Source organism: Snodgrassella sp. ESL0304 (genome assembly GCF_013344995.1).
In the GTDB taxonomy this organism is placed as follows: Bacteria; Pseudomonadota; Gammaproteobacteria; order Burkholderiales; family Neisseriaceae; genus Snodgrassella; species Snodgrassella alvi.
The window spans coordinates 1-57671 of the sequence record NZ_JAAEDR010000016.1 but is presented as its reverse complement, the minus strand read 5'-3'; the positions used below and the strand labels follow the sequence as shown (position 1 = coordinate 57671).

At 42.9% G+C, this 57671-nt stretch carries 51 protein-coding genes (1 of these 51 running past the window's edge); 33 read left to right on the top strand and 18 right to left on the bottom strand.

Features of this window, described 5'->3' with window-relative positions; translation table 11 throughout:
* Positions 1 to 819, top strand: partial view of a TerC family protein gene (locus GYX91_RS09365; protein ID WP_084552827.1) — the 3' portion only. The gene continues 159 nt to the left of window position 1, outside the view; only the last 819 of its 978 coding nucleotides appear in the window; the start codon falls outside the window, past its left edge; the stop codon is at positions 817 to 819.
* 102 nt (positions 820 to 921) lie between these two features.
* Here GYX91_RS09365 and GYX91_RS09360 read toward each other — a convergent pair whose 3' ends face one another.
* Positions 922 to 1473 carry a flavodoxin family protein gene (locus GYX91_RS09360; protein WP_025331534.1) on the bottom strand — a complete coding sequence of 184 codons (552 nt, stop codon included), beginning with the start codon at positions 1471 to 1473 and terminating at the stop codon, positions 922 to 924.
* 486 nt (positions 1474 to 1959) lie between these two features.
* Here GYX91_RS09360 and GYX91_RS09355 point away from each other — a divergent pair, with 486 nt between their 5' ends.
* From GYX91_RS09355 to GYX91_RS09345, 3 genes are all read left to right on the top strand, one after another.
* A complete protein-coding gene (locus tag GYX91_RS09355) occupies positions 1960 to 3351 on the top strand; it encodes an NAD-dependent succinate-semialdehyde dehydrogenase (protein ID WP_025331533.1) in 1392 nt (463 codons plus the stop codon).
* Between the two features lie 332 nt (positions 3352 to 3683).
* Positions 3684 to 4466: a peroxide stress protein YaaA gene (yaaA, locus tag GYX91_RS09350; RefSeq protein WP_174830667.1), complete on the top strand. Its 783-nt coding sequence runs from the start codon at positions 3684 to 3686 to the stop codon at positions 4464 to 4466.
* 120 nt (positions 4467 to 4586) lie between these two features.
* Positions 4587 to 4925, top strand: coding sequence for a zinc ribbon domain-containing protein YjdM (locus tag GYX91_RS09345; protein ID WP_078474983.1), 339 nt, complete (start codon positions 4587 to 4589; stop codon positions 4923 to 4925).
* Between the two features lie 119 nt (positions 4926 to 5044).
* Here GYX91_RS09345 and GYX91_RS09340 read toward each other — a convergent pair whose 3' ends face one another.
* The 3 genes from GYX91_RS09340 to hutW are packed head-to-tail and all read right to left on the bottom strand — an operon-like array spanning position 5045 to position 7626.
* Positions 5045 to 5689 carry an NAD(P)H-binding protein gene (locus GYX91_RS09340; RefSeq protein WP_084547273.1) on the bottom strand — a complete coding sequence of 215 codons (645 nt, stop codon included), beginning with the start codon at positions 5687 to 5689 and terminating at the stop codon, positions 5045 to 5047.
* Positions 5690 to 5699: 10 nt separating this feature from the next.
* Positions 5700 to 6203, bottom strand: a complete 504-nt coding sequence (gene hutX / locus GYX91_RS09335) for a heme utilization cystosolic carrier protein HutX (protein WP_096766241.1) — start codon at positions 6201 to 6203, stop codon at positions 5700 to 5702.
* A 40-nt stretch (positions 6204 to 6243) separates the two neighbouring features.
* Positions 6244 to 7626 (bottom strand): heme anaerobic degradation radical SAM methyltransferase ChuW/HutW, encoded by a 1383-nt coding sequence (gene hutW, locus GYX91_RS09330; RefSeq protein ID WP_084549903.1) that lies wholly within the window; start codon positions 7624 to 7626, stop codon positions 6244 to 6246.
* A gap of 362 nt (positions 7627 to 7988) precedes the next feature.
* On the opposite strand from hutW, the gene GYX91_RS09325 reads away from it, so the two are divergent.
* Both GYX91_RS09325 and GYX91_RS09320 read left to right on the top strand, forming a co-directional pair.
* A complete protein-coding gene (locus tag GYX91_RS09325) occupies positions 7989 to 8627 on the top strand; it encodes a hypothetical protein (protein WP_144363173.1) in 639 nt (212 codons plus the stop codon).
* Between the two features lie 447 nt (positions 8628 to 9074).
* Positions 9075 to 10157, top strand: a complete 1083-nt coding sequence (locus tag GYX91_RS09320) for an ADP-ribosylglycohydrolase family protein (RefSeq protein ID WP_084550113.1) — start codon at positions 9075 to 9077, stop codon at positions 10155 to 10157.
* A gap of 54 nt (positions 10158 to 10211) precedes the next feature.
* Here GYX91_RS09320 and GYX91_RS09315 read toward each other — a convergent pair whose 3' ends face one another.
* Positions 10212 to 11717 (bottom strand): glucosyltransferase domain-containing protein, encoded by a 1506-nt coding sequence (locus GYX91_RS09315; RefSeq protein ID WP_084550111.1) that lies wholly within the window; start codon positions 11715 to 11717, stop codon positions 10212 to 10214.
* A 425-nt stretch (positions 11718 to 12142) separates the two neighbouring features.
* Positions 12143 to 13984 (bottom strand): glutamine--fructose-6-phosphate transaminase (isomerizing), encoded by a 1842-nt coding sequence (gene glmS / locus GYX91_RS09310; protein ID WP_084550106.1) that lies wholly within the window; start codon positions 13982 to 13984, stop codon positions 12143 to 12145.
* 92 nt (positions 13985 to 14076) lie between these two features.
* On the opposite strand from glmS, the gene GYX91_RS09305 reads away from it, so the two are divergent.
* Entirely contained in the window at positions 14077 to 14247 is a 171-nt protein-coding gene (locus tag GYX91_RS09305) for a hypothetical protein (protein WP_172397542.1), read from the top strand.
* Between the two features lie 173 nt (positions 14248 to 14420).
* Here the strand turns inward: GYX91_RS09305 and GYX91_RS09300 are convergent, their stop codons facing one another.
* From GYX91_RS09300 to GYX91_RS09275, 6 genes are all read right to left on the bottom strand, one after another.
* Positions 14421 to 14693 (bottom strand): FeoC-like transcriptional regulator, encoded by a 273-nt coding sequence (locus GYX91_RS09300; protein ID WP_174830666.1) that lies wholly within the window; start codon positions 14691 to 14693, stop codon positions 14421 to 14423.
* A 144-nt stretch (positions 14694 to 14837) separates the two neighbouring features.
* Positions 14838 to 17162: a Fe(2+) transporter permease subunit FeoB gene (gene feoB / locus GYX91_RS09295; protein WP_174830665.1), complete on the bottom strand. Its 2325-nt coding sequence runs from the start codon at positions 17160 to 17162 to the stop codon at positions 14838 to 14840.
* Positions 17159 to 17401: a FeoA family protein gene (locus GYX91_RS09290; RefSeq protein ID WP_051506485.1), complete on the bottom strand. Its 243-nt coding sequence runs from the start codon at positions 17399 to 17401 to the stop codon at positions 17159 to 17161. Before GYX91_RS09290 ends, feoB begins: the two co-directional genes overlap by 4 nt.
* A 325-nt stretch (positions 17402 to 17726) precedes the next feature.
* Positions 17727 to 19097 carry a bifunctional UDP-N-acetylglucosamine diphosphorylase/glucosamine-1-phosphate N-acetyltransferase GlmU gene (gene glmU / locus GYX91_RS09285; protein WP_174830664.1) on the bottom strand — a complete coding sequence of 457 codons (1371 nt, stop codon included), beginning with the start codon at positions 19095 to 19097 and terminating at the stop codon, positions 17727 to 17729.
* 81 nt (positions 19098 to 19178) lie between these two features.
* Positions 19179 to 19448, bottom strand: coding sequence for a hypothetical protein (locus GYX91_RS09280; protein ID WP_025331518.1), 270 nt, complete (start codon positions 19446 to 19448; stop codon positions 19179 to 19181).
* 72 nt (positions 19449 to 19520) lie between these two features.
* Positions 19521 to 20165: a pyrimidine 5'-nucleotidase gene (locus tag GYX91_RS09275; RefSeq protein ID WP_174830663.1), complete on the bottom strand. Its 645-nt coding sequence runs from the start codon at positions 20163 to 20165 to the stop codon at positions 19521 to 19523.
* A gap of 97 nt (positions 20166 to 20262) precedes the next feature.
* Between GYX91_RS09275 and GYX91_RS09270 the strand changes: the two genes are divergently transcribed.
* The 4 genes from GYX91_RS09270 to fba all read left to right on the top strand — a co-directional run bounded on the left by GYX91_RS09270 (position 20263) and on the right by fba (position 25088).
* The gene (locus GYX91_RS09270) at positions 20263 to 21270 is read left to right on the top strand and encodes a thiamine ABC transporter substrate binding subunit (RefSeq protein WP_174830662.1); all 1008 of its coding nucleotides are present in this window, start codon (positions 20263 to 20265) and stop codon (positions 21268 to 21270) included.
* 145 nt (positions 21271 to 21415) lie between these two features.
* Complete coding sequence (locus tag GYX91_RS09265) at positions 21416 to 22966, top strand: iron ABC transporter permease (RefSeq protein ID WP_110414613.1); 1551 nt, start codon at positions 21416 to 21418, stop codon at positions 22964 to 22966.
* Positions 22960 to 23895, top strand: coding sequence for an ABC transporter ATP-binding protein (locus GYX91_RS09260; protein WP_174830661.1), 936 nt, complete (start codon positions 22960 to 22962; stop codon positions 23893 to 23895). The genes GYX91_RS09265 and GYX91_RS09260 overlap by 7 nt, the downstream gene beginning before the upstream one ends.
* A 128-nt stretch (positions 23896 to 24023) precedes the next feature.
* The gene (fba, locus tag GYX91_RS09255) at positions 24024 to 25088 is read left to right on the top strand and encodes a class II fructose-bisphosphate aldolase (protein WP_025331513.1); all 1065 of its coding nucleotides are present in this window, start codon (positions 24024 to 24026) and stop codon (positions 25086 to 25088) included.
* A gap of 101 nt (positions 25089 to 25189) precedes the next feature.
* On the opposite strand, the gene hpaC is transcribed toward fba, so the two are convergent.
* From hpaC to ffh, 5 genes are all read right to left on the bottom strand, one after another.
* On the bottom strand, positions 25190 to 25720 hold the full coding sequence (gene hpaC / locus GYX91_RS09250) for a 4-hydroxyphenylacetate 3-monooxygenase, reductase component (RefSeq protein ID WP_025331512.1): 531 nt from the start codon (positions 25718 to 25720) through the stop codon (positions 25190 to 25192).
* 4 nt (positions 25721 to 25724) lie between these two features.
* Positions 25725 to 26174 (bottom strand): homoprotocatechuate degradation operon regulator HpaR, encoded by a 450-nt coding sequence (hpaR, locus tag GYX91_RS09245; RefSeq protein ID WP_078474998.1) that lies wholly within the window; start codon positions 26172 to 26174, stop codon positions 25725 to 25727.
* Positions 26175 to 26491: 317 nt separating this feature from the next.
* Positions 26492 to 29338 (bottom strand): valine--tRNA ligase, encoded by a 2847-nt coding sequence (locus GYX91_RS09240; protein WP_174830660.1) that lies wholly within the window; start codon positions 29336 to 29338, stop codon positions 26492 to 26494.
* Positions 29339 to 29761: 423 nt separating this feature from the next.
* A complete protein-coding gene (locus GYX91_RS09235) occupies positions 29762 to 29926 on the bottom strand; it encodes an SEC-C metal-binding domain-containing protein (RefSeq protein ID WP_078475000.1) in 165 nt (54 codons plus the stop codon).
* Between the two features lie 191 nt (positions 29927 to 30117).
* Complete coding sequence (gene ffh, locus GYX91_RS09230) at positions 30118 to 31476, bottom strand: signal recognition particle protein (RefSeq protein WP_037394288.1); 1359 nt, start codon at positions 31474 to 31476, stop codon at positions 30118 to 30120.
* Between the two features lie 224 nt (positions 31477 to 31700).
* On the opposite strand from ffh, the gene GYX91_RS09225 reads away from it, so the two are divergent.
* The 21 genes from GYX91_RS09225 to GYX91_RS09125 all read left to right on the top strand — a co-directional run bounded on the left by GYX91_RS09225 (position 31701) and on the right by GYX91_RS09125 (position 56388).
* Positions 31701 to 32501, top strand: a complete 801-nt coding sequence (locus GYX91_RS09225) for an inner membrane protein YpjD (protein ID WP_110414610.1) — start codon at positions 31701 to 31703, stop codon at positions 32499 to 32501.
* A 49-nt stretch (positions 32502 to 32550) separates the two neighbouring features.
* A complete protein-coding gene (locus GYX91_RS09220) occupies positions 32551 to 33969 on the top strand; it encodes an MFS transporter (protein WP_078475002.1) in 1419 nt (472 codons plus the stop codon).
* Between the two features lie 80 nt (positions 33970 to 34049).
* Entirely contained in the window at positions 34050 to 35042 is a 993-nt protein-coding gene (locus tag GYX91_RS09215) for a nucleoside hydrolase (protein WP_174830659.1), read from the top strand.
* 237 nt (positions 35043 to 35279) lie between these two features.
* On the top strand, positions 35280 to 36119 hold the full coding sequence (locus GYX91_RS09210; RefSeq protein ID WP_084547476.1) for a MurR/RpiR family transcriptional regulator: 840 nt from the start codon (positions 35280 to 35282) through the stop codon (positions 36117 to 36119).
* 146 nt (positions 36120 to 36265) lie between these two features.
* Positions 36266 to 36724, top strand: a complete 459-nt coding sequence (locus tag GYX91_RS09205; RefSeq protein WP_078475004.1) for a hypothetical protein — start codon at positions 36266 to 36268, stop codon at positions 36722 to 36724.
* 100 nt (positions 36725 to 36824) lie between these two features.
* A complete protein-coding gene (locus GYX91_RS09200) occupies positions 36825 to 37478 on the top strand; it encodes a YiiX/YebB-like N1pC/P60 family cysteine hydrolase (protein WP_084552807.1) in 654 nt (217 codons plus the stop codon).
* A gap of 486 nt (positions 37479 to 37964) precedes the next feature.
* Positions 37965 to 38672, top strand: a complete 708-nt coding sequence (locus GYX91_RS09195; protein WP_341463821.1) for an AzlC family ABC transporter permease — start codon at positions 37965 to 37967, stop codon at positions 38670 to 38672.
* Positions 38665 to 38967, top strand: a complete 303-nt coding sequence (locus GYX91_RS09190; protein WP_078475007.1) for an AzlD family protein — start codon at positions 38665 to 38667, stop codon at positions 38965 to 38967. The genes GYX91_RS09195 and GYX91_RS09190 overlap by 8 nt, the downstream gene beginning before the upstream one ends.
* A 350-nt stretch (positions 38968 to 39317) precedes the next feature.
* A complete protein-coding gene (locus GYX91_RS09185) occupies positions 39318 to 39917 on the top strand; it encodes a nitroreductase family protein (protein WP_084550066.1) in 600 nt (199 codons plus the stop codon).
* A gap of 490 nt (positions 39918 to 40407) precedes the next feature.
* The gene (locus GYX91_RS09180; RefSeq protein WP_174830658.1) at positions 40408 to 42180 is read left to right on the top strand and encodes a ShlB/FhaC/HecB family hemolysin secretion/activation protein; all 1773 of its coding nucleotides are present in this window, start codon (positions 40408 to 40410) and stop codon (positions 42178 to 42180) included.
* 65 nt (positions 42181 to 42245) lie between these two features.
* The gene (locus tag GYX91_RS09175) at positions 42246 to 50405 is read left to right on the top strand and encodes a hemagglutinin repeat-containing protein (protein ID WP_174830657.1); all 8160 of its coding nucleotides are present in this window, start codon (positions 42246 to 42248) and stop codon (positions 50403 to 50405) included.
* Positions 50386 to 50775 (top strand): hypothetical protein, encoded by a 390-nt coding sequence (locus GYX91_RS09170; protein ID WP_174830656.1) that lies wholly within the window; start codon positions 50386 to 50388, stop codon positions 50773 to 50775. The genes GYX91_RS09175 and GYX91_RS09170 overlap by 20 nt, the downstream gene beginning before the upstream one ends.
* Before the next feature lie 209 nt (positions 50776 to 50984).
* Entirely contained in the window at positions 50985 to 51422 is a 438-nt protein-coding gene (locus GYX91_RS09165) for a hypothetical protein (protein ID WP_174830655.1), read from the top strand.
* 209 nt (positions 51423 to 51631) lie between these two features.
* Positions 51632 to 52069, top strand: coding sequence for a hypothetical protein (locus GYX91_RS09160; protein WP_174830654.1), 438 nt, complete (start codon positions 51632 to 51634; stop codon positions 52067 to 52069).
* A gap of 211 nt (positions 52070 to 52280) precedes the next feature.
* Positions 52281 to 52718, top strand: coding sequence for a hypothetical protein (locus GYX91_RS09155; protein ID WP_174830653.1), 438 nt, complete (start codon positions 52281 to 52283; stop codon positions 52716 to 52718).
* Positions 52719 to 52898: 180 nt separating this feature from the next.
* Positions 52899 to 53159 (top strand): hypothetical protein, encoded by a 261-nt coding sequence (locus GYX91_RS09150; protein ID WP_174830652.1) that lies wholly within the window; start codon positions 52899 to 52901, stop codon positions 53157 to 53159.
* A 233-nt stretch (positions 53160 to 53392) separates the two neighbouring features.
* Entirely contained in the window at positions 53393 to 53671 is a 279-nt protein-coding gene (locus tag GYX91_RS09145; protein ID WP_143555317.1) for a hypothetical protein, read from the top strand.
* Positions 53672 to 53896: 225 nt separating this feature from the next.
* Positions 53897 to 54286, top strand: coding sequence for a hypothetical protein (locus GYX91_RS09140; RefSeq protein WP_174830651.1), 390 nt, complete (start codon positions 53897 to 53899; stop codon positions 54284 to 54286).
* Positions 54287 to 54544: 258 nt separating this feature from the next.
* A complete protein-coding gene (locus GYX91_RS09135) occupies positions 54545 to 54934 on the top strand; it encodes a hypothetical protein (RefSeq protein WP_146207627.1) in 390 nt (129 codons plus the stop codon).
* A gap of 211 nt (positions 54935 to 55145) precedes the next feature.
* Positions 55146 to 55583 carry a hypothetical protein gene (locus GYX91_RS09130; protein WP_084561234.1) on the top strand — a complete coding sequence of 146 codons (438 nt, stop codon included), beginning with the start codon at positions 55146 to 55148 and terminating at the stop codon, positions 55581 to 55583.
* 103 nt (positions 55584 to 55686) lie between these two features.
* Positions 55687 to 56388: a hypothetical protein gene (locus GYX91_RS09125; RefSeq protein WP_174830650.1), complete on the top strand. Its 702-nt coding sequence runs from the start codon at positions 55687 to 55689 to the stop codon at positions 56386 to 56388.
* A 989-nt stretch (positions 56389 to 57377) separates the two neighbouring features.
* Here GYX91_RS09125 and GYX91_RS11100 read toward each other — a convergent pair.
* Entirely contained in the window at positions 57378 to 57551 is a 174-nt protein-coding gene (locus GYX91_RS11100; RefSeq protein WP_238791336.1) for a hypothetical protein, read from the bottom strand.
* Here GYX91_RS11100 and GYX91_RS11250 point away from each other — a divergent pair.
* A partial coding sequence (locus tag GYX91_RS11250) for a VENN motif pre-toxin domain-containing protein (RefSeq protein ID WP_370520387.1) occupies positions 57502 to 57671 on the top strand: 170 nt, incomplete at its 3' end. The genes GYX91_RS11100 and GYX91_RS11250 overlap by 50 nt on opposite strands.

Genomic DNA, 57671 nt, shown 5'->3' with positions numbered 1-57671 from the left:
ACTGTCTCTCTCGGATTTGCTGCCTGGCTGTATTTTGAGCTGGCACATAATCCTGCCGCCGGTCCGGCTATAGCAGCAGATTCGGTGATGGATTTTCTGACAGGTTATGTTTTGGAAAAATCACTCTCAGTCGATAATATCTTTGTATTTATTCTGATATTCGGTTATTTCAAAGTGCCGGCTGAGTACCAGCATCGTGTTTTGCTTTACGGTGTACTGGGCGCTATTGTACTACGCGCCATTATGGTGGCTCTGGGTGCAGTACTGGTCAGCCGTTTTGAATGGGTATTGTATCTGTTTGGTATATTTCTGCTTTATAGCGGGATTAAGCTGATGCTGCCTGAAAAGGCGGAAGATAAAGGTCTGGCTGATAATCCGCTGATAGGCTGGCTGCACCGGTATATGCGTGTTAGCGGGCAGTTAAACCGGGAAAAATTCTTTACCGTTGAAAACGGTCAGCGTATGGCAACTCCTTTGCTGCTTACTTTGATTGTGATTGAATTAAGTGATGTTGTTTTTGCTGTTGACAGTATTCCGGCAGTATTTGCCGTCACCACTGACCCGTTTATTGTTTTTACTTCCAATATCTTTGCGGTACTGGGGCTGCGTGCGATGTATTTTTTACTCGCCAATGTAGTAGAAAAATTTATCTATCTCAAATACGGGCTGGCTGTGGTTTTAACTTTTATTGGCGGCAAAATGCTGGTGGCCAAATGGTGGCATATTCCTTCTTTTGCTTCACTGACTGTCGTGTTTAGTGCTTTAATGATTGCTATACTTGCTTCATGGTGGAAAACCAGACAACAACCATCAGCTTAATTAATAATAGGTGATATTTATTTAAACAGCCTGTTATCTGTTACTGCCATTAACCGGCAAAAACAGATAACGGGCTGAAATTCGAAATTAGCTTAAAAACGATTAAGCTAATTTATTGATGATTTCGCTTACCCGTGCTACGTAGATTTTAACGGTTTCAATATCGCCGCGCGGAATTTCATCTACGCTGGCATCTGCCGGTGTTTGTATCAGCGCTCCTCCAGAGCCTCCGAGTACATTAATATCATTACGGTCTGCTTCTTTGTTATTGGCCGGTAACAGTCCCAGACTTACCCAGATACCGCCGTGCTGTGCGGCCAGTGTCTGCATCCAGAGAAGCGTAACCTGTTTGTCACCGTTAAAGCTGGCACTATTGGTAAATCCGCCAAATACTTTATTTTGCCATGCGCGCTCTGCCCACAGTCCTGAAGTGGCATCAGCAAATTTTTTGAATTGCCAGGGTACATTGCCCATATAAGTAGGTGCGGCAAAAATAATTCCTTTGGCGTCGTGAAGCTGTTGCCACTGATCATTGTCCAGATCACCATTAGCATCAATTTCAACCAGTACTGCATCGGTATCTGCAGCGGCTGCTTCAGCTATTTTACGAGTATGGCCGTAACCGGAAAAAACCACTATTGCCAGTTTACTCATTTGTACATCCTTATGAATGATTAAATGTTAAAACAGTTTATGCGTGCTGTGCTGCTACTGCAAGAGAGTTTCAGGAAACAAAAATTTCGATTATTGCCTGCGAAGAAATTATTGAGTGATGCATTATTATCCTTACACATACCAGTTGCTATGGTATTTAGCTAATACACTAATACACTAATGCACTAAGACAGCATGCTGGAATTTGTTAGTTTACGGTACGCTTGCTGTTGTGGTAAATTATTGTTAAACTCAATTAATACATAATCATGCTAGAGTGATAACAGACAGGAAAATTAATGTTGCCGGTAGCCTGTATCAGGCTTACAAAAGATAATTAACAGCGGCAGCACACATCAGGCACACAACCATTTCTTCATAGTAAACACTGTAATTGTTTCAGAACCTGCCCGTACCGGCGGCACACCAAAAATAGCCAACAGGGCAGTAACCGTGGTGTAACTTTTACTCATGAGAGGTAATTATATGGCGTACGCTAGTACCAATCCTTATACCGAGCAACAGGTAAAGGCATTTTCTGATACTACCGATATTGAGCTGGAAGCAGCATTAAATCATGCTGATGCCGCTTTCCATCAGTGGAAAACTACTACATTTGCCCAGCGTGCGCGTATTCTGCAAAACGCTGCGGATATTCTGCGGGCTAATATTGAAGAATATGCCAGTTTACTCACGCTGGAAATGGGTAAACTGTTTAGTGAAGCTAAAGCAGAAACGGAACTGTCAGCACAGATTCTTGAATATTATGCAGTTAATGCTGAACGGCAGCTTCAGCCGGAAGTGTTACCGGTTACATCCAATAAAGGTAATCGTGCCCGTATTGAATTTGCTCCGCAGGGTATTATTCTGGCTGTTGAGCCATGGAATTTCCCTTATTACCAGATAGCACGTATTGCAGCCCCGCAACTGGCTGCCGGTAATGTGATTGTGCTGAAACATGCTTCTAATGTACCTCAGTGTGCAGCGAAAATGGAGGCGATGTTCCTTCAGGCCGGTTTAATGGCCGGTGCTTTCCAGAATCTCTATCCAACTCATGCTCAACTGGCCAAAATCATTGCAGATCCGCGTGTACGCGGTGTAGCGCTGACTGGCTCTGAAAGTGCCGGTGCCATTGTTGCCGCTCAGGCCGGAGCCGCAGTGAAAAAATGTACCCTCGAACTGGGTGGTGCAGATGCGTTCATCGTACTCAATGACGCAGATATCGAAAAAGCAGCTAAATGGGCTGTTTTCGGACGTCACTGGAATGCCGGTCAGGTATGTGTCAGTGCCAAGCGTATTATTGTAGAAGATGGTGTATACGATCGTTTCCTGAGTTTGTATCGTCAGGGTGTGCAGCAATTGCGCATGGGTGATCCGATGGATGCAGCCACAACACTGGCTCCGCTGTCTTCACGCTCAGCCGTTACTGGTTTACAGCAGCAGCTGGATGAAGCAGTTAAGCTCGGTGCGCACGCTGAGGAAATCCCGCTAGACATGCCTGCTCAGGGCTGTTTCTTCCGGCCGGTTATTCTGACCAATATTCAACCGGATAATCCGGCACGTCACTGGGAATTCTTTGGTCCGGTTTCTTCAATTTACCGTGCTAAAGATGCAGCACACGCTATCGAGATTGCTAACGATAGCCCGTACGGATTGGGCGGATCTATCTTTACTGCTGACGAAGAACGCGGTGCACAGCTGGCTCAGCAGATTGATACTGGTATGGTATTTATTAATCATCCAACCATGGTAAAAGCTGACTTACCTTTCGGTGGTGTGAAACGTTCCGGATTCGGACGTGAATTACTGGATCTGGGCTTAAAAGAATTTGTTAATGCTAAGCTGGTAAGTATTGCCGATATTGACGGTGAATTCTAAGCAGAGCAAATAAAGCAAAACAGGGCTGACAGTGTGCAGCCCTGTTTTTTTATTTTCGGCTGTCAGTAAATTAATTTTTTTCTTTATTTTCTCCATTGTGGTTAGCAATCTGTTTTTCGGTTCTGTAAAGTGTTTACCTGGAGAGACATATACGTTACTGAAATGTAATATATATGTAGCATTATGCTAAATTCCGGCTATTGTGTTCTGCTGACAATATTTTCTCAGGTAAAGTGGTGATGTCGAGTTTTTATGCATTATCTGATTGATAATAATATTTTATTTCACCATGATGAGCATAAATGTGTACCAGTGATTGAACAGGAGGCCGTATGTTAACCATTATCGCTGCACCCACCAGTCAGGATTTTGCTAATCCGCGCCTGAGTGAAAAGTATACTCAGCCACAGTTTCTCAAACAGAGCGAACAGTTAGTACATTATTGCCGTCAGCTAAGTGTGAAACAGCTGGAGGAATTGATGCACATCAGCCCGCATCTGGCTGAGCTTAATCAGCAGCGTTTTCAGGACTGGCATACGCCATTTACCCCTGATAATGCTTTACAGGCGATTTTTGCCTATAGTGGTGATATTTACACCAGCCTGAAAGTTAGTGATTTATCCTTGCATGAACTGGATTATATGCAAACCGCTGTATGTATTCTTTCCGGTTTGTACGGCATATTGCGTCCGCTGGATTTAATCCAGCCCTACCGCCTGAGCATGAATGTACGTCTGGAGAATCCTGAAGGTATTAATTTGTATCATTTCTGGCATGAAACCCTGACCAGCCATTTGAATCAAATCGAAACTGAAACCATCATTGATTTAGCTTTTGATAATTATTTCAAAGTAATAGATAAGGATAAACTTAAAGCACAGGTAATTAAACCGGTTTTTCTGGATGAAAAAGCGGGTAAATACATGAATGTTAATGCTTATGCGAAAGAAGCCATGGGATTGATGACTCGCTTTATTGTACGCAATAAACTGCACTCACTTAAAATGCTGCATGAATTTAATGAGCATGGTTACCAGTTTGCTGCACATGAATCAAGTGAGGATGAACTGGTATTCAAACGTTCAGAAAAAACAGCTCAGCAATACCGTAATTAGGCATATTATTCAGTATAGCTGTACAAAAGTTGCAAAAAAAGCAGAGCAAGTACATAAAAATGTGGTAGTTGTAGCAAAATTAGGTACAATCGCCGCTTTTACCATCGCAAAGGTGTAACCATGTCTGAATCAACCCCAATCTGCCCGCAATGTGCCAGTGAACAGAATTATTTTGATGGTAGCTTTACTGTCTGTCTGGAATGCGGACACGAATGGGATGCTGCCAGCAATACTGGCTCATCACAAGAGCTTGATGTTAAAGACAGTAACGGTAATCCGTTGTCGAATGGTGACGACGTTATTCTGATTAAAGACCTTAAGCTTAAAGGTAGCAGCACTGTTCTGAAAAAAGGTGCAAAAGCTAAAGGTATTCGTCTGGTTGAAGGCGATCATGAAATTGATTGCAAAATTGACGGCATGAAAATCATGCTTAAAGCGTGCTTTGTGAAAAAGGCCTGATATTTTCTTTAAAGAGGTACGTACACAAAACCCGCCCTGTCTGCCAATTTTTAATTGCAGACAGGGCGGGTTTTGATCTGTGGATAACTAAGTTATCCACATGCAGGCGCCAATATGCTCTAATTATTGTCGGAAGTTAACCCCGGGTCAACGACTGCATAGATGCGGTTGTCCAGAACACTGGCACTGATTCTTTGCATAATGACATTAGCCAGTTCAGTACGATGAATAAAACCATGTACCTCCTGCTGATAAAAACATTTACCTGTGCCAGTAACGTCACCATTAGACAAACCGCCCGGACGCAGAATTTCATAATTCAGCTTACTGGTTTGCAGCCATACCTCTGCCAGAGATTTTTCCCGTACAGCATGCCCGAAAGCAGTTTTTGCGCGTTCAGACATAGTATGCCATGAGTCGCCGCAGCCCAGAGAGGTAACCAGCAGCATCCGGGAGATACCAGCTTGTTCAGCTGTATCAATAATCAGGCGCTGAGCCAGATAATGTGCGCCAGCTGATCCGCCCAGAGTAGAGACAATTATGGTATTGGTGCCGGCAAGCCGGCATATTTCTTTGACACTGGATTCATCGGTAGCATCACCAACCACAGTCTGCACACCCTGCCGGTTTAATTCAGCGGCAAAAGCGGCATCGCGTACCAGTGCCGCGCAGCGCCATTCAGATGATTGCTGTAATGCCAGCTGTAATACCTGATAGCCGGTGCCTTTTTTAGGGCTCACCCCGAACAATAATAGCGTTTTCATCAGTTTTTCCTTAGTCCGGACGGAAACGTTGAGCCAGAATTCTGAATTTATCTAATTGCTGTGCTTTTAATTGTCTTTGTTCATCACGTCCGACAAAAATTTTAAACATAGCTTCACCCTGACGGTTCAGAAAAATAATTCCCGCAGTAGCCATATGCATAAAACTGCGCTCAACAAAAGCGATATGTGCACAGTTTTCTGCCCGGATATGCCCGCCGAATGCTTGCTTATGCTGCAAATTAAAATAACCGGCACCATATTTTCCAGCTGGCAGTTCACCGGAAAATTCAGCAATAATATCCGGAGTGTGAACCAGAAAAGTAATTTCACCCCATGTAAGCACTTCCTGCCATACAGTATCAAATTGACTTCCGTCTGTCAGCACTGCATCAGGCATGGCTTCAATTACTGCTGTTAAACTAGTCTGATATTGCCGGGCAATCTGTTCCAGCGTACCTTCCGGGTTACTTTGCATGAAAAGTTTAAGATTATTACTTGCAGACTGTTCAGTCATTTTTATTTCCTTAAATTAAAACTGTTTTGACGCTGAGATATTACGGAGCAGCGGTATGCCCTGGCGCGGATTTTCCGCTTTGGCGCATCTGCATCATTTTTTCCTGTCGCTCAAGATGTTCCGGATTATTCAAAGACAATAGTAATTGCTGCAAAGCCTGTAACAGATTGCTCGACCAGAAACGGCCTGATGGGGTTAGCAACAGACAGCGTGCATCATTGACGAGTAAACCCGCCTGCTGCCATTGTTCCAGTAACGGATCCAATAAGTGAGCCTGTGTTGTCAGTGCAGCTAAATCAACCCGACCCTGTTCTATACCGGCCTGAAGCTGATATAACCATTCTCCTAGTAAAGATTGGCCGGTAAGCATCATCAATGGTTTTTTGCCTTGTTTCAGCCGTGTGTAGTACTCAGCCAGATCGCGTTGCAGCATAAATGACTGACCGCCCAGCCGGCCACCGGCACCGGAGCCAAATGCAAAGAAATCAGCACCCTGCTTAATTAGCAGATTATATAAATTTCGTTCACGTGTGGTTTTAGCCCAATGGCTGTTACTTAGCTGCATCCAGCCCTGCCGGCGTAAAAAAGCTTCACCCTGTAAATAAAAATGACATTTGTCCGCTACTGAAGGTAATTCAAGTTGGCTGTTTTCCACCCGCTTAGCCAGCGGTGTGGAAGAAAGCAGATTTAGAGCATACAAATCCACACCATCTAGCGGCAGGCCGGCAGCAAGTTCTAAATCTGTCTGCCAGCTCTGAGGCGTCTGCCCGGGTAATCCAAACATCAGATCGCACACCAGTGCTACACTGTCTTTAGCGGCAATTCGTTCAAATGTTTCTATAATCTGTTCACGTTTGGATAAGCGTCCGAGCTTCTGACGAATATTGGTATCGAAAGTCTGAATACCGATTGAAAACCGGTTTGCACCTGCCTCTATATAACTATCTGTACGTGCCTCATCGAAATCAGAAATTCGTCCTTCAATAGTAATTTCACAATCAGGTGCAAGAGGTAATGACTGTTTCAGTAAGCTGATTACCCGGGCTAGCTGACCGGCAGGCAGAGCGGATGGTGTACCACCTCCGAAATAAACCGCATGAATGGGTGCAGACTGTAATGCCGGATTGTTGATTTCCAGAGTGATTTCGGTTAGTAAAGCATCAATATATGCTTCAGTATCAAATTTGCGCAGCAGATTCTGGTAAAAACCACAAAACTGGCAGTGAGTATCACAAAAGGGGATATGAATATAAATCAGCCTTTTATTGCCGGTAAGTTTGGTTTGCTGTAATTGTTGCCATTGCTTTTCGATATCTTCCGCAGCCAGTGGCATACTTGCGCGTAATGGCATCACAGCCCGGCGATCCTGAAACGGTAAACCAGAACATGCAGCATAATAACGGCTTAAATCCAATGATTTCATAACACAGACATAAATTGAAAGCTGCAAGAATTAAATAATAATTATTATCATATGGCAATGGTTTTATGACCATGTATACTTAACAATATCCTGTTTATTGATACATATCAACAGACTTGAATATGCCAATAGAAATGTTTATTCTGTAGAATAGTTGTACAAAAACTATTTTATGCGTATTGGAATTCATCTATCAATGATTAAAGGTAAAAATTAGATGGATTAGTAAAAAGAAGAGAAGATGAAGCTAAATTTTTCGAAAAAGGATTATAGTAATGAAGAAAATTCTACTAATTATATTAATATTTATGAGTAACAATGTTTTTAGTTCTATTAGTCCAATAGAGAGGATGTTCATTGATATGGATAATACTATAAAACATAATTCAACTATAATAGATAAATTATCTAAAATTCTTTTAAAAAAAAATATTGATATTTTTCAGAAGGAATGGGAAGGTGAGGTGAATAAAAAATGCGAGTGGGTAAGTAATAATATTGATGTTTACCGCTTTGGTCAGGAGGATAAATTCAGTTATCCAGACTGTTTAATTAGCGAACAAAATTCTTTTATTAATGAATTAATTTTATTGATATATCATAATAAAATACCAGTAAATATTAAATTACAAAAATACATCACTAAAATTCCAGAGCAAAAACAATATAATATTTATTTCAATCTATTAACAGAGAAATATGCTTCAAAATTTTGCAACACATTTTATACTTCAACAGATATTAATGATTGTATGAATCGTTTCCTTTTAACTCAATATCAGCCCGAAGAATATGGATTTAAGCTTACAGTGGATAAGAGTTATCTATATGATTCTCCAAATTTAAAAAATAAAACAAAAATATATTTAATTAGAGAGGATAAGGTAGAATTATTAAATTATAAAAATGATTTTTATGAAATTGAATATACAACAGAAAAAAATAGGAAAATTAAAAAATGGCTTCACTGTTCTGCTATTGATGCTTGTATTTCTGATTAATAAAATAAATCTTAAATGGCAAGAGAAACATTTAAAATAAATGTTTCTCTTGCAAATCCTAATTTAGTTGTTGCTAAAAATTATTTATTATCATCAAACGGTTATCTATGGGTAAAAAGAATGCAGCTGAATCAGATGGAAGTGTGAATAAATTTATCTTTCTGAATTAAAGCCTTATAAGCTTAAAACTGAATTTATAAAAATCAATATTGATTAAAGTTCTGATTTTTGAATTAATTGTATTTATTAAATGGTAATTATATAAACTCTGTATTCTGACTATATATTTAATTGGCAGCAGGTTATCTTTATGGCTAAGCATTATTATTGAATATTCTGAAAATAAATAAAAATTTGATAATCTCAACAGTTAAAACAGGAATTAATAAAGAAAATACTGTATAGTTAACATTTGTAAATTTATTATTCATCCACCGGAAATAAATTATGCAACAAACCCAGTCTGTCCGGCAGATTACCGGATTGCTTATTGGTACCGCAGTTGGTGATGCAATAGGGCTGGCTCGTGAGGGTATTGCTCCTAAGCGAGCCAGACGTATGTTTGGCGATAAAATTCAGCACAACCTGATTGTCACTCCATGGGGGAGAATAGGGTTATGCAGTGATGATACTGAGCATGCAGCGATGGTGGCACAATGTCTGCTGAGCTGTAAGCTGAATCCGAAGGATTTTAGTGGCCGGCTGGGCAGAGGCATGAGGCGATGGTTTCTGACTATGCCGGCCGGTTTGGGTATGGCTACTTTAAAAGCCTGCCTGAAATTGTGTCTGGGTATAAATCCGGTTAAAAGCGGTAATAACTCTGCCGGTAACGGAGCGGCTATGCGTGCACCGGTGATAGGCTGGTTTTTTGCCGGTAATCCGGACATCATGCGTGAATGCATTCATGCAGCTACCATCATAACTCATACTGATCCGCGTGCTGAAGAGGGCGCATGGGTGATTGCCATGGCTGCCGGCTATGCCAGCCGGCAGCAGTCTGAGGTGTCTGCTGACAGTTTCTTTGCTGAGATTATGCCTGCGCTAAGCGGAGAGCAGCTTATCAGTCACTTGCAACTGGCTCAGCAGAAACTTAAGCAGCAGGCTCAATTGCATGAATATCTGCTGGCGCTGAAACTGGAAAAAAAAGGAATTACTGGCTATATTAACAATACTGTGCCTGCTGTTATCTATGCATGGCTGCGCTATTATGGTGATTACGAACAAACCGTCAGTGCATTAATACAAGCGGGCGGCGATACTGATACCACGGCAGCCATTGCCGGCGCTCTTGCCGGTATTTATGCGGGCGAAGCAGGTATTCCGGAACAATGGCTGCAAGGTGTGAAAGAATGGCCAATGAGTGTGGACTATCTGCGCAAACTCTCGGTGGCACTCGCTGACAGAAAACATCATCCGAAACAGATTATCAGTCTGAAACAGCCACCATATGTTTTCTTATTATGCAGAAATATACTTTTTTTCTGCATAATCATGTTGCATGGTTTCAGACGGCTGTTACCGCCGTATTAGGCAATAAATACTTTAATGCTGAACCATTAAACAGATAAAAACAGACCGATGATTTTATAAACATTGTTTCGGTATCGTATTTTCCTTAACGCCGTTCGGGCAATAACCTACGCTTTGTCCGAGTTTTACTACTACCACATCCTTTATCCGGAAAATACTGCCTTTCTGCGGCCACACAGGTGCGGCATGGACGGTATTTAAATCAGATTTAATATCATCATAGGATGCGGGAATGATAGTGGCAATTTCGGCTTTATTCATAAATGCAGATATTCTTGCGGAATTACCACTATCCCAGTTAAGAAATGAAGCACCAAACATATCTGAATTATTTGGTCTGTTTACGCGTTTAATATCCATCGCACCAAAGAAATATACTTTGACAGGGGTATCCGGAGATACTTTTATTTCTTTGGTGATATCACTGGCAATAAATGAAGCCAGCCGATAATCTTTATTGTAGGCAATATAGTCTGTATAAAATAGGTTACTGGAACAGGCTATACCATATAAAAATGAAAAAGCGGCCACCGCCCATAAATATTTATTTTTTCGAATAATAATAAAACCAATCAATCCTGCAGAGGCAAAGAATACGGCAAAACTGGTCATCGTTCTGGGTGGTAACCCTTTGCCGACAATAATATTCATACAGAATAAAGTCAGAATACTTAAAAGTACATAAAACCCATATCTGGCTTTTCTTTTTAACGGATGTAGGAGTGGCAAAATTAAAAATACAAACGCAATTAAAAAAGTATTTAATCCATATGGAGCTTTTAAAGTGAAATAACGCTCTATAGAACGTCTAATCTTGTGTAAGCTTTGTCTGGGGGATTCATTAAACCAGGTGACAAGATCGCTTAAATAAGATTCAGACTGCAGATGATAATAATTCAGGATTAATTTTCCCAGTACAAAATACAGTATTAATCCGATAACTGATGAAATACATAAAGCAGTTATCAGTTTTAAATGCCGGGTATTTTCTGTACCTCTGACCTCATCGATTAATAAATATGCGATTAGTAATGAGTACGGGAGAAAGATTAATGATTGATAAATAGCTATTGAATAACAGATCAGAAAGGCCGGAAAAATTACGGTATGCAGAAAGGAATTTTTTCTGACAATCAAGTATACGGCAACAGATGACAGTAATATTGCTGTGGCCAGTGTGTCACACTGGTTCAGAAACTGTAACTGATAGGCAAACTGTACAGATGAGGCATATAAAACAGTAAAGAAAAGCGATTGATTCAGATTTAAACAAAATATTTTGACAATTACCGTGCACGAAGCGGCCAATAAAATAAACGTCAGAATTTCAGTGAAAAAGGGGATAAAAGGTTCTGGATAAATACTGGCTTTCAATAAGGCATGCCCCCATCTGCCAATTGCGACAGTATGCAAAATGTTGTTATTGAATTCTTCATCTATAGACAAAGAAAAATGAGTAAGCTCAAAGCCGAAAATAAAAATATAGATAATCAATGCGGACAAAAAAGAAAATACGGCAATCTGGTTTTTATTATTCTGGTCTGGCTGAAAAATTTGCATTCAATGTCACCCTTATTAAGGTAAAGCTTGTTGTTTAATAATCTATATTTCTCCGGAATATTTGTCGCTGACATAGAATCTTGAATAAACCGGAGCTTTCTTTTCTATGGAGAAATTATAATTCAATTTGATTTAATCAGTTACTCTATATAAGCAGATTGAAGCTAATAAAAACTATTTTTAAAGTAAAAAACAAAATATAAAGTTGATTTGAGGTTTTATGCTAAAAATATAATAAATAAAGCTGGTATTAGATTTTAAATAATTATATGTAATAAAAACGCTGATTATTCAATGAAAATGCAGATTAATTAGGATATTAAGTGGCTCAGGTTTTATTTTAATATATTTTAATTTAAGGAAAATTAAACGCCCTGTTGTTCTTCAACAGGGCGTTTAAGAATTAAAAAGCGTTCACAAGCTATTTATTCTACAGTCACCGATTTCGCCAGATTTCTTGGTTTATCTACATCAGTGCCGCGGGCCAGTGCGGTGTGGTAGGCCAGTAGCTGTACCGGTATGGTGTGTACAATCGGGGAAAGTACGCCCATATGGCGCGGGGTACGGATAACGTGTACGCCTTCATCGGCGCTGAATTCGCTGTCCAGATCGGTGAATACAAAGAGCTCGCCGCCGCGTGCGGCTACTTCCTGCATATTGGCTTTGACTTTCTCGAGCAGGCTGTCATTAGGCGCAATTACCACTACAGGCATATTCTGATCTACCAGTGCCAGCGGGCCGTGCTTAAGCTCACCGGCCGGATAAGCTTCGGCATGAATATAGGTAATCTCTTTAAGTTTCAGAGCGCCTTCAAGGGCGATGGGGTAATGAATGCCGCGGCCTAGAAACAGTACGTTATTTTTAGCGGCAAACTGATTTGCCCAGCCGGCAATTTGCGGTTCGAGATTAAGTACATGCTGCACGCTGCCGGGAAGCAGGCGCAGCTCATTGGTATATTGCTCTTCTTCTTCAGGGGTAACCAGTCCGCGCATTTTGCCCAGTGTTACCGCCAGTCCGAACAATGCCACAAGCTGAGTCGTAAAGGCTTTGGTAGAGGCTACACCGATTTCGGCACCGGCGCGGGTATACAGTACCAGTTCACTTTCGCGCGGCAGAGCCGATTCCATTACATTGCAAATAGAAAGGCTGTGCTGCATGCCCAGTGACTGGGCATATTTAAGTGCTTCCATGGTATCAAGTGTTTCACCGGACTGAGAAATCGTGATGACCAGCTGTTCCGGATCGGCAATAACTTTGCGGTAGCGGTATTCACTGGCAATTTCGACGTCTGTCGGTATTTGCGCAATGGCTTCCAGCCAGTAACGTGCAGTGAGTGCGGAGTAGTAGGAGGTACCGCAGGCAAGAATTTTAATGTTACGGATTCGCTTAAAGATGCCGGCAGCACTGGCGCCAAAGTTTTCCGGCTCAAAGCCGCCTACCAGAAATACTTCGGCGGTGTCGGTGATGGCTTTGGGCTGTTCGTGAATTTCTTTTTGCATGAAATGGCTGTACAACCCCAGTTCGAGCGAAGCTAAGGACAGTTCAGACATTTTGATTTCACGTTCTGCCGGCTGATTGTGTTTGTCGAGCAGAATATCAATGCCTTGTGTGGATAGCTGAACAAGGTCGCCATCTTCGAGGAAGACAACACGACGGGTATAAGCAATAACGGCGGAAACATCGGAAGCGATAAAGCTTTCATTTTCACCCAGTGCCACTAACAGCGGACAGCCCATACGCGCAGCTACAAGTTTATCGGGATTGTCTCTGGCAATCACGCCGATGGCATAGGCACCCTGAAAACGTTTGCAGGCAGTTTGTACCGCCTGAAACAGGTTGCCGGTGCTGGTGTGGGTGTATTCGTAATGGATGCTGTGAGCAATGACTTCGGTATCAGTTTGGGATGTGAATTCGTAACCCAGTGCCTGTAGCCGGCTGCGCTCACTTTCAAAGTTTTCGATAATGCCATTATGAACAATGGCAATCATATTGTTAGAAATGTGCGGATGAGCATTGGGTTCAGTAACACCACCGTGTGTTGCCCAGCGGGTGTGACCAATGCCCAGTCTGCCTTTGAGTCCGGCAGCCTGAGCGGCTTCTTCCATAAATTTAACGCGGCCGACACGGCGTACGCGCTCAATACCGTCCGGTGTCCATACGGCGATGCCGGAAGAGTCATATCCGCGGTATTCCAGCCGTTCCAAGCCGCTGGTAAGAAATTCTACTACGTTATTCTGTGCGCGAATGGCGCCAACTATGCCACACATGGTTTATCCTTTTTCAACAGGCATGGGTTGCAATGCAATTACGGTTTTTTTACCTGGCTGGAATGCGGCTATTGCGGTTTGCGGGTTATGCCGTGTTGATTCCAGTTTTTGTGTATCGTCTGCCTGATGATGCTGTTTCAGTTTTATTTGAAATGAAGATTGTAATGGAAACGGCGGATTTGTACAGTAAACTTTGTTTACAGCCTGCTGTACAAACAGACAGATATGTTTATGCTAATGGTTTTCAGGATGATGTTGGGTAGATAAATTATCTTTATATATCAGATATTTTATTCATTTGTTCTGTGAGTGTCATTAAGTATCTGGTTTAGGGATATGTTGGTGGTATTGATTTATGCCGGCAAATTGTTAATGTGTTTTCACCTGAAAAGACAGTTCTGCATCCAGGTAAGTCAGATTTAAAATTTTTGCTGGTTCAGGCTAAGCGGGTAATCGGAATGGTTCTGTCCGTGCCGGTGACGGCCTGATAAATTTTTCTGGCACCTTCAGGACAAATAAAGCAGTCGCTGCATTTACTTTGCTGACAGGAAGGCTGGTAAGGACCTATCTGGCGGATGATCCCTTTTCTGAGCCAAAAGTTAAGCATCTGCTCCATGGCACTTTCCTGTACCTGAAAATGGCGGGACAAATCCTGCAGGCTGGCTTGTCCGATAGTGATAAGGTAGTCACGAATGGCAGTGATAAGCATATCCGGTAGTCCTTTATCTGGGTTGGCTGATGGTTTGTTCCTGCTGTCTGAATAACTGAATACAAACAGATAGTGATGATTTTGCAAATATCACTATCTGTTCAGGTAAATAAGTTTTGGTAATTAGTAAAAATGCCTGATTACTCAGTGACAGCAGCTACTTTTGCTGTGCGGGCAGTTTTTCATGGTTATCTGGCAAGTCTGACGCCGGCTGCCGATAAATTTCATGCTGCAAACAACAAGAATAAACAGACAGGCTACTCCGCCAATCCAGTATGCGGCGCTGGTACTGTGACTAAGCTGGTGGTACTGGTAGTAAATGGTGGCACAGCTCCAGCCGGTAAAGAATGTCCAGCCGGCTACAAACAGCATCCAGCGTCCGCCGGCTTCGCGGTAAATGGTACCTAGCGCAGCCGCACACGGTGTATATAGCAGGATGAATATGAGATAGGCCATTGCGGCGGCACTACTGCCGAAGGAGGTTTCCAGTTTGGTTACTGTGCGTCCGGTCATGTCCATATCCTGCTGTACACTGTCAGCACTCTGATTCAGCGCACTAAAGCCCAGAGGATCGAGAAAGGAACCGGCCAGTTCGTTTAAGTTGGCTGGTATGGTGTTCAGGGCTTTGATGACACCGGCCTGAAAGTTAAAGGTTTCTTCGCCGCCATCCTCTTCCGCTTTCATAGAGTACAGGGAGTTGAGGGTGGCAATGACGGCTTCTTTGGCAAAGATACCGGTAAATATACCTACCGTAGCCGGCCAGTTTTGTTCATTGATACCCATAGGCGTGAATACCGGGGTAATTTTCTGACTGGCAACCGACAGTACAGACTGGCTGCTGTCATTGTGGCCGAATGAGCCGTCGCTACCCAGTGAGTTAAGCAGGCTGAGAATGGTTACCATGAGTACGATGGCCTGTCCGGCACGGAAAATGAATCCTTTCAGACGTGACCATGTCAGGTAAAGCATGCCGCGCAATGTAGGCAAACGATAAGCGGGCATTTCCATAATAAAAGGGGTAATGTCGCCGGGCAGCAGGGTGTGCTTGAGAATAATACCGGTAAGAATGGCAACACCGATACCGAGCAGATAAAGGATAAAAACCACGGTTGAGGCGTTTTCAGGAAAAAACAAAACAGCAAACAGGGTGTAAACCGGCAGTCTGGCACCACAGGACATAAAAGGTATCATGCTGATAGACATGAGACGGTCACGGGCACAGTCCAGTGTGCGGGTACCCATAATGGCAGGTACACCACAGCCGAAGCCGACCAGCATAGGAACAAAGGCTTTGCCCGGCAGGCCAATGGCACGCATGCCGCGATCGACTACCATTGCGGCACGCGCCAGATAGCCGGAATCTTCGAGAAATGACAGGCACAGAAACATGGCTGCAATAACCGGAATGAATGTGGCCACTGTTTGAATACCACTACCGATTCCGTTGGCCAGAATAGCAATCAGCCACTCGGGAGAGCCGAGTTTGGTGAGCAGGGCGGAGAAGCCATCGACAAATATGGTGCCAAAGAGGATGTCGAAGAAATCGATAAATACAGAGCCGAATTTAACCGCTACCATAAACATCAGGTACATGACGAACAGAAAAAACGGGATGCCGGTATAGCGGCCCAGGGTAATACGGTCAATTTTATCGGATAAGGACAGATTTGCTTCACGCGGCTTTTCAATTGCAGAGCGGCTTAGCTTATCGATGGCGTCATAACGGGCGCTGGCAAGGGCAACGTCGATTTCATGGTTACACCAGTCAGACAAGGCATCACGGCATTGTTGCAGGATATGTTTTTCGGTTTCAGTAAGAGAAACGGGGTTCTGTTTAAGTAATAATTCGATCAGCGCCCACTGGTCGAGCTGGTGTACGGCACTATCGGCCGGAAGCTGAGCCAGATAGTTGCGGATAATGGTGCTTTGTTTGCTACCAAGAGTATCCAGCTCGGGATGGGCTGCTACAGGGGTGGTGATGGCCTGTGCAATTGCCTGTTTAAGTTGCGGTATTCCGGTTTTTCGTGCAGCGGAAATGGGGATAACCGGACAGCCAAGCTGTTTGCTTAGTGTGCTGATGTTGATATTTTCCCCTATGTTATGCAAGGCATCGATCATGTTGAGAACGACCAGCATCGGCCGTTTGAGATCGAGCAACTGGAAAGTCAGGTACAGACTGCGTTGCAGATTAGTGGCGTCGATAATGTTGATTATCAGGCTGTCTGGTTCATTGAGAACAAACTCACGCGCAATCATTTCATCCTGAGAAGCAGCTATGTCGAGATTTTCTATGGCATAGGTACCGGGCAGGTCGATGATTTCTACCTGTTGCTGGTTTATCTGGATACTACCGGTTTTGCGTTCTACAGTTACCCCAGGCCAGTTGCCGACCTGCTGGCGTGAACCGGTAAGCGCATTGAAAAGCGTACTTTTGCCGCTATTGGGATTGCCGATTAATGCTATTTTCATTGTGTTGCCTCAACTACGCCGATGGCTTGTGCTTCACTGCGCCGCAGGCATAGGTAAAATCCGCGGGTTTTGATTTCCAGTGGATCGCCTAATGGTGCTGTACGGATTACGGTAACGTGGCTGCCGGGGGTAATGCCCATGGCTAACAGACGCCGGCGAAAAGGCAGAGATTCGGGCAACAGTCGGGTTATAACTGCCGGCTGACCAAACGGTAGTTGATCAAGAGTAAGTATTGGCACTGCGGTTGACCTTCAGTAGTAGGTAAGGTGTCTTTGTTATTATTGGGAATCATTTTTATTGTACATGATATTACTTTTGCCTGTTAATTTGCTTGTATGAATGGCTAAGAGAAAATGCTTTGTTTAGTTCTTTTGTGAAGAATATAGTGAATAAAGTGATTATTTTGCGAATTATAATTAGTTTGTGTATTTTTTAAACGCAGATATGTAATGCTTTTGATTAAAGTATGGCGGGTTTGGTGAAACAGATGTAAAGGCAGGAAAGATTAGTGAATAAGATAATCAGCCCGGCAGGCAGAATAGCACTGGCGGGCTGATAAAGAGATTATTTCTCGTTGTTTTTTTCTGGTCGCTGCCATTCTGACAAAGTTGTCTGGCGACTGCGTGACAGTGTCAGTTTGTCTGGCGGACAGTTCCTGCTCAGAGTACTGCCGGCACCGGTGGTAGCACGGTCACCTATGGTGATGGGCGCAATAAGCATATTGCCGGAACCGATGCGGACATGATTACCAATGGTAGTACGGTATTTGTTAACTCCGTCATAATTACAGGTGATGGTACCGGCGCCAATGTTGCTGTTTTCGCCAATAGTGGCATCGCCCAGATAGGTAAGATGATTGGCTTTGCTGCCATAGCCAATGGTGCTGTTTTTAACTTCGACAAAATTACCGATATGCACTGCGTCACCAATCTGTGCCTGCGGTCGCAGGCGTGCAAACGGACCAACCCGGGCATCGCTGCCAATATTGCAGTTTTCCAGATGGGAATTGGGATGAATGATGGTACCGGAGCCGATGATGGCGTTTTTAATTACACAATTGGCACCAATGGAAACGTTGTCACCAAGATCTACATTCCCTTCCAGAATGACATTAATGTCGATTATTACGTCTTGTCCGTGGGTTAGCTGTCCGCGTAAGTCGAAACGGGCAGGGTCACGCAGGGTTACGCCAGCCTGAAGCAGTGCCGTAGCCTGCTGCTGTTGCAGGATGCGCTCCAGCTGTGCCAGTTGCAGTTTGTTATTAACGCCGGCTGCCAGCCATGATGCACGCACTTGCAGCGGATGAACGGGAATATTGTCCTGCCGGGCCAGTGCAATGACATCAGTCAGGTAGTATTCTTGCTGACTATTGTTATTTTGCAACGCATTGAGCCATTGGGTCAGCTGACAATTGGGTAGGACAAAGATACCGGTATTGGTTTCGCAAATGGCTTTTTCCTCTGCACAGGCATCTTTTTCTTCGACAATGGCGACAACATTGCCATGTTGACGGATGATGCGGCCATAGCCGGCCGGATTGTCGAGAACGTCTGTCAGTAATCCTACGTCTTTACCGGCAGTGCTGAGTAATTCTTCCAGTGTTTGCTGATCGATAAGGGGTACATCGCCATACAGAATCAGAGTGCGTCCGCTGTCGGATAAATATGGCAGAGCCATTCTGACTGCATGGCCGGTACCCAGTTGCTGGTCTTGTTCCACCCAGCACACGTCTGCCTGAATTCGTTCCCGTACCAGCTCTTTGCCGTGACCAATAACGACGGTGATATTGTCCGGATGCAGACTCTGTGCGGTATTAATAACACGTTCCAGCATGCTGATACCGCCGATTTCATGCAAAACTTTGGGCAGGCGTGAATACATCCGGGTACCTTTGCCGGCTGCAAGGATGACGATATTTAAGGGTGAATTAGCCATAAATTTGTATATATTAAGATGTGAAAACGGGCTGTCGGTAATCTGGCATGATTCCGGCAGCCCTGTACTGATGTATCTGAATTATTCGGCACTACTGTTTGAATCTGACCAGTGTGTGTGTGCCGGTAATTTTTCGTCTGCATCCCCTACAGTGGGTTTCATCACGTGCGGTTCGGGGCGCATGCTGTTATAGCGCATATTGTGTGAGTAGGTGCCATCCTGATAAACCACACGTGTACCCGGTTCATATTTCTGGCGCAGTTTTGTCTGTCCGCTGGCATCCTGATAGGTTTCCCATGTGCAGCCACTGATGGCCAGTAGACCGCAAATTAAACAGATTCCGGCACGCATGGTGTTGTCCTTTGAGGTTAGTCGTTTGTACAGGGATATTGTAGAGAATTTGTGTGCCTGCGTATAGTTGCTTTATAACAGAGACGGGGCAATCTGTAGCAGACTGTGCATATCCGGTACAGCAGCATCGATTCCGGTAGCCGGATGGCTGTGTGTTCCGAACCATACTGTTCGCATGCCCAGTATATGTGCTGTTTTCAGATTGGACAGGCTATCGTCTACCATAATGCATTGCTCAGGGCGGATATGCAGCTGCCGGCACAGACTGTGGTAAGCATGCGGATGAGGTTTGTAAAGCATTTGTACATTATCAGTACCAAACAGGGCATGGAAATGTGATTCAATTTGCATGGTACTGATCAGTGCCTGTACATAATGGCTGGGACCATTGGAAAAAACGACTTTATAGCCGGGCAAATGGGTCAGAGTATGCTGTATTTGCGGCACAGGCTGCAACAGAGGCAAAATTTGTTCCAGCGGGTGACACGCCAGCAGAAATTCCTGAAGATTGATTTCCGGATGGTGTTTTTGCAGTCCGGCCAGTGTAGCGCCATAATCCTGCCAGTACTGCTGACGCAGCCGGGAAGCGGCAATATCGTCGATATTCAGGGTGGTGGCTATATAGGCTGTCATGTGCTGATTGATAATACCGAATATGCCTGCATCAGCCTGATGCAGGGTATTGTCGAGGTCAAATAGCCAGTAATGAGTTGTCATGATTTGTAAGATGGCGTCAGATTTTTACTATAAACGTCTAAAACGGGTATGATTGTATATGAAGAATACCTAATGATTTTAATGGCAGGAGACCAGAATGAAAGCAGGTAAGTGGTTAATCGGAGTGCTATGTCTGTTACTCAGTATGGTTGCACAGGCACAAACAGAGGTATGTCTGGCTGTACATGATTCATTTGCTTTACCTAAAAATGTTCTGGCTCAGTTTGAGCATGATAATAATGTGAAACTGACTGTGATTAAAGTCGGTAGCGGAAATGAAATGCTCAACAAGCTGATTTTAACTCGTGCTAAACCAATTGCTGATGCAGTATATGGTCTGGATAACAGTAATATTGCCAAGGCTCAGCAGTTTAAACTGTTTGCTCAGGCACAACCCTCCAGCCGTCCGGTTAATGTTTCTCTGCCGCAGGCTCTGGCAGTGGATTACGGCTATATTACGATTAATTATGATAAGGCATGGTTCCAGAAACATGGCAAAGCTGTGCCGCGTTCGCTGGAAGAACTGGCCAGCCCGGCTTACCGCGATTTACTCGTTGTGCCCAGCCCGGCCACTTCCAGTGTGGGGCTGGGTTTTCTGCTGGCGAATATTGGCGGCTTAGGAGAGCAGGGTACCTGGCAATGGTGGGCTAAAATGCGCCAGAATGGTGTAAAAGTGACTAAAGGCTGGAGTGAGGCCTATTACACTGAATTTACCTTGAACGGAGGCAGCCGGCCGATGGTGGTAAGCTATGCTTCCAGTCCGATAGCAGAAGTTTATTATGGTAAAGGTAAATACAAAACACCGCCAACTGCCGATTTACGCTTTAAAGGGGCAGTGTTCCGCCATATCGAAGGTGCTGCGGTGCTGAATCATGCCAGTCAGCCTGCACTGGCCGCTAAACTGGTGCAATATCTGCAAAGCAATCAGGTACAGAATGCCATTCCGACATCCATGTGGGTTTATCCAGCTGTAAAAGGCGTGTCTTTGCCGCCGGTATATGCTCATGTAAAAATTCCGACTACAGTAACGCAGCCAAGTATGGCTGATATGGCAGCTAAGCAGCAAAGCTGGGTTAAACAATGGGTAAAGGTAGTGCAGCGCTGAGCAAATAACCTGTACTGTTGCCATGCGGCTGTTTATTGCGGCCGGAGTAAAAAATAAAAACAGGGCATGGATATGCCCTGTTTGGTTATACAAATACTGAATCTGAGGTAATCGTCTGGTAAATAAAGATGTAAACGGTATTGGGATGAAAGTTGTCAGTTTCGGGCAAAAATTGCTGCCGGGGCTGTTCTCATTACTGCCGCTGTTTTTTTTGCTGGCTGTGGTGCTGTTACCATTGCGGGCAATGCTGCAACAAACGGATGCAGACAGTTTCCGTATGGTGTGGCAGGACGAATATATGCGTCGCTTACTGGGCTGGACAGTTTCACAGGCTGCTATCAGCAGTGTACTGACGTTGTTGCTGGGTGTGCCGGTAGCATGGGCAGTTACCCGTTTGCAGTTTAGCGGCCGAAACTGGGTACTGCGTTTGCTGATGCTGCCGTTTGTAATCCCCACATTAGTAGCCGGTGTGGGTATTCTGGCATTGTTTGGAGCACAGGGTTTATTGTGGCGCGGCTGGGAAGGTACGCCATGGTTATTGTTATACGGTAATGTATTTTTTAATCTGCCGGTAATGGTACGTGCCGGCTATCAGGGTTTGTGTCAGGTACCGGCAACACGTATGTATGCGGCGCAGACACTGGGTGCCGGAACATGGCAGCGCTTTGTCAGGATTGAAATTCCGCAGATGCTGCCATGGCTGGCCGGTGGTATGTGTCTGGTGTTTTTGTATTGTTTTTCCGGATTTGGTCTGGCTTTATTGCTTGGCGGTGAACATTACATTACGCTGGAAGTACAGATTTATCAGCTGATAGCTTATGAGCTGGATATGGCACAGGCAGGTGTGCTGGTGTTGTGGGTACTGGCCACAACTTTTCTGTCCGGTATTATATATGCGGTTCTGAGTAGATATTCGGCTCAAAAGGCAGTGATACAGATGTTGCCGCCGCAATTGCCGACAACCGGGCAGAAAGCCGGACTGGTAATGGCTTTGCTGCTGTTGCTGGGATGTTGTGCGCTGCCGCTGCTGGCTGTGTGCTGGCGTGCTTTGCTGGCTGGCAGTTCATGGCTGGTATTACTGGAAAGTACAACGTGGCAGGCAGTACTGAATACTTTAAGCTTTACTTTAATGGCAATCATGCTGGCATTACTGCTGGGTTTTTTGCATGCTGCGCTGGCAAAGCGGCTGATGTGGGTGCGCAGTCTGACATTTTTACCATTTATGGTATCACCGGTGTGTGTGTCATTCGGGCTGTTGTTGTGTTATCCCGGCTGGACAGCATCATTAAGTATGCTGATATGTACGTATGCGCTGCTGGCTTATCCGTTTATTACCAAGGATGTACTGGCCGCATGGGACAGTTTGCCTGACAGTTATACACAGGCTGCGCGTACACTCGGTGCCGGCCGTATGCAAGTATTGCTGTATGTTATTGTACCCCTGTTACGACCGGCTTTGCAGCGCGGGCTGGCGCTGGCTGCGGCTACCTGTATCGGTGAGTTTGCGGCTACGCTGTTTCTGTCGCGGCCGGAATGGCAGACGCTGACTACACTGATCTATCATTATCTGAGTACCGCCGGACGGGATAATTATGACCGTGCAATGGTGCTGACCTTACTGCTGATGATGCTGACCATACTGATTTTTGCGTTAGTGGAATGGAGTAAGGACAAAAAGGAAACGCATCTATGCTGAGCTGGCAACACATTAATAAAAAATTTTCCGATAAAGTTGTTGCCGCGGATTTAAGTCTGGAGGTGGCCGACGGTCAGCTGGTAGCGGTACTGGGAGAAAGCGGCAGCGGTAAATCAACTTTGCTGAATATGGCAGCCGGTCTGGTACAACCTGATAGCGGCAATATTTTTATTAACGAAGAAAATATAACTTTTTTATTGCCGGAACAGCGCCGTATCGGGCTGATGTTTCAGGATTATGCTTTATTGCCGCATCTGAATGTGTGGCAAAACGTGGCTTTCGGACTGCGTATGCACGGAGTAAGCAAACCGCAAGCACAACAGCAGGCCATGCAAATGCTTGCCGAGGTGGGGCTGTCTGAAGCAGCTGCCCGGCAGGTAGATGCATTATCCGGCGGAGAGCAACAGCGGGTGGCACTGGCCAGAGCACTTGTTCTGCAACCGCAGGCATTGTTGCTGGACGAACCATTTTCAGCACTGGATACAACATTGCGCGCCAGTTTGCAGCAATTAACTGTGCGTTTATTGCGTCAGCAAAAATGTCCGGCTGTACTGGTTACTCACAGCCCGCTGGAGGCTTTTGCGCTGGCTGATCGTATTTGTTTGCTCAGGCATGGCTGCTGGATACAACAGGGTACTGCTGCACAACTGCTGGCACGACCGGCTGATGCATGGGCTGCGCGTTTACTGGGTTGTGATAATGTCAGCGATGTTTGTTACATTCCGCAAAACGCTCTGCAATATGATCCTGAAAACGGAACACAGGTACAGGTAACAGAAGTATGTGTAACAGCCAGATCATATGATGTACAGTTGCTGCATCCGCAATACGGAATATTACGCTGGTGGCTGCCGCTGCATTACGCTGTGCAGGCAGGAGACTGGCTGCCATTAACAGTGCAACATCAACAAATTGTTTTCTTTCAGTAATACAGTGTCTGTTTGGCGGTAAACTGAATTAGTGGAAGAATGCATGCTCATGCCTACAAAAACGGTGCATAGTGGTATAATTGCGCCGATTTTTTTACCAATTATTGCAAGTACACATGGAGAACCTCATGGCTTTAGTTTCTATGCGCCAACTGCTCGACCATGCTGCGGAAAACAGTTATGGCCTGCCGGCGTTTAATGTCAATAATCTTGAACAAATGCGTGCGATTATGGAAGCGGCCGATGAAGTTAACGCTCCGGTGATTGTGCAGGCCAGTGCCGGTGCACGCAAATATGCCGGTGCCCCGTTTTTACGACACCTTATTCTGGCTGCCATTGAAGAATTTCCGCATATTCCGGTTGTGATGCATCAGGATCATGGTGCATCACCGGAAGTATGTCAGCGTTCAATTCAGCTGGGCTTTTCATCAGTAATGATGGATGGTTCGTTGCTGAGTGATGCCAAAACACCTTCCACTTATGAATACAATGTAGATGTCACTCGCAAAACTGTCTATATGGCACATGCCTGCGGTGTATCAGTAGAGGGTGAAATCGGCTGTCTGGGTAATCTGGAAACCGGAGATGCCGGTGAGGAAGATGGTGTGGGTGCGGCAGGTAAACTCAGCCATGAACAGATGCTTACCAGTGTGGATGAAGCAGCGCGTTTTGTACAGGATACGGGTGTTGACGCTCTGGCCATTGCTATTGGTACCAGCCATGGCGCCTATAAATTTACCCGTAAGCCGACAGGTGAAGTACTGCGTATCGACCGCATCCGTGAAATTCATGAACGTTTACCTAATACCCATCTGGTTATGCATGGTTCCAGCTCAGTACCGCAGGAATGGTTGCAGGTGATTAACGAATTTGGCGGCAATATTCCGGAAACGTATGGTGTGCCGGTAGAAGAAATTGTCGAAGGTATTAAATACGGTGTACGCAAGGTTAATATTGATACAGATTTGCGTCTGGCCAGCACAGGTGCTATCCGCCGTTTTCTCGCTACGCATCCGGCAGAATTTGATCCGCGTAAATACTTTACTGAAACCATTAAAGCCATGAAGCAGGTTTGTATTGATCGTTATGTGGCCTTTGGAGCTGCCGGTCATGCGAGCCAGATTAAACCAATTTCTTTGGAAAAAATGGCAAATCGTTACGCAGCCGGCGAACTGGTACAGATTGTAAAATAAGTATTTTTACATGTAATAATGGACTGTCCGGAAAAGGACAGTCCATTGTTGTTTATATCCTGTTTTTTTAGTTTATCTGCCGGTGTGGCAGGAAAATCGATTCAGACACAGTCTGCTTCACAAAATGGTATGGCAGTCTGAGTAAACCGGCGCTGAAAATAGAGTAATCCCTGATTTTCCTGTGAATTAATATTTATGTGCTCAACTGCTACATAAAATACGCTGTGGCTGCCCATATCATGGCTATCGACAATGTGACCGTGCAAATGTGCCAGTGCTCCTACTAACTGAGGCTGGGCGGAGTGGTGATGATTTTGCCAGTCGTTTTGCAGAAAACGTTCGGTTACCGGAACAGATGTTATTCCGGCAAAATGCTCCGCTACATCCTGCTGAGATGAAGCCAGAACATTAACACATAAACGCCCGTTGGCGCGGAGAACCGGTTGAATACGGGCGTTGCGGTTAATGCATAATAATAAGGTAGGAGGTGTATCTGTTACCGATGTGACTGCGGTAAGGGTGATGCCATAACGGCCGGCTGAACCTTCGGTAGTAATAACATGTACTGCTGCGGCAACTTTTGACATCGCTTCACGATATTGTAAAGCTACGGCTGACGGTGGTTGATTCATTTTATTAAGTTTCTGGTTCTTCTTTATCGACAGCAATATTGGTAAATTCTTTCAGCATATTGCCCAGTTGATGTAATTTTTCCTGAGTATAACGCTGTTCCAGTACTTTGTACCGTGCATCTACTGAACGACACAAATCTTCATACAATTTTTCTCCGGCCGGGGTCAGCTTAAGAAAAACCCGTCGCTGATCATTGGATGGTTTAAGACGGACTACATAATCCAGTTTTTCCAGTCTTGTCAGGATACCAGTCAGGCTTGGGCGAAGAATGCATGCCTGTTTAGCTAAATCCTGAAAATCCATGATACCATTTTCTGCCAGTAAACGGGTAATACGCCATTGCTGATCAGTGATACCGATATCATTCAGCATCGGGCGAAAATGAGATAATAATGCTTCACGAGCCTGAATCAAGACAATGTTGAGGGACGAGTATTTAGATGTATTAATCACCTGTTTGCTCCAATCTTTCAGTATATCCGGTTCATATAACTATTAAATATAAAGCTAAAAAGTTATTTTTTACGAATTTTACATAATATTATTATAAATTTGAATAATTATGTGTAAATAAATTACAAAACAAGTACATTGTATTTAATTAATAGCTTGTTTTAGAATAAAAAATTATTTTTTAGTTGATTATTGCAATATTTTTGAAATAAAAAAAAGAAACCACCAATCCTAATACATAAAAGTGATCGCCGGATTTATCCGGCTGCTACCTGTATCTGTGGTTTGGTGGTTGAGAAGAAATAATTTGTAATTAATTAATTGTATTTTTGTAACTGTAAAGCAATTTTAGACATTCTGTCCTGTAGTTGAGCCAGTTCGGTACGGTCTTTTTCTACCAGATGCGCAGGTGCCTTGTCGGTATAGCCCGGTTTGGCCAGCTTTGCTTCAATTTTATCGATATTTTTCTGTAGTTTTTCTGCTTCTTTTTGCAGTCGTGCCGTTTCAGCAGCTTTATCCACTTCGACTTTCAGCATCAGGCGCGCACCCTGACATACTGCTACCGGTGCATCATCACTTTCTGGCAAATGGGTTACCTGTCTGGCTTCACTCAGGCGTGCCATCAGTGGCAGATATGGAAGAATTTCACCCAGATCGGTATTGCTTTCAACCAGCAAAGGCACTTTTACACTCATCGCCAGCCCCATTTCACCACGCAAATTGCGTACTGAATTAACCAGCTCCTGCAAATAATGCATCTGATTAACCGCATCAGCATTATTCAGACTGCTGTCTGCCTGAGGCCATGCGGCCAGCATGATACTGTCAGTATGTTTTGCGTTAGCCAGTGGTGCAATGGTCTGCCACAGTTCTTCAGTGATAAACGGCATAATCGGATGCAACAGACGCAACACTACTTCCAGAACGCGTACCAGTGTGCGCCGTGTTGCGCGCTGCTGTGCTTCATCACCACGTTGCAACTGAGTTTTGGCCAGTTCTACATACCAGTCACAGTATTCATTCCAGATGAATTCATATAAGGTCTGAGCAGCCATATCAAAACGGTAGGTGTCCAGTGCTTCACTTACTGCCGAAATGGTTTGCTGCAAACGGGTCAGCAGCCATTTATCAACAAAGCTGTAACTTAGCGGCAGACTTTCATCCTGCCCGCAATCGTGATTTTCAATATTCATCAGCACAAAACGGCTGGCATTCCACAATTTATTGCAGAAATTACGATAGCCTTCAGCACGTTTGAAATCGAAATTGATACTGCGGCCCAGGCTGGCATAGCTGGCCATAGTGAAGCGCAGAGCATCAGCACCGAATACCGGAATGCCGTCAGGAAATAGTTTTTGTGTCGCTTTAATTACCTGCGGCGCTTTTTCCGGACGGCGCAAACCGGTAGTACGTTTAACCAGCAGGTTTTCCAGATCGATACCGTCAATCAAATCCACTGGGTCAATGACATTGCCTTCAGATTTGGACATCTTCTTACCTTCATGATCACGCACCATGCCATGAATATATACATCATGAAAAGGTACTTTGCCGGTGAAGTGGGTAGTCATCATAATCATGCGTGCTACCCAGAAGAAAATAATTTCATAACCGGTTACCAATACCTGAGAGGGCAGGAATGCCTGCAATTCCGGTGTTTTTTCCGGCCAGCCAAGTGTAGAAAACGGCACCAGAGCTGAAGAAAACCAAGTGTCCAGTACATCTTCGTCACGGGTCAGAACCGCATCTTCACCCGCCTGTGCCTGTGCTTCGGCTTCATTACGCGCTACATAAACGCGACCGTTCTGATCGTACCATGCCGGAATCTGGTGACCCCACCACAACTGGCGGGAGATACACCAGTCCTGAATATTGTTCATCCACTGGTTATAAGTATTAACCCAGTTTTCCGGAATAAAGCGTACTTGTCCGCTTTCCACTGCATGAATACATTTTTCAGTCAGGGTTTTACCTTTAAACTCTGATTCCGGTTCGGGATTGGCAACATTATTATCAGCATTGCGGGTCATAGCCACAAACCACTGACTGGTCAGCATTGGTTCGATTACACTACCGGTACGGTCACCTTTAGGTGTCATCAGTTTGTGTTCTTCCACTTTTACCAGTAAACCCTGAGCTTCAAGGTCTGCGACCATCTGTTTGCGTGCAGCAAAACGATCCAGTCCGGCATATTGTGCCGGTAACGTAATACCAGCCTGAGCCTGACCCTGAAAATCAAATACTTCTGCCTGCGGTAGTATTCTGGCATCCAGACTGAGTACATTAATCAGTGCAGTCTGATGACGTTTACCCACTTCATAGTCATTAAAATCGTGAGCCGGTGTGATTTTAACGCAGCCGGTACCAAAATCTTTATCTACATACTCATCAGCAATCACCGGAATAGTGCGGCCGGATAACGGCAGTACCAGCTGTTTTCCGATGAAGCCGGCATAACGTTCATCATCGGGATGTACGGCTACGGCTACGTCGCCCAGCAAAGTTTCCGGACGGGTAGTGGCAACAATCAGAGCGTTGTCCGGATTATCGGCCAGCGGATAACGGATATGCCACATATGGCCGTTTTCTTCGATATTTTCCACTTCCAGATCTGATACAGCTGTACCCAGTACCGGATCCCAGTTTACCAGCCGTTTACCGCGATAAATCAGACCCTGCTCAAACAGGCGTACAAATACTTCGGTAACCACTTCGGCACGCACATCGTCCATTGTAAAATATTCACGGCTCCAGTCTACAGAGCAGCCGACACGGCGCATCTGTTCGGTAATGGTGCCGCCGGAGAATTTTTTCCAGTCCCAGATTTTGGCAATAAATGCTTCCCGGCCTAAATCATGGCGGGTAATGTTTTCTACCGCCAGCTGGCGTTCCACCACAATCTGCGTAGCAATACCGGCATGGTCAGAGCCGGGAATCCAGCACACATTTTCACCTTTCATGCGGTGATAACGGGTAAGGCCATCCATAATGGTCTGGTTAAATGCATGCCCCATATGCAGGGTGCCAGTTACATTAGGCGGTGGCAGCTGAATAGCGAAAGAAGGTTTGCTTAAATCCAGTGACGGTGCAAAATAGCCGCGTTGTTCCCATTGCTGATATAAACGGGTTTCGATTTCACTCGGAGAATATTGGGTGTTTAACATGGTTACGAATTGGAAAAAAATCAAAAAATAAGATTCTGATTATAACCCATGCGCTGAGGCATGGTTTAAGACGATGCGCTTTTGTCAGAATCCGGATATCAAAGTAAACAGTCTTATTTTCAAAATAGAGGTTGAGTCGAATAAACGATTAATTATTAAGCAAATGTCATAAATGAAAATTATGAGTACAGGCGGATAATTAACTAATAAATATATATTTCTGCTGCTTTACCTGTTTATTATCTGTGTAGGCGGGATAAAACTGTGCAGAAGCCCAATCAATTATCCCCCGGTATGCGTAGAATACAGGGGGAAGTAATTAAAAGTGGATTAATTCAGTAGCAGTGATTACTGGCAGACATTAGCGGAAATAGTCATGCCTGTTGCTGCCATCGAAAGCAGCTGGTTTTCAGACAACACTTCTTAAAAGCTGCGGCCGGAGTTGCATGGACAGGGATCATTGCGCCCCAGCTTTTCATGCAGAACTTTGTCACCATGAACAGTTCTTATCAGTCCGCGTTTAACGTTGGTTTCTGACGGGAAACCTCTGCGGCGTTTGCTGGTTGGCTCAAAAAAAGCCTTTATCATTAAATTTGCGCATTATCGTACTCCTTTTTAAAATAATGTAATTAAACAGCAATCATAAATTGCTCGGAATATTTTACAGTAAAAATATAAGATTATCCATGCCGGATGCTTGTCATAAGCTATCTTCAGGAGATAGCAGAAAATAAAAAACTGCCTGAATCTGAATTCAGGCAGTGTATTAAAAATACAGGTTATTGCGGCATGATACCTTTCATGCCTTTTGCCAGACGCATCAGTTTACCCATACCGCCTTTGGTAAATGATTTCATCATTTTTTGCGACTGCTCAAATTGTTTGAGCATTTTATTCACTTCCTGTACGGTAACACCGGAACCATTGGCAATGCGGCGTTTACGGCTGGCTTTAATCAGCAGCGGATTGGCACGTTCTTTGGCTGTCATCGAGTTAATGATAGCTTCCACACGACTCATGGCTTTTTCTGCCGTGCCTTCCGGCACCTGTTTGGCCATTTGTCCCATATCGCCTGGCAGCTTAGACATAATGGATTCAATTCCACCCATTTTACGCATCTGCTGAATTTGTGCTTTAAAGTCATTCAGGTCAAAACCTTTGCCTTTATGCAGTTTTTTTGCCATCTGCTGCGCGGTTTTTTCATCAATGCCTTTTTGTACATCTTCAATCAGTGAAAGTACATCCCCCATGCCGAGAATGCGCGAAGCCAGACGATCCGGATAAAACGGTTCCAGCCCGTTGATTTTTTCACCTACACCAATAAATTTAATCGGTTTGCCGGTTACATGGCGTACAGACAAAGCGGCACCCCCACGGGCATCGCCATCCATTTTGGTTAATACCACACCTGTCAGAGGCAGCGTATCATTAAAAGCCTGTGCTGTATTTACGGCATCCTGACCCTGCATGGCATCTACTACAAACAGAGTTTCTACCGGATTAATCGCTGCATGTATCTGCCGGATTTCATCCATCATTTTCTGGTCAATAGCCAGCCGGCCGGCAGTATCCACCATCAGTACATCATAAAAATGTTTTTTGGCATGATCCAGAGCATTCAATGCAATGGTCACCGGCTGTTCACCTTCGTGTGACGGGAAAAAATCCACTTCAACCTGTTGTGCCAGCAATTTTAGCTGCTCTATTGCCGCCGGACGGTATACATCCGCAGAAACCACCAGTACCTTTTTCTTTTGCTCATTTTTCAGCAGCCGGGCCAGTTTGCCCACCGTAGTGGTTTTACCTGCACCCTGCAAACCTGCCATCAGAATCACGGCAGGTGGAACTGCAGCCAGATTCAGACTGCTGTTTTGTGTGCCCATCAGTTCGGTAAGGGCATCGTTTACCACACCAACAAAAGCCTGCCCGGGTGTGAGACTGCCAATGACTTCTTGCCCAACTGCACGTTCTTTTACCGAAGCCATAAATGTTTTTACAACTGGCAGGGCAACGTCTGCTTCGAGTAATGCCATACGTACTTCACGCAGGGCATCTTTGATATTGTCTTCACTCAAACGCGCCTGTCCGCGCAGAGTTTTCGCGATTTTACTAAAGCGATCTGATAGATTGTCTAACATCGAAACCATCTCCGGCTAATTGTAAGCAGCCTGTATATGTTCAGTGAAAATTGCCTGTTGCCAGTCAATTCGCACAATAAATAGGTATGATAAGTAGCAATTTGGTTATAAAATGGCACCCCGTTGCTATACCTGCCTGTATTTTTTAGCAGGCATAGCAATAATAAATACCTATTTTACACTACGCGCGCCAATTTTTGGCGCGCTATTGCTGCGGAAAAATCATGAGCTTATTGCTGCTGGTGCTTATTCTTGCTTATGCCGTGCTTTCTGTACTGGCATGGCGGTTCTGGCAACGTCATACTGATGTGCCTTATCCGTTGCGAGGTGAGCAGTCACTGTTACTGCTGATATTGCTGCTGCATACCTTTGTTGTATGGCAGCCAATGTTGCAGCAGCATGTACTGCTGGTGGGGTTCGGTCAGGCACTCAATCTGATTACCTGGTTAATGGTAATGCTGTATTGGGTGGGCAGTTTTCGCTATCGCCTGCAGGGATTACAGCTGGCGCTGTTTCCCTGTTCGGCACTCGTACTGCTGATTGCCTTACTGCTGCCCGGACAGGCTATTGCTTATCCGATGCACAACACAGCATTCATGATACATGTTTTGTCGGCATTGCTGGCTTATGCCCTCTTTGGCATTACAACACTGCTGGCTGTGCTCATGCTGGTACGCAATCATTATCTGCACCGGCGTAAAACTGTTCCGCAGCAATCATTCCTGCCGCCTTTGCTGGCTATTGAAAAATTAATGTTTCAAGGCCTGCAGGCGGGTTTTGTGCTTCTGACTATAGCGGCTGTCAGCGGCACAGTATTTTCCGAAGCTGTATTTGGTGAGCCGGCACGTTTTAATCATAAAACGGTATTCGGCGTGCTGTCATGGATAATCTATCTGGTTATCCTGCTCAGACATCATATGCAGGCATGGCGCGGGAAAAAAGTGGCATGGTGGGTTATTGTGTCATTTGTCAGCCTGATGCTGGCTTATTTTGGCAGCAAGTTTGTGCTGGAAATTTTGTTTTAATCTTTTTTGTAACTAGTTTCACCCTGATTTGTAACCATAGGATATTTGAATGAGTGACTTACAATCGTCAGTTGACAGCCCGAAGCAGAGCGCAGCTGAACAGCGTTTAGCCACACCTGAAGGACGACGGGAATTTATTAAGGCAACACTTTCCTGCTGGCTCGGAACCACCATGGAGTATGTGGATTTTGCTTTATACGGCCTAGCCGCAGGGCTGGTATTCGGAGATGTATTTTTTCCGGGAGAAACGTCCACAATTGCTCTTCTGTACAGTTTTGCCACTTATTCAGTCGGCTTTGTTGCCCGCCCGATCGGTGCCATATTTTTTGGCCGTCTTGGCGACCTTAAAGGACGTAAATTTGTACTGGTAACCACTATTGCTCTGATGGGCATTTCCACCACACTGATTGGTTTTATTCCTAGTTATGCCACTATTGGGATATGGGCACCAGTTCTTTTAGCTATACTGCGTTTTATGCAGGGCTTTGGAGCCGGTGCAGAACTTTCCGGCGCTACAGTAATGCTGGGAGAATATGCACCACCCAAACACCGCGGTCTGATTGCTTCTATTATTGGCATTGGTTCTAACAGTGGTACACTGGTCGCTTCGACTGTCTGGCTGTTAGTGTTAATGCTGGATAAAGAAGATGTAGCCAGCTGGGGTTGGCGGATACCATTTATTCTCAGTGCACTGATTGCTCTTGCCGCTACTCTTATTCGCCGCCATGTACGGGAAACTCCGGTATTCGAGCAGGAACAAAATGAAGTTAAACAATCTCAGGTGCAAAAAACTGAAATATCAGTTTCACAAGTTACTGAAACAGATGAAAGCATTCCCTTTCTTGCACGTGTTAAAGCATTTCTAGCAGCTAACAAAGCATTTTTTGTTATGCTGGGCTTGCGTATCGGTGAAAACGGCCCATCTTACCTGGCGCAGGGATTTGTTATCGGCTATGTGGTCAATTTTCTGAAAGTGAATCAAATTGTTGCTACTTCTGCGGTATTTGTTGCTTCTTTGTTAGGCTTTTTTGTGATTCCGTTTGCCGGTTGGTTATCCGATCGGTTTGGCCGCCGTATTGTTTACCGCTGGTTCTGTTTTCTACTGATGCTGTATGCTGTTCCGGCTTATATGTTTCTGGAAACACGAGATCCTTTTATCGTAGCCAGTATTATTGTTATTGGTATGTGTCTGGCGTCACTGGGTATTTTCGGTGTACAGGCAGCCTATGGGGTAGAACTGTTCGGGGTGCGTAATCGTTACTCTAAAATGGCTTTGGCTAAAGAGTTCGGAGGCATTATGTCTGGTGGTATTGCGTCATTAGTTGCCTCAGCATTGCTGAAACATTATGAGACATGGTGGCCGATTGCAATTTATTTTGTAGTGATGGCAGGTATTGGCTTTATAACTACATTCTATGCTCCGGAAACTCGCGGACGCGACCTAAATGCAGTAGAAGACGCCATTTAACTGCTTTAACAAATTGATAGAATCACCAATAACGGAGTCAGTTACTGACTCCGTTATAATTGAAGCACAGGTAAATATTTATGAAGCGTATCGTAATTGATTGTGATCCCGGTAATGGTATTGCAGGCGCGAATGTAGATGACGGGCTGGCGCTGGCGCTGGCACTGGCTGCAGATTCAATTAAACTGGAATTGATTACCATTGTGGCCGGTAATACACCACGGGATACCGGTTTTCAGGTAGCGCACCAATTAATGCAGGAATTGAATCAAAGCATCCCGGTAGTAAAAGGAGCTGCTCAGGCATTACTTGAACCGGCTGCCCCATGGCGAGAACAACTGGATAATAATGTACGCAAACAGGGATTATTGTCTTTATGGGACAATCTGCCACCGCTGCCGCCATTAAATGATCACAGTGCGCCACATGCGGCTCAGGCAATTGGTGAACTGGTGTGTAAGAACCCCGGTGAAATTACCGTGGTGGCTATTGGTCCGTTAACCAATATTGCCCATACCATCCAGCTTTATCCTGATTTTGCCCGGTCTGTTGCCGAAATTGTCATCATGGGCGGTGTATTTCAGCTGGACAGCTACCTTAAGGACACCAACTTCGCTGTTGACCCTGAAGCAGCCAAAATTGTTATCGAAAGTGGAGCCAATATTACCCTTGCACCGCTGGACGTAACTACACAGACACTGCTCACCCATCAGGATCTGGATAAACTTCAGAGCTTTGCCAATCCGCTTGCAGATTTTATTGTCCGTACATCACGTCCGTGGATAGACTATTCTATTCAGACACGCCAGCTGGCCGGTTGCTGGATTCATGATGTATTGTGTGTCGCCAAGCTGATTGATGAAAGCATTGTTACCAGCTCACCTTATATTGTTGATGTATCCACTGCGCGAGACTGTACCCGTGCCAGCAGCCGTCGCTGGAAAGAGGGTGCACTCAGACTGACTGTCGGTATGCCGCCGGTCAGTCATCAGCCTGTTAATGTAATGGAGCAGGTAGATAATCAGCGTTTACTTGAAATTATATTTAATGCATTAGGTCAGTATCGCTGCTAGAAAATATCAGAATATCTTACAGTAATAACAAAAATCTGTTCTAATACCGCTATAATAAATATTTATGGTTTTAATAACCATCATGATAACGATAATCCGCATCAGAATATTGCATTTGTTTATTTCAGTGTTAGCATAGGCACGCAATACAAGAGAAATCAGCAGGTTTACCATGTATAAATTAATTATCAATATTTCTCTTCCTGTTTTGTGGCGACAACAAAACAGGAGAGCATAATGTTAGCCAAAATCAGTCAGAAATTACCTGAATTATCTTCAGCAGAACGTCGGGTGGCTGAATGTGTACTGGCGCAGACTAAGTGGTTTGTACACGCAGCTGTAGCCAATATTGCTAAAGAGGCACGTGTCAGCCAGCCTACGGTTATCCGTTTTTGCCGCAGCATGGGCTATAGCGGGTTACCTGAATTTAAACTCAATCTTTCTGCCAGTATCGGTCATGACGGCATGCCATATGTGCATGAAGAACTCAATAGCACAGATTCTATGCAGGACGTGCTGAATAAAGTTATAGCCAGTACCGCAGCCACAGTGCTTGGCAGCCGTAAATCTCTTAATGCGGCTGACTTGGAAACCGCAGTCAGGCTGATGGCCAAAGCGCGCCGTATAGAATTCTATGGTGCAGGCAATTCAGGTATTGTTGCAATGGATGCTCAGCACAAACTTTTCCGTTTTGGTTTGTCTACAGTTGCCTATACCGATAGTCATGTACAGCTGATGGCTGCTGCCGTATTGTCACCACAAGATGTGCTGGTTGTTATTTCGCATTCAGGTTCTTCACGAGATTTACTTGATGCAATTAAAATTGCCAAGGGTAACGGTGCAAAAGTAATCGCTCTTACCCGTGCCGGATCACCCGTCGCACAAGCCTGTGACTGTGTCATTAGTGTTGTTACCCCTGAAGACAGCGAAAAATATACCCCGATGATTTCCCGTCTGCTGCAGCTGATGGTAGTTGATATGCTGACTATCGGCCTGGCCTTGCATCTGGGCGAAAATGTAAGCGAAATGCTGGCAAAAACCAAGGCAGGAGTTAAGCTGAAATTTTTACAACACTAATTTCAGCAGAAAGACAGCTTTTAGTATGATTCACTATCAGCCAATATGATTACCTGTATGAAGTTTCTGCCGGTTGTCAGCGGGTTTGTGCATTGTCCCCTCAGGCACGGTATTTATCTTAAATTATTACAACGAAATGAGCGCTAGTGAGTAACAAAACCCGTCAAATTAAACGTCAGACCGAACAGCAGAAAAACGTTAAAAATTCAGAAGCGGCTACGCAGCAGAAAAGAGGCTCTGCCATTCTGGTAGGCATTATTGCTATTTGTCTGCTTGCCGGAGGGCTGTATATCGGAGGCTGGTTTAATCTGGTTACGCCGGCACAGATTCAGCAGTGTGAAACAGCAGTCAGACAAACATTTCCACAGGCTGCTGATCAGAATGTCTTGCTGCCCAAATGTAATAATCGCCATATGATTGAAGGCATGAGCAGCCCGGGCAGCCAGAAACTGAGTTCTAAACAGATACTGGACAGTCTGGATGTGGGCAAAACTGTTGATTTAGTTTCCATGTTTATCGGTGGTGCGCTGATTGGTGCGGCTATTGCTGCATTTGCAGCCAGCTACCGTATTTTCCAGCGCAAGCTTGGTAAAAATACCGATTGATTTAAAAGCGTACTTTACAGCCTAAATTCTATAAAAACTGGTTAATCAATGTATATGCAGTATAATTAATCATTATTTACTAATAAGATATGGTTTGTACATGAATAAAAAAACTATCCGTTTATTGCTGGCTCTGGTGTGCAGTTTATTTTTCAGCCTGAATGTCTATGCCCAAAAATCCTTTAAACCACAAAATGGTGATCTTATTTTTCTGGAAAATTGTGACGGCGGTATGAATAGTGCCATTAAGGCTGCTACCAGTGGTCTGACCGGATACAATTTTACTCATGTCGGAATTGTCTGGCAGAAAAACCCAAATCAGTATTTTGTTATTGAAGCCACCACTCCTGAAGTCCGTATCACATCACTGAAAACATATCTGCATCCCAAAAAAAAATGTCAGCCGCGAGCAGTAGTGGGCAGATTGAAAGCACCTTATCAGGCACTGATTCCTTCTGCTCTGATTTATGCACAGCAAAAAGTAGGTAAAAAATACGATGATGCCTTTGATATCACCAACGATCAGTATTACTGTTCTGAGCTGATTTATCAGATATTCAAGGAAGCCAACAACGGGCAGGAAGTATTCCCATTACGCGCAATGACCTTTAAGTCTAAAGATACTGGTGAATTTCCTGATTACTGGGTAAAACATTTCCAGAAAATGGGTATTCCGATACCTGAGGGTCAGCCTGGAAATAATCCGGGCGATATGTCCCGCTCTGATTTAATTGATATTGTTCATTACTATTAGTTATTAACCAACAGACCGGCATTAATTATGCTGGTCTGTTTCATTATAGAAACTAAACTTTATCCGGCACATACCAAATTAACCAATCACTAATCACGAGTCAGATAAACGGATTAATACAGATATCCGTACTATTCCTGAATAATGAAAACTAATAGCATCAAAAAATTTTATACCGAGTTAGCTGTCTTATATTTATGATTAGCAAAATGACAAATGTATTTTTAAAGACAGAATTTTATACATCAATACAGCATCATTCTATTAATAGAATAGAAAAGCGAATAGATAAAATAATCGAATTGTAATTAACTTGCATAAAAAATTCAGAAATATAATATTATTATTGCATAAAATTATTTATTTGTACCGAGTTCACCCGCTTAAGCTGTATTTCATTATCTATATTGGTATTTTATGTTTACGTTGTGTAAATATCCTTTTTATAATACACAACACTAAAATTACACCGGAAAGCACTAAACAGTGTCATCGTCTGCCGTATTACAACCAAAACAGGAATTTAAGAGAGGGTTGATTACCGCTTTGCCGGTTATGCTGAGTTTTATTCCGTTTTCACTGGTTTTAGGTGCGCAGGCAATTCAAAAAGGAATGAGTACCGGTGAAATTTCACTGCTTACTGCGGTAAACTTTGCCGGCGGTTCCGAATTTGTAGCGGTTAATCTGTGGACTTCACCCCCGCATTTAATCTTGATTGCTTTAATGACACTACTGGTAAACAGTCGCCATATTCTGATGAGTGCGGCACTGACACCTTATCTAAAAGATCTGCCCAGACGAAAAGTATTATCTGCGCTGTTTTTAATGTGTGACGAAAGCTGGGCACTGGCATTTACTGATGCGAAAAACTCACCAAAGCAGAAATTCAGCTATTATTTTTATCTTGGTGCCGGCATAGGTCTGTATGTCGTCTGGGTCGGATTCACAACTGTGGGTGCACTTATCGGACCGGTTATTGGCGATGTTACTCATTACGGTTTTGATATGGCCTTTGTGGCAGTGTTTCTGGTTTTACTCAAAGGAATGTGGAAAGGTTTTACTGCAGCTGTTCCATGGCTGGTGAGCCTGCTGGCGGCGATTGCCGGCTATCTTTTTCTGCCTGGTGCATGGTATGTATTACTGGGTACAATATCCGGCTTAACTGTAGCTTTTATCATGGCAGCGTATGATTGATTTATCAGCTTTACTCACTATTCTGTCCATGGCGGTAGTTACTTACATCACCCGAATCAGTGGTTATCTGTTATTACGCAATCGTGAGCTTAGTCCGCGCCTGACTAAAGTTCTTGAATCCATCCCCGGCTGTGTTCTGATTGCTGTAATCGCTCCTGCCTTTGCCACAACCAATCCGGCTAATCTTTTAGCCGTTATCATCACAATATTACTGGCGTGGCGATTTTCATTGTTACCAACAGTGGTGTTCAGTATCGCTATTACGGCTTTTCTGCGTCACTATCTGCTCAGCTAAATACCGCATATTCCTGACCCAATAACAGTAATAATTTCTAAAAATATATTAAAAACAGTCTGTTTGATAGCGCAAATCTGGCATTTCATGGAAATAAAAAAATCAATTCCTGTAAGGAAATGCTGTGTAACAACGACTTCAAACCGGCGCAATTATCATCAATTCCGATTTATTTTGCTTGTTATGTTCTGTTTTTTAAGAAAATAAAATTTATTAATATCTTAAATGAATAATTTTTGTACTGATAAGCAGGGCTGGGTAGATGTAAATTTTTCCGCTAGTATATCAATGTATGTTGGAGTTAATTTATTAATTTATTAATTTAATTGCCTAATGATAAAGGAAAGAACATGAATAATACATTAATAGAAGCCATTGAAAAACGTCGTACCCAGTATGCACTCGGCAGGAATATTACTCAGGCACAGGAAGAAATAACTGCTTTAATAGAAGAAGCCATTAAACTGTCTCCGTCAGCTTTTAATTCGCAAAGTTCACGTGCTGTAATCCTGTTTGGTCAGCAAAGTGAAAAATTCTGGCATATTGTCATGAATGAATTGCGTATCAGAGTACCTGCAGACAAATTTGACTCCACAGAAGCCAAAATTAAGAGTTTTGCGGCTGGTATCGGTACCATATTATTTTATGAAGATCAGCAAATCATCGCCAGCCTGCAACAGCAATATCCCAACTATGCTGAGCAGTTTCCTGTCTGGTCGGAACAGGGAAGCGGTATTGCCCAGTTTGCAGTCTGGTCTGCTCTGGCGAATGCCGGCATCGGCGCCAGCCTGCAACACTATAACCCTTTGCCGGATGCGGCAGCTGCTAAAGAATGGCAGATACCGGAAAGCTGGAAGCTGCGTGCCATGATGCCTTTTGGTTCCAATGAAGCACCTTTCCCTGAAAAAAGCTTTATTGATGATACGGAACGATTTAAAGTATTTTACTGAATCAGATAAGATATCTGCATAAAATGAATTCTGAAATGCTGCCGGCCGGATCAGAATATCTCTGATCCGGTCAGATTTTTATCGATTTTCCGCTTTGGAATGATAATTTTAGCCCTTTTTGAACAATAAGAACTAATATTGCTTTTTTATTATAATTAAAAAATAAAATTTTAAGATTTTAAATAAATTAATTTAATATTGATAATTAAATATAAATTTAAACATAAAAAAAGCTAATACTGTATTTTGATATAAATTTTATATCTGAAAACTTTTATATAATTCATTAATTTTAATTAACTTAAAAAAATTATTTTAAAACATATATTTATATAATATTTAATATCGATTTAATGCAAGTTTCTATAAAAAATACTGTTACTACTAAAGTTATTAAGTATATTTATGTAAATGATATTAGAATATTTAAAGTTGTAATTAACTTTAAATAACGTTAAAATTAACTAGTATTAACATTCATTAAGCATAAATGCGTATAAAAAAACCAGTTTTATTGTTAAATCTATTAGGGATAAGTCTGTTACAAGCCAATGCTGCATCAATGAACGAAGCGGCTGAACAGATAGATAAGAAACAACAGCAGCAGATTATACGCGAGCAGCAGCGTCAGCAGCAATTCCAGCAGCAAATGCAGCCTGATGTAAACGTACATTTGCAGCCTGCGGAAGAAAATCTGTCCGGAACAGGTAAACTGATAACAGATGAAACTCCCTGTTTTGCTATCCAGGACATCCGTCTGGTCGGAGAAGATGCAGGTCATTTTCAGTTTGCCCTGAAAAAAGCTCTTCGTCAGAGTCAGTTTACGCCCGGTATGTGTCTGGGCGGAAAAGCGATAAATCAGATTATGATTCTGGCGCAAAATGCCGTTATAGAACGTGGCTATACCACTACCCGTATTCTGGCCAGTCCGCAAGATATTAATAGCGGGCAATTACAGCTGAGTGTTATTGCCGGACGGGTTCATGCTATTCGTTATAATCTGGATGATTCTGCTTCCAAACATGTTGGTCGTATTCGCCATATTCAGAATGAATTTCCGGTCAGGGCTGGTGATATTCTGAATTTACGTGCATTGGAGCAAGGGCTTGAAAACCTTCGCCGGGTTCCGACTGCTGAAGCCGATATTCAGATTGTGCCGGCAGACGAGCCCAATCAGAGTGATATAGTAATAAGCTGGTCACAGCGTACCGTGCCAATGCGTTTAAGTTTCAATATAGACGATTCCGGCAGTCATTCAACCGGACGTTATCAGGGAGGTGTCACTCTATCGGTAGATAATCCTCTTGGATTAAGTGATTTATTCTACATCAACTACAATCATGATCTGGGTAGCAAAGACAGCTATTTTGACAGTGATGGCAATCGTACCGGCAGTGGTACACACGGCTATGCCCTGCATTACTCAGTTCCTTTCGGTAACTGGCAGATTGCCTTCAACCGCAATCATTACCGCTATCATCAGGCAATAGCAGGTTATAACGAAAACTATGATTACAGTGGTAACAGTGACAATACCGATCTGGGTTTAACCCGTATGCTTTACCGCAACAGCCATCGCAAAATCGATGTTACCGCTAAGGTATGGAAACGCGAATCGCATAATTTTATTAACGATGCCGAAATTGAAGTTCAGCAGCGTCATACTGCAGGCTGGGCTGTCAATCTGAATCATCAGGAATATATCGGTAATGCCGTCGTCAATCTGGGGCTGGGCTACAAGCGTGGTACTGGCGCGGATAACAGTTTGCGTGCACCTGAAGAAGAATTTGGTGAAGGTACTTCACGCATGAAAATCATTACCGTAGATGCCGGTTTATTGTGGCCGTTCACGCTGGGTAATCAGCAGTTAAGCTATGACAGCTCCTTTCACGGACAGTGGAACAAAACACCATTAATTACCCAGGATCAGCTTTCCATTGGCGGCCGTTACACCGTGCGTGGTTTTGATGGCGAAGTTACCTTGATGGGTGAGCGCGGCTGGTATTGGAATAATAACCTGAACTGGCAATACAAAGGCCGCCATCAGGTATATCTCGGACTTGATGTCGGCCACGTTTCCGGGCCGTCAACTGAAATGCAGCTGGGAAAAACACTGGCTGGAGCAGTTATCGGCTTTAAAGGACAAATCAAAGCCGGCGGACAATGGTATTACGACATCTTTGCCGGTAAACCAATATACAAACCGCAATACTTCCGTACGGACAGAACCAATGTAGGCTTCAGTCTTAATTATTCAATGTAAATTGTTAAAGAAACAAAAAATGGCTATGAATTAAAGATATAAAGCCAGATTTAAGAGGATCAATCATGAATAAAAACCGTTATAAAATCATATTCAATAAAAAAAGAGGCATGCTGGTAGCCGTAGCAGAAAACACCACTCGCGAAGGTAAAAGCACAGCCGACCGCAGCAGCAGTAACAGCATTACCGGCAGCCTGCTGGCCAAACTGCCATTAATCACCGGCTCTATCCTGTTAGGACTGGGCTTATGCGTACTGACCGGTAACGGAGCCATAGCGGCCGACATTCACGCAGATACATCTGCACCTAAGAATCAGCAGCCCACCATATTACAAACTGCCAATGGTGTACCACAGATAAATATTCAGACTCCAAGTAAAGGCGGCGTGTCCGTCAATCAGTACCGGCAGCTGGATGTAAATCAAAAAGGTGCTATTCTCAACAATAGCCGAAAAAGCATTCAGACACAGCAGGCTGGTTGGGTACAGGGCAATCCCTGGCTGGCCAGAGGCGAAGCCAGAGTCATCGTTAACCAGATTAATAGCAGCAATCCCAGCCGGATTAACGGCTACATCGAAGTAGCCGGTAAACGTGCCGAAGTTATCATGGCAAACCCCGCCGGAATCAATGTTAACGGAGGCGGCTTTATTAATGCTGCCGGTGTAACACTGACTACCGGCAAACCCATACTCAATAATGGTAGTCTGGATGGTTTTCAGGTACGTGAAGGCAATATCAGCATCAACGGACAGGGGCTGGATAGCCGGGGTAGTGATTACACCAATATCCTGACCAAAGCTGCTCAAATCAATGCCGGCATCTGGGCAAATAATCTCAATATTATTGCCGGCAGCAACGATATTACTTCGCAGGGAGCAATTACGCCCAGCTATCCGGCTGAGAACTCAGCCCAGAACCGGGTAGCCATAGACAGTAGCAAACTAGCCGGTATGTACGCAGGTAAAATCACACTCGTCAGCAACGACAAAGGTGTCGGCATTAATAATGCCGGTCAGATATTTGCCGGGGCAGGTGGCGTACAGATTAGTGCCGATGGCAAACTGAGTAACAGCGGCAGCATCGTTGCTGCTGATAAGAGCAGTGTCGGCGCAGATAGTGCCGCAGCCGCCATCAAAGCTGACAGTATCAGCAACAGCGGTACTGTCTCCAGCCTGGGTAAACTGCAATTACAGAGCCGGCAGCTGGACAACAGTGGTTTAATTACCAGTGCTGATGAACTGAATATCCGTAACCGGCAACAACTGGATAATCAGGGAGAAATCAACGGCGGCCGTCTGGACATCATCAGTGACAGCCTTCATAACCGTAACGGCAAAATTATCCAGAGCGGTTTGCAGGCGTTGAGTCTGGAAACAGATAAACTAAGCAACGAAAACAACGGTCTGATTGGTTATGCACCAGCAGAAAGCAGCACAGAACCAGCCCCTGACAAACCGGCTAACACCGGAGAACCGTCAGACAGTAATACCAATCCGCCAAGCAGTGCAACAGCAACAGGTCAGACCAAACCTGCGCTCAGCCAGCCTAAACAGTTTGCAGCCGGACAAATCATCAGCCGGCAGGAAATTATCAATGATAACGGGCAGATTACAGGTAACGGCGGCATCGATCTTAATGCTCATAACGGATTGAGTAACCATGCTAATCTGCATCTGAATCACCTTCAGGTAAGCGGAGATTTGCTGGATAATACTCAGGGCAAACTGATTGTCAGACAGGCACAAATCAAAACTGACCGGCTGGATAACCGGCAGGGTGAAATCAGCGGCAGCGAGCAGTTACAGTACGCAGGAAAAGTACTGGATAACCGCCATGGTCGTATCCAGTCAGCCGGACAGATAGAAATTAACAGCGCAGAAACAGATAACAGCAATAGCGGCGTAATAGCAGCCCAGAACAAATTGCAGCTTAATAGCAGCAGCTACATTGATAACAGCAATGCCGGGCAGTTGTGGAGCGGCGGTCAGACAGAGCTGGAAACAGACAGTCTGAACAACAGCAGCGGAGCGATAGACAGTAACAGCCTGAGGATAGATGCAGCAAATCTGAATAACCGGCAGGGTGCTGTCCGCAGCATAGCTGATCAGCAACTGAAGATACAAAATCAGGCAGATAATCGTGACGGACAAATTGGCAGTAATGGTCAGCTGACTATTTATGCTAAAAGCATAGAAAACAGCAATGGTAAAATCAGTGCCGGTAAACAGGCAGATATATACAGTAGCGAATTAAACAATCAGCAGGGTTCAATAGATGCAGAATCCATCCGGATTAGCAGTAATAATCTGAATAACAGACAAGGCGCTATACGTGCCAATGAAAAAATCGATGCCGTAATTAACCAGTCTCTCGTTAATCAGCAGGGGCAGATAAGCGCTCTTAAAGACATATCAATTAGCGGTAACGGCACTGATAACAGTGGCAATAATCTCCATGTGGATAATAGCGATAATGGCCGGATTATTGCCGGACAGAATCTTAGTCTGCATGCCAAAAATCTCAACAACCAAAGTACTATTGCTGCCGGGAATGATGCAGATATTGCACTGATTGATGATTTCAGCATTGATACAGATCTGAGTGCCGGTCATAACCTGAGTATCAGCAGTCAGGGAAATATCAGTAATAGCCATACCGTAACCGGCGGCAATAGCGTAATTATCAAAGCGGCGAACATCAGTAACCAGACCAATGGGATTATTCAGAGCAACAGCCATACCGAACTGAACGCAGCTGACAGCATTACTAATCGCGGCCTGCTCAATAGTAACGGTACTACACTGATACAGTCGGGCAGCAGCATCAACAACATCGGTACCGGCCGTATTTATGGTAATCATGTGGCTATCGGTACTCATAACTTGTTTAATCAGGAAGAAAACACCGGTACCGAAACCAAAGCGGCAGTGGTAGCAGCCAGAAACCGTCTGGATATTGGTGCTTCCAATATCATAAATCAAGAGCATGCTCTGTTATCCAGCGAAGGTGATATTGCTATCGGAGGCATTCTGAATGAGCAGCATCAGGCCAGCGGTATGGCAGAAAGCCTCACTAACAGCAGTGCACGGATAGAAGCGCAGGGTAATGGCAATATTGCAGTTAAACAATTGAAAAATCAAAATAACCACTTTAGCGTAGAAGAATATCTGGAGAGCAGTAAGAAAATTCATCAGTATCAGGAGAAAGGTAACCCTGAAATCTGGGTAGATGGTGTAGACGGTAAATATAAAGAAGAAAGAAAAAAAATCAGTTTTACCTTTAATGATAAAAGCAAGAAAGTATGGAAAAAATATTCAGTATCAAAACTGCACTGGTGGGATTTCAAGCGTGATATTTATAAGCAAAAAGTAACTGAAACTCAGCCCGGAGAAATTATTATAGGCGGAGATTTAACCGTCAGTGGTGAACACTGGCTTAATGACAACAGCCAGATTATCGTTGGTGGCACCTTGCAGAGTACAGATAATCTGAATCTGGAGAACAAAGAAACCAAAGGCCGGCAGCGAGTAGAAGAGCATGGAAAAGAGGGTGGCTATAAGTATGTGAATAAAAAACTGTCAAAGGGAAAAATTAAAACGAATGGAGAAACCTCGTATAACAAAACTATCATCAGCAGCCATGAATTTGAGACTCCGGTCAGTGTAGTGCAGCAACACACCAGCACAGGAACCAATCAGGCACATGCAGAGCAGGTTCAAAACAATAACCAGCTACAGCAGCAAGATAAGGCACAGACACAGTTTAACAGTCACAACCAGAACATACAGACCCTCAGTGATTACACTACCAAACTGCCTAACAACAGCCTTTATCATATCAGTCCGGATAATAGCGGCTATCTGGTAGAAACTGATCCGGCCTTTACCAACATGAGAAAATGGCTGGGCAGTGATTATATGCTCAGCGCTCTCGGGCAGAATCCCGAGAATATGCAAAAACGGCTTGGTGACGGCTACTATGAACAGCGGCTGATTAACGAGCAGATAGCTAAACTGACCGGTTACCGTTATCTCGAAGGCTACAGCAATAATGAAGAGCAATATAAAGCACTGATGAATGCCGGTATCGCATATGCACAGAAATTTAACCTGACACCGGGAATAGACCTGAGCCCTGAGCAAATGGCGCAACTGACTAGTAACATCGTGTGGATGGTCAGCCAGACCGTCACTCTGGCAGATGGCAGCCAGCAGACAGTACTCGTACCTAAAGTTTACCTGATGGTTCACAGCGGAGATGTCAATGACAACGGCAGTCTCATCAGTGCCCGCAATATTAACCTGCAAAATAGCGGTAATATAAATAATCAGGGCACCATAGCCGGTCAGAATATTACCAGTATCGGTGCACAGAATATCAGCAACAGCGGTACTATCAGCGGCAGTAAAGTTGGTCTCACTGCCAAAGAGAACATCGACTTTAATGGCGGAGTGGCCACAGGTAAAGATCTGCTTAGTCTGAAAGCCGATAAAATCAACCTCAGCAGCACTACCTTCAGCTATGGAGATGAACATAATGGCGGCACCATTATTGACCGCACCGCAGGATTATATGTCACTGGAGAAAAAGACAGTGTTCTTAGTGTGGCCGGTATACACGGTATTACCAGTCACGGTGCCGGCATTACCAATACAGCTGAGAATGGCATTACTCAGCTTAGCTCCGGAGAGGGCACTATCGATCTTAATACAGTGACCACTGCAACCAATATGGCCTCAGGCAGCCGCAGCGATAAAAATCACTGGATAAACCGTTATCAGAATGAAACCGGTACCAGCATCAATGCCATCGGCGACATTAACATACTTTCCGGAGAGCAACTCAATATCAGGCAGGGTGATATCAACAGCCTTCAGGGTAATATCAACCTTTATGGTAAAAACGGCGTTAATATCAGCGAAGGACGCCAGCAAACCGAGATGGATCATTCTACATATATTAAATCCAGCGGTCTGTTGTCGAAAAAAACCAGTCTTGATCAGTATCAGGCCGACCATGATGAAGCTGTATCCAGTAATATTACCGGAGCTTTAATCAACATCAGCAGCGATAAAGATATTAATATCCGCGGTAGTAACGTCATCTCTGATTTCGGTACCATTATGCAGGCGGGTAACGATATCAGCATCAGCGCAGCAGAAAATCATTATGCTGATCGTCAGTATCGCAAAGATACTAAATCCGGTCTGATGGGCAGCGGCGGTATCGGCTTCACTATCGGTAAACAGAAAGAAACTGACGATACCACCAGTAAATCTCTTGTTCACAGCGGCAGCAGCATCGGCAGCCTGTACGGAGATACCATTATCATTGCAGATAATCACTACAACCAGACCGGCAGCAGTGTGAGCACACCTGCAGGTAATGTAACCATAGCGGCTAAAGATATAAATATTGCAGCTGCGCAAGATGAACATAACCGAGACAATATTCATACTTTTGAAAAGAGCGGACTCACCGTTGCTGTCAACGTACCTGTGGTGAATGCCATCCAGACTGCGAATACTGCCATTAACCGCGTAGGTAAAAGTAAAAATGACCGCGTCAATGCCATGGCTGCCTTCAATGCCGGTATGGATACCTACAAAGCAGGCGAAGCTTTGAATAAACTTGGCAGCGATCAATCAGCAGACCAAAATGTCAGTGTCAGCATAACCATTGGTCAGCAGAAGAGTCGCAGTGAAAATCACACAAAAGATACCGTGGCCTCTGCCAGTCAGATTAATGCCGGCGGAACAGTCAATTTACTGGCAACGGGCGCAGGCAAAGACTCTAATATCAACATCATCGGATCAGATGTGGCAGGCAGCAAAGGCACCCATTTACAGGCAGATAACGAAATTAACCTGCTTGCAGCCGAACAAAGCCACAGCGAGCGCAGCAGTAATAAATCCAGCGGTTGGAATGCCGGAGTGGCTATCAGCTATGGCTCTGGTGGCACATCTCTGGGTGTTACAGCCGGGGGCAATCTGGGTAAAGGCCATGGTAACGGAGACGAAACCAGCTACCGGAACAGCCATGTTGGCAGCAGCAGCGGCAGTACCAGCCTCAGCAGTGGCGGTGCTACCAACATCATAGGTGCACAGGTAATCGGTAAAGGCGTGAGTATAGATGCAGCCGAGCTGAACATAGCCAGCCTGCAGGACAAAGCTAAATATGACAGTAAACAGGAGAATATCAGCGGGCAGGTTACTGTAGGCTACGGTGCATCGGGATCGGCCAGCTACAGCAAGAGCAAAATCAAAGCCGATTATGCCGGAGTAACCGAACAAAGCGGCATCATAGCCGGAGATGACGGCTATCAGATTAAAGTCAAAGGCAATACAGATCTGAAAGGTGCCATCATAACTTCTGCCAGTGCCGCAGAAGCAGCAGGTAAAAACAGCCTGATTACCGGCAGTCTTACCAGCAGTGATATCAAAAATCACAGCGATTACAGTGGCAGCAGCATTGGCATCAGTGGCGGCGGTTCTATCAGCGGTTCTTCACTGGGTCAGAAACAGCCCGGTACAGGCAATGGCATCCATCTTGCCAATCAGGGCGGATCCGGCGTAAACAAATCAATAGGTTTTGGTCACGATAGTGGTCATACCAGCAGTACTACCCATAGCGGTATCAACACCGCTAACATTATCATTACTGATGAAGCGGCGCAGCAGCAGAAAACCGGTAAAACGGCTGCCCAGACAATTGCCGCTATCCATACAAATACCACCAGCGATAACTACGCCGATAAAGCTGACTATCTGACTAACAACTTTGATAAAGACAAAGTACAGAAAGAACTCGACTTACAGCGTGAAATCAGTCAGGAATTTGATCAGAACCGACAGGAACTGAAAAAAGAACTGCTTGAAAAAGCGCGCAAAAAATATGAAGAAGCTCAAATAGAACGCTTTAAACATGGCGGCTACAGAACCGAAAAAAGCATACAATTAGAAGAAGAAGCTCGCAGGATGGAGCAGAATATAGCCTATCTTGATACTGCACTGGGTATATTATGGGCCGGCGATATAGGTACAGCTGCCCTGGAAACAGTAGCCCTGCATGCTGACTATGCCAAGAATGCCGCCAGGCACATAACCGCCGGACAAGTTTACAAAGTTACCTGTTCGGATCAGGCTGCAAAGTATCAGTGTAAAGACATAAATAACGTTAATGATGCAATTGCAGATCTTCAAGAAAGTAAATTAAGTAATGAAAAAAATAAAGGCGCTCCGTTTGACGGGAAAGCGATCCAGATCTTTGACTACAGCGAAATCATGGATGGCACAATAGTAAAAATCTCAAATCCGGGAATTTATAACAACGAAGAAGCCGCCTTTAGAAATGCAGTAAAACAAAATCCGGAAGCAGCGGCTAATGGTAAATTGTATGTTGTAGTCAACAATCCTGTTGTAGAGGTTATCCCCGGGCTGGGTGAGGTAGGTGGTTATGCTTTTTACGATAAACTTAACGAGTGGCTGGGAGGCCGGCTGCCCTTAACCAACGCAGAAAAAACCAATGCTGAATTAAAAATGCTGGCCAAAAAAACCAATACATTGATTGATACCAATGATCATAGCAGGGGCTCAATGACTGAAAAAGTCAGCCTGGCTTATCTGCAGAATGTATTAGGCATAACCGGTATTCCTATAGAAAAAACCAAATTTCTCGGGCCGGCAGCACATGCGCCGGGTTATTTCAAAATGCTGAGCAAAAACGGCTATGTGGATGAATATGGCATCAGCAGTAGCTTTTTCATGGGTAATCACAATACCGACTTTGTCGGCAGGCTGGTAGGTCTCAATCCTGCTACAGCAGGAGAGTGTAAGGGCAATCCGCTGGGCGCATGTTACAGTCACAGCAGTTATAACGGTGCTTATTACCTTGAACCCTATTTGACAGATCCATTTGGTCAGTTCTATTTTGATAAAAACACTGGTAAACGTCTACCAAATCCAGAATTTGAAAAAGTTGAAAAAACTGTACAAAAACTTTATGAGGATGAAAATAAACTATTTCCTAATCCAACACTTGCTCAGGCATATGTAATCGGCGAAGATGGGAATATTCGTCTGGTAGACCGGCAGGGAAACATGACAACAATCAACCGGAGAACGCAAAAAGTCATCGGCACCACACAAATACCGATTCATGAAATCAATGGCAGACGTTATTTTGAATTTGAAGGAAAGAAATATTATGCAGATCCGAACCGCTAAAATCCGCTTACTTATTCTGACAGGTATAGGAATATTCCTGAGTGGCTGTAGTATATCCGACTGGTACAATGGCTACTATGTTGAAAGATCAGCGATTAAAGGAGCACAAAAAGATAGAGATAATTACTACAATTCTGAATCGCCGCAAATGCAAGAGCTGAGAAAGCATAATGACAAATATTGTTCAGATTTAGCATCTAAGCCAGAAAACCGGGTTGCAAGGGACGGTTATCCAAATGGTGTTGTCAATCAAGCTATGTTTATTGGGTGTATGGAAGATCGTGGCACACCCACATATGAATCTTATGCCTCAATGCAGAAAAAAAAACATGATGAAGAACGAAGAGCAAAAGGTAAAAGAGTCATGTAAGTATTGCTAGCCTGATATATTAGCCCTGTATTTAATTTGATAATAGTAATATTAAAAGATTGAATATAGGGCTGTATTGATATCTGAAATATGATTTTTGCATAATAGTGCAACTGAAATAAAAGAATAGATAAGGGTTTTTATTGTACTGAAAAATACAAGAAAATAGTCTACTGCAAAAGTCATCGGCAGCACGCAGATACCGATTCATGAAATCCATGGCAAACGCTATTTTGAATTTGAAGGAAAGAAATATTATGCAGATCCGAACCGCTAAAATCCGCTTACTTATTCTGACAGGTATCGGAATATTTTTGGGCGGCTGCAGTATCTCCGACTGGTACAATGGTTATTATGTTGAAAGATCAGCAATTTCTCAGTCACAAAAGAAAGAAGCTAATTATTACAATTCAGAATCGCCAGAAATGCAAAAGCTGAGAAAGCAAAATGACAAATATTGTATAGATTTAGCAAAAAAGCCGGAAAACCGGGTTGCAAGAGCCGGCTATCCAAATGGAGTATGGAATCAAGGTATGTTTGAAAATTGTATGGAAGACAGAGGAACACCAACATATGAAACCTGGGCGGGAATGCAGAAAAAAAAACGTGATGAAGAGCTAAGAGCAAAAGGTAAAAGAGTCATGTAAGTGTTGCTAGCCTGATATATCAGCCCTGTATTTAATTTGATAATAGTAATATTAGAAAATTGAACACAGGGCTGTATTGATATCTGAAATATGATTTTTGCATAATAGTGCAACTGAAATAAAAGAATAGATAAGGGTTTTTATTGTACTGAAAAATACAAGAAAATAGTCTACTGCAAAAGTCATCGGCAGCACGCAGATACCGATTCATGAAATCCATAGCAAACACTATTTTGAATTTGAAGGAAAGAAATATTATGCAAAACCGAATCGTTAAAATCCGCTTACTTATTCTGACCGGTACCGGCATATTCCTGAGTGGCTGCAGTATATCCGACTGGTACAATGGCTATTATGCTGAAAGATCAGCAATTTCTCGGTCACAAAGGGATGAAAATAATTATTACAATTCAGAATCGCCACAAATGCAAAAGTTGAGAAAGCAGAATCAAACATATTGTTTAGATTTAGCACATAAGCCGGAAAATCGGGTTGCAAGAGATGGTTATCCAAATGGAGTATGGAATCAAGGTATGTTTGAAAATTGTATGGAAGACAGAGGAACACCAACATATGAAACCTGGGCGGGAATGCAGAAAAAAAAACATGATGAAGAGCTAAGAGCAAAAGGTAAAAGAGTCATGTAAGTGTTGCTAGCCTGATATATCAGCCCTGTGTTTAATTTGATAATAATAATATTAGAAAATTGAACACAGGGCTGTATTGATATCTGTAAGATGTCTTTCGCATACTAGTAAAACTGAAATAAAATAATATATAAGAGTTTTTATTGTACTGAAAAATACAAGAAAATAGCCTTACCTCATAAAGTAATCAGCACCACGCAGGTACCGATTCATGAAATCCATGGCAAACGCTATTTTGAATTTGAAGGAAAGAAATATTATGCAGATCCGAACCGCTAAAATCCGCTTACTTATTCTGACAGGTATAGGAATATTCCTGAGTGGCTGTAGTATATCCGACTGGTACAATGGCTACTATGTTGAAAGATCAGCGATTAAAGGAGCACAAAAAGATAGAGATAATTACTACAATTCTGAATCGCCGCAAATGCAAGAGCTGAGAAAACAAAATGACAAATATTGTTCTGATTTAGCACATAAGCCGGAAAACCGGGTTGCAAGAGCTGGTTATCCAAATGGAGTATGGAATCAAGGTATGTTTGAAATTTGTATGAAGAATCGAGGAACACCAACATATGGAGCCTGGGCGTCAATGCAGAAAAAAAAACATGATGAAGAGCTAAGAGCGAAGGGTAAAAGAGTCATGTAAGTATTGCTAGCCTGATATATCAGCTTTGTGTTTAATTTAATAATAGTAATATATTAGAAAATTAAACACAGGGCTGTATTGATATCTGAAATATGATTTTTGCATACTAGTGCAACTGAAATAAAAGAAACTAGCCTATTCTGGTAAGGCAAACTAAACCTCAGGAAGGAGTGCATTATCATGAAACTCCGCATTAAAATTGTATTTTTGTTAAGTATGTGTTTGTGCTTGGAGGGTTGCATGGAGGCAGCTATAAGATTCTGGAATGGTCCGGGCTGGTCATCACCAGCAAGAGAGAAAGCTGATCAGGAATGTTTTGATGAGCTTCAATTAACTGTACCTAAGCCAAATGCCCCCCGGGGTTCTGAAGCGAGGACTGAATGGCTTATTAACGTTTATACACCTGCATCAATAGAATGTATGAAGAGAAAAGGTTTTTAAAAATTGTTGAGTGCCATATTAGATTTATATTCCTGATAAATATGAATTTGTGCTTGGATAATTGAATGGACTCAGCTATAAGTTTCTAAAACGCGTCAAGCTGGACATTAGCAGCAATGATTAAGCTGAAAATGAGTGGTTGATTAACGTTTATACACCTGCCTCAATAGCATGTATGAGAGAAAGTTTATTAGTCTCAGACAATTTTTAAATAGACAAAAATGGAGTATAAAGTGGCAAGTAATATTAAGAAATTTAGCTTAGTTGGATTTATTATATTGTGTATATTATGTGGATGTAGTACAGATGCTTCACGATTTGAGAAACTGCTAGCATTAAACGGATATGAGGGTAGTCGGGTAGTAGTATATCCTTCTGGCTGGTATGCTGAGCCACCTGCACAATATTTGGTAGATGAACGTGGACGCTATATTGATGCGAATGGAAATTATACTGATCATCCCGTAGAAAATCCCTATTACAGAGATTATATAAAACGTTTTAAGAAATAATAAATTTGGATAAGCATTAATTATAACAATGACATTATCATTATTGGTTTATTTCATAATAGAAATAAACTTTGGGAAAGAAGTAAAAGTGAGAGTGGCGGGTACTTGTTTGAAATCTATATAAAATAAGGTAATAAATGCATTGATATAATTGATAAAACCAATAACTATTTCATTGGATATTACATGATAAATATTAGTATAAATTGGTAGGAAAGAAATATTATGCAGATCCGAACCGCTAAAATCCGCTTACTTATTCTGACCGGTATCGGTATATTCCTGAGTGGCTGTAGTATATCAGACTGGTACAATGGCTACTATGTTGAAAGATCGGCGAATAAAGAAATACAAAAAAAAGTAGATGATTATTACAATTCTGAATCACCGCAAATGCAAGAGCTTAGAAAACAAAATCAAGCATATTGTTTAAATTTAGCAGCTAAACCGGAAAACCGGATTGCAAAAGATGATTATCCAAATGGATTATTTAATCAACCTATGTTTAGTAGATGTATGATAGACAGAGGTACACCAACTTATGAATCCTATGGTGGAGTACTACAAAGAAAACATGATGAAGAGCTAAGAGCGAAAGGTAAAAGAGTCATGTAAGTGTTACTAGTCTGATATATTAGCCCTGTATTTAATTTGATAATAGTAATATTAGAAAATTGAATACAGGGCTGTATTGATATCTGAAAGATGATTTTTGCATACTGGAGCAACTAAAATAAAAGAATACATAAGAGTTTTTATTGTACTGAAAAATACAAGAAAATAGCTTACTGCATAAAATCATCGGCGCCACCCAGATACCGATTCATGAAATCCATGGCAGACGCTATTTTGAATTTGAAGGAAAGAAATATTATGCAGATCCGAACCGCTAAAATCCGTTTACTTATTCTGACCGGTATCGGCATATTCCTGACTGGTTGCAGTATCTCCGACTGGTACAATGGTTATTATGTTGAAAGATCAGCGATTAAGGAAGGACAGAAAAGTAGAGAGAATTATTACAATTCTGAATCGCCGCAAATGCAAGAGCTGAGAAAGCAAAATCGGATATATTGTACAGATTTAGCATCCAAGCCGGAAAACCGGGTTGCAAGGGCTGGTTATCCAAACGGTGTTATTAATTCGGGTATGTATACTAACTGTATGTACGACAGAGGGACACCAACATATGAAACCTGGGCGGGAATGCAGCAAAAAAAACGTGATGAAGAGCGAAGAGCAAAAGGTAAAAGAGTCATGTAAGTGTTGCTAGCCTGATATATCAGCCCTGTGTTTAATTTGATAATAGTAATATTAGAAAATTGAACACAGGGCTGTATTGATATCTGTAAGATGTCTTTCGCATACTAGTAAAACTGAAATAAAAGAATAGATAAGAGTTTTTATTGTACTCAAAAATACAAGAAAATAGCCTTACCTCATAAAGTAATCAGCACCACACAGATACCGATTCATGAAATCCATGGCAAATGCTATTTTGAATTTGAAGGAAAGAAATATTATGCAGATCGGAACTGTTAAAATCCGCTTACTCATCCTGACCGGTATCGGCATATTCCTGACTGGCTGCAGTATCTCCGACTGGTACAATGGCTACTATGTTGAAAGATATGCGATTAAAGAAGCACAAAAAGATAGAGAAAAATATTACAATTCTGAATCACCAGAAATGCAAGAGCGAAGAAAGCAAAATCAAACATATTGTTTAGATTTAGCAAATAAGCCGGAAAACCGGGTTGCAAGAGCCGGTTATCCAAATGGAGTATGGAATCAAGCTATGTTTAGTAGATGTATGATAGACAGAGGTACACCAACTTATGAATCCTATGGTGGAGTACTACAAAGAAAACATGATGAAGAGCAAAGAGCAAAAGGTAAAAGAGTCATGTAAGTGTTAGTTGCCTGATATATCAGCCCTGTATTTAATTTTATAATATCAGCATAAAAAGATTAATTACAAGGCTGTATTTACGACAAAAATTCAAGAAAGCATTTTGATACGCTATATAGATAAAATAAATAATCAAGTTATTGGTGTTGTTGAAGAAAAAAAGGAAAGTCAGTATATTTCAAGAGAGAAAATAATGTTAATACAGTCAAAAAAATTTTTTTTAATTATATTGTTAATGTTTTTTAACAAATCAATATTTGCAAAACAAATTAGTATAAAAGAACAACAGGAATTTTTCTGTAAACTTGAGCAGTATGATCAATGCTTTTATACAGGAAAGTGTGATTATAAAGACTATGTAAATTATACGGATTATTTTATAAAAATTACCGGTGATATCAATCAAAATGCTAAATCTTTATATGATAAACTTCCTGATATATATCAATGGGCAGGTAATGATGAACTGAGTGAAAACTTTCCGCATTACATAATTTATAATGGTACTTTTGTAAGTAATTTAGCCTACGCATATATTGATTTAAAATATAAATGGTTATCATGGTATAAAAATAATACTGGAATAAGTTATAAAAAACCTAAAGATATATTTTTAAAAAATAAGGAGGCTTGCGGAGTAAAAATGTTTGGAAAATATTTATCTTTACCGTTGCCAGAAGATGCTGATGTAAAGACCTGCTTTTTTAATTATCGAATTAATGACCCATGGTGCCAACCAGATGACAAAATCTTAATGAAAAATTTATTCTGTCAATCAGGAAAAAAATGTGAGATTAAATGGTAATAATAAGAAATGATATTCATCATAAGCCATAGCGGAGCTGTACTGTTGTCTGTTATAAAATTTTTTGCTAAAACTGTATAATTTACAAACAGTTTTGATAAAAATACACTCAATACAGATAATTAAGTAGTTTAATGTCATAGAATAGACGTATTTTAATCTGTGTATTCCTCAAGAAACAACATTAAAACCTGATGCTAATGGTTATTATGATATTTGGGTTAATAGTTTTGACCCTCAGGGAAATCCTATAACGTATAAAGCACATTTCAGAATGATAAATGGACAACCTATGAAATAAAACAAAAGAATCTAATGTTTAATTATTTTAAAAGTATATTTTTGATATTTGTACTGGTTTTTATAGCGGAAAGGCCAGTACAGGCCGAAGATTTTGATATAAGAGAACAAAAGAAATTTTTTTGTCAATTGGAGAAATATGACCAGTGTTTTTATACAGGAAAGTGCACGTCTGATGAGTATAAAAACTATACTGATTATTTTGATAAAGTAACTGATTATAGTTATGATCAAGTTGGTGATATATATAATCTAATTCCTAAGATTTATAGAAAAGAAAATAAGTGAATCTGGATTAAAAAGAAATATACTTGAGTACGATAGTGCTTATCTTTTTGATATTTCAAATATTTATATGAAAGGAAAGTATAATTGGCTGACATGGTTTAAACATAAAACAGGAATAAGCCATCAATCTCCGAAAAGTATATTCACAGAAAAAGAATCTGATGAATGTGGTGCTAAAATGTTTAATAAATACTTATCGTTACCGTTGCCGGAGGATGCAGATCTTTTAACATGTATTATTCATTATCAGTTTATATGGTCTTGCTTAGGATATGATAAAGAATTATCTAAAAATTTATTTTGTCAACTGGGCAATTCAAATTGTATTGTCATATATTAAATAATGGTTAAATTTAATCGTTTATTAAAACTATTAAATTTGATAGGGCAGATCAGTCTTCCTAAACAAACAGTATAGGATGAATAGTAGCAGGAACAGAAGCTCTGGCGCCGGTAGTATCGAAATGGCTGTATGGCAAGGAATCAAAAGATTTAACTGCAGATGAAAAAGCCACGGTTTCATCAATCATAGGGCTGGCTGGAGCAGCAACAGGAGCGGCAGTAGGCAGCAGCATGGCTGATGTGGCACAGGGGAATCAGGCCGGGCATACGGCGGTTGATAATAATGCACTTCGTAACAGTAAGGGGGAAAGTAAACTTAACACTCAGGAAAAAATATTAAATGAAAAACTGAA

Excerpts from the sequence above, each read along its gene's own strand:
- ffh (WP_037394288.1), bottom strand. The coding sequence starts at position 31,476 with ATGTTAGACAATCTATCAGATCGCTTTAGTAAAATCGCGAAAACTCTG.
- GYX91_RS09280 (WP_025331518.1), bottom strand. The coding sequence starts at position 19,448 with ATGCGTGCCGGAATCTGTTTAATTTGCGGTCTACTGGCCATCAGTGGC.
- GYX91_RS09265 (WP_110414613.1), top strand. The coding sequence starts at position 21,416 with ATGAAAGTTGTCAGTTTCGGGCAAAAATTGCTGCCGGGGCTGTTCTCA.
- hutW (WP_084549903.1), bottom strand. The coding sequence starts at position 7,626 with ATGAAATCATTGGATTTAAGCCGTTATTATGCTGCATGTTCTGGTTTA.
- GYX91_RS09160 (WP_174830654.1), top strand. The coding sequence starts at position 51,632 with ATGAAATCCATAGCAAACACTATTTTGAATTTGAAGGAAAGAAATATT.
- GYX91_RS09275 (WP_174830663.1), bottom strand. The coding sequence starts at position 20,165 with ATGACAACTCATTACTGGCTATTTGACCTCGACAATACCCTGCATCAG.
- GYX91_RS09150 (WP_174830652.1), top strand. The coding sequence starts at position 52,899 with ATGAAACTCCGCATTAAAATTGTATTTTTGTTAAGTATGTGTTTGTGC.
- GYX91_RS09155 (WP_174830653.1), top strand. The coding sequence starts at position 52,281 with ATGAAATCCATGGCAAACGCTATTTTGAATTTGAAGGAAAGAAATATT.
- GYX91_RS09355 (WP_025331533.1), top strand. The coding sequence starts at position 1,960 with ATGGCGTACGCTAGTACCAATCCTTATACCGAGCAACAGGTAAAGGCA.
- GYX91_RS09130 (WP_084561234.1), top strand. The coding sequence starts at position 55,146 with ATGAAATCCATGGCAAATGCTATTTTGAATTTGAAGGAAAGAAATATT.
- GYX91_RS09220 (WP_078475002.1), top strand. The coding sequence starts at position 32,551 with ATGAGTGACTTACAATCGTCAGTTGACAGCCCGAAGCAGAGCGCAGCT.
- glmU (WP_174830664.1), bottom strand. The coding sequence starts at position 19,097 with ATGGCTAATTCACCCTTAAATATCGTCATCCTTGCAGCCGGCAAAGGT.
- yaaA (WP_174830667.1), top strand. The coding sequence starts at position 3,684 with ATGTTAACCATTATCGCTGCACCCACCAGTCAGGATTTTGCTAATCCG.
- feoB (WP_174830665.1), bottom strand. The coding sequence starts at position 17,162 with ATGAAAATAGCATTAATCGGCAATCCCAATAGCGGCAAAAGTACGCTT.
- GYX91_RS11100 (WP_238791336.1), bottom strand. The coding sequence starts at position 57,551 with ATGCTGCTGCCTACTGCCGCTCCTGTTGCTGCTCCAGCCAGCCCTATG.
- hpaC (WP_025331512.1), bottom strand. The coding sequence starts at position 25,720 with ATGAATCAACCACCGTCAGCCGTAGCTTTACAATATCGTGAAGCGATG.
- GYX91_RS09315 (WP_084550111.1), bottom strand. The coding sequence starts at position 11,717 with ATGCAAATTTTTCAGCCAGACCAGAATAATAAAAACCAGATTGCCGTA.
- GYX91_RS09185 (WP_084550066.1), top strand. The coding sequence starts at position 39,318 with ATGAATAATACATTAATAGAAGCCATTGAAAAACGTCGTACCCAGTAT.
- GYX91_RS09190 (WP_078475007.1), top strand. The coding sequence starts at position 38,665 with ATGATTGATTTATCAGCTTTACTCACTATTCTGTCCATGGCGGTAGTT.
- GYX91_RS09200 (WP_084552807.1), top strand. The coding sequence starts at position 36,825 with ATGAATAAAAAAACTATCCGTTTATTGCTGGCTCTGGTGTGCAGTTTA.
- GYX91_RS09180 (WP_174830658.1), top strand. The coding sequence starts at position 40,408 with ATGCGTATAAAAAAACCAGTTTTATTGTTAAATCTATTAGGGATAAGT.
- hutX (WP_096766241.1), bottom strand. The coding sequence starts at position 6,203 with ATGACTGAACAGTCTGCAAGTAATAATCTTAAACTTTTCATGCAAAGT.
- GYX91_RS09235 (WP_078475000.1), bottom strand. The coding sequence starts at position 29,926 with ATGATAAAGGCTTTTTTTGAGCCAACCAGCAAACGCCGCAGAGGTTTC.
- GYX91_RS09300 (WP_174830666.1), bottom strand. The coding sequence starts at position 14,693 with ATGCTTATCACTGCCATTCGTGACTACCTTATCACTATCGGACAAGCC.
- GYX91_RS09215 (WP_174830659.1), top strand. The coding sequence starts at position 34,050 with ATGAAGCGTATCGTAATTGATTGTGATCCCGGTAATGGTATTGCAGGC.
- fba (WP_025331513.1), top strand. The coding sequence starts at position 24,024 with ATGGCTTTAGTTTCTATGCGCCAACTGCTCGACCATGCTGCGGAAAAC.
- GYX91_RS09270 (WP_174830662.1), top strand. The coding sequence starts at position 20,263 with ATGAAAGCAGGTAAGTGGTTAATCGGAGTGCTATGTCTGTTACTCAGT.
- GYX91_RS09170 (WP_174830656.1), top strand. The coding sequence starts at position 50,386 with ATGCAGATCCGAACCGCTAAAATCCGCTTACTTATTCTGACAGGTATA.
- GYX91_RS09320 (WP_084550113.1), top strand. The coding sequence starts at position 9,075 with ATGCAACAAACCCAGTCTGTCCGGCAGATTACCGGATTGCTTATTGGT.
- GYX91_RS09175 (WP_174830657.1), top strand. The coding sequence starts at position 42,246 with ATGAATAAAAACCGTTATAAAATCATATTCAATAAAAAAAGAGGCATG.
- GYX91_RS09140 (WP_174830651.1), top strand. The coding sequence starts at position 53,897 with ATGCAGATCCGAACCGCTAAAATCCGCTTACTTATTCTGACCGGTATC.
- GYX91_RS09325 (WP_144363173.1), top strand. The coding sequence starts at position 7,989 with ATGGATAATACTATAAAACATAATTCAACTATAATAGATAAATTATCT.
- GYX91_RS09260 (WP_174830661.1), top strand. The coding sequence starts at position 22,960 with ATGCTGAGCTGGCAACACATTAATAAAAAATTTTCCGATAAAGTTGTT.
- GYX91_RS09165 (WP_174830655.1), top strand. The coding sequence starts at position 50,985 with ATGAAATCCATGGCAAACGCTATTTTGAATTTGAAGGAAAGAAATATT.
- GYX91_RS09345 (WP_078474983.1), top strand. The coding sequence starts at position 4,587 with ATGTCTGAATCAACCCCAATCTGCCCGCAATGTGCCAGTGAACAGAAT.
- glmS (WP_084550106.1), bottom strand. The coding sequence starts at position 13,984 with ATGTGTGGCATAGTTGGCGCCATTCGCGCACAGAATAACGTAGTAGAA.
- GYX91_RS09225 (WP_110414610.1), top strand. The coding sequence starts at position 31,701 with ATGAGCTTATTGCTGCTGGTGCTTATTCTTGCTTATGCCGTGCTTTCT.
- GYX91_RS09135 (WP_146207627.1), top strand. The coding sequence starts at position 54,545 with ATGCAGATCCGAACCGCTAAAATCCGTTTACTTATTCTGACCGGTATC.
- GYX91_RS09340 (WP_084547273.1), bottom strand. The coding sequence starts at position 5,689 with ATGAAAACGCTATTATTGTTCGGGGTGAGCCCTAAAAAAGGCACCGGC.
- GYX91_RS09360 (WP_025331534.1), bottom strand. The coding sequence starts at position 1,473 with ATGAGTAAACTGGCAATAGTGGTTTTTTCCGGTTACGGCCATACTCGT.
- GYX91_RS09240 (WP_174830660.1), bottom strand. The coding sequence starts at position 29,338 with ATGTTAAACACCCAATATTCTCCGAGTGAAATCGAAACCCGTTTATAT.
- GYX91_RS09210 (WP_084547476.1), top strand. The coding sequence starts at position 35,280 with ATGTTAGCCAAAATCAGTCAGAAATTACCTGAATTATCTTCAGCAGAA.